The organism is Arthrobacter sp. SE2, assembly GCF_058244265.1.
The window spans coordinates 56,342-111,236 of the sequence record NZ_JBZAYA010000012.1 but is presented as its reverse complement, the minus strand read 5'-3'; the positions used below and the strand labels follow the sequence as shown (position 1 = coordinate 111,236).

Annotated in this window: 65 protein-coding genes (2 of these 65 cut by a window edge); 20 read left to right on the top strand and 45 right to left on the bottom strand. The window is 61.4% G+C overall.

Annotated features, from left to right (window positions below; all coding sequences use genetic code 11):
• The 4 genes from glgX to glmS all read right to left on the bottom strand — a co-directional run.
• Positions 1-545 carry the start of a glycogen debranching protein GlgX gene (gene glgX, locus AC4CS3_RS16830; protein WP_490784398.1) on the bottom strand. The gene continues 1,816 nt to the left of window position 1, outside the view, so only the first 545 of its 2,361 coding nucleotides appear in the window; it begins with the start codon at positions 543-545; its stop codon lies beyond the left edge, outside the window.
• A 74-nt stretch (positions 546-619) separates the two neighbouring features.
• Complete coding sequence (locus AC4CS3_RS16825) at positions 620-2,164, bottom strand: NAD(P)H-hydrate epimerase (protein WP_490784397.1); 1,545 nt, start codon at positions 2,162-2,164, stop codon at positions 620-622.
• Positions 2,165-2,178: 14 nt separating this feature from the next.
• A complete protein-coding gene (locus AC4CS3_RS16820; RefSeq protein ID WP_236812218.1) occupies positions 2,179-2,526 on the bottom strand; it encodes a holo-ACP synthase in 348 nt (115 codons plus the stop codon).
• A 4-nt stretch (positions 2,527-2,530) separates the two neighbouring features.
• A complete protein-coding gene (gene glmS / locus AC4CS3_RS16815; protein WP_490784396.1) occupies positions 2,531-4,423 on the bottom strand; it encodes a glutamine--fructose-6-phosphate transaminase (isomerizing) in 1,893 nt (630 codons plus the stop codon).
• 133 nt (positions 4,424-4,556) lie between these two features.
• Here glmS and coaA point away from each other — a divergent pair, with 133 nt between their 5' ends.
• The 3 genes from coaA to mscL all read left to right on the top strand — a co-directional run bounded on the left by coaA (position 4,557) and on the right by mscL (position 6,905).
• Entirely contained in the window at positions 4,557-5,567 is a 1,011-nt protein-coding gene (coaA, locus tag AC4CS3_RS16810; RefSeq protein WP_236812222.1) for a type I pantothenate kinase, read from the top strand.
• Positions 5,568-5,572: 5 nt separating this feature from the next.
• On the top strand, positions 5,573-6,427 hold the full coding sequence (locus AC4CS3_RS16805; protein WP_490784395.1) for a M15 family metallopeptidase: 855 nt from the start codon (positions 5,573-5,575) through the stop codon (positions 6,425-6,427).
• Between the two features lie 88 nt (positions 6,428-6,515).
• Positions 6,516-6,905 carry a large conductance mechanosensitive channel protein MscL gene (gene mscL, locus AC4CS3_RS16800; protein ID WP_490784394.1) on the top strand — a complete coding sequence of 130 codons (390 nt, stop codon included), beginning with the start codon at positions 6,516-6,518 and terminating at the stop codon, positions 6,903-6,905.
• A gap of 66 nt (positions 6,906-6,971) precedes the next feature.
• On the opposite strand, the gene glmM is transcribed toward mscL, so the two are convergent.
• The gene (gene glmM, locus AC4CS3_RS16795) at positions 6,972-8,336 is read right to left on the bottom strand and encodes a phosphoglucosamine mutase (RefSeq protein WP_490784393.1); all 1,365 of its coding nucleotides are present in this window, start codon (positions 8,334-8,336) and stop codon (positions 6,972-6,974) included.
• Between the two features lie 332 nt (positions 8,337-8,668).
• Here glmM and AC4CS3_RS16790 point away from each other — a divergent pair, with 332 nt between their 5' ends.
• Both AC4CS3_RS16790 and AC4CS3_RS16785 read left to right on the top strand, forming a co-directional pair.
• Positions 8,669-9,586 (top strand): glycosyltransferase 87 family protein, encoded by a 918-nt coding sequence (locus tag AC4CS3_RS16790; protein WP_490784392.1) that lies wholly within the window; start codon positions 8,669-8,671, stop codon positions 9,584-9,586.
• 181 nt (positions 9,587-9,767) lie between these two features.
• Entirely contained in the window at positions 9,768-11,483 is a 1,716-nt protein-coding gene (locus tag AC4CS3_RS16785; RefSeq protein ID WP_490784391.1) for a glycosyltransferase family 39 protein, read from the top strand.
• Between the two features lie 241 nt (positions 11,484-11,724).
• Here AC4CS3_RS16785 and rpsI read toward each other — a convergent pair whose 3' ends face one another.
• On the bottom strand, positions 11,725-12,234 hold the full coding sequence (rpsI, locus tag AC4CS3_RS16780) for a 30S ribosomal protein S9 (protein WP_234749102.1): 510 nt from the start codon (positions 12,232-12,234) through the stop codon (positions 11,725-11,727).
• Positions 12,235-12,270: 36 nt separating this feature from the next.
• A complete protein-coding gene (gene rplM, locus AC4CS3_RS16775; protein WP_024817563.1) occupies positions 12,271-12,714 on the bottom strand; it encodes a 50S ribosomal protein L13 in 444 nt (147 codons plus the stop codon).
• Between the two features lie 295 nt (positions 12,715-13,009).
• On the opposite strand from rplM, the gene AC4CS3_RS16770 reads away from it, so the two are divergent.
• The 11 genes from AC4CS3_RS16770 (at position 13,010) to AC4CS3_RS16720 (ending at position 21,361) form a co-directional block, all read left to right on the top strand.
• Positions 13,010-13,663, top strand: coding sequence for a prepilin peptidase (locus AC4CS3_RS16770; protein ID WP_490784390.1), 654 nt, complete (start codon positions 13,010-13,012; stop codon positions 13,661-13,663).
• 271 nt (positions 13,664-13,934) lie between these two features.
• Complete coding sequence (locus AC4CS3_RS16765; protein ID WP_490784389.1) at positions 13,935-14,126, top strand: Flp family type IVb pilin; 192 nt, start codon at positions 13,935-13,937, stop codon at positions 14,124-14,126.
• An 8-nt stretch (positions 14,127-14,134) separates the two neighbouring features.
• The gene (locus AC4CS3_RS16760; protein WP_490784388.1) at positions 14,135-14,326 is read left to right on the top strand and encodes a Flp family type IVb pilin; all 192 of its coding nucleotides are present in this window, start codon (positions 14,135-14,137) and stop codon (positions 14,324-14,326) included.
• A 121-nt stretch (positions 14,327-14,447) separates the two neighbouring features.
• Positions 14,448-14,651 (top strand): Flp family type IVb pilin, encoded by a 204-nt coding sequence (locus AC4CS3_RS16755; RefSeq protein WP_490784387.1) that lies wholly within the window; start codon positions 14,448-14,450, stop codon positions 14,649-14,651.
• Positions 14,651-15,094 (top strand): TadE/TadG family type IV pilus assembly protein, encoded by a 444-nt coding sequence (locus AC4CS3_RS16750; protein ID WP_490784426.1) that lies wholly within the window; start codon positions 14,651-14,653, stop codon positions 15,092-15,094. Before AC4CS3_RS16755 ends, AC4CS3_RS16750 begins: the two co-directional genes overlap by 1 nt.
• Positions 15,082-16,089 carry a pilus assembly protein TadG-related protein gene (locus AC4CS3_RS16745; RefSeq protein WP_490784386.1) on the top strand — a complete coding sequence of 336 codons (1,008 nt, stop codon included), beginning with the start codon at positions 15,082-15,084 and terminating at the stop codon, positions 16,087-16,089. Before AC4CS3_RS16750 ends, AC4CS3_RS16745 begins: the two co-directional genes overlap by 13 nt.
• Positions 16,090-16,111: 22 nt before the next feature.
• Entirely contained in the window at positions 16,112-16,864 is a 753-nt protein-coding gene (gene cpaB, locus AC4CS3_RS16740; RefSeq protein WP_490784385.1) for a Flp pilus assembly protein CpaB, read from the top strand.
• Positions 16,861-18,057 carry a CpaE/TadZ family protein gene (locus AC4CS3_RS16735; protein WP_490784384.1) on the top strand — a complete coding sequence of 399 codons (1,197 nt, stop codon included), beginning with the start codon at positions 16,861-16,863 and terminating at the stop codon, positions 18,055-18,057. The genes cpaB and AC4CS3_RS16735 overlap by 4 nt, the downstream gene beginning before the upstream one ends.
• Positions 18,054-19,502 (top strand): TadA family conjugal transfer-associated ATPase, encoded by a 1,449-nt coding sequence (locus tag AC4CS3_RS16730; protein ID WP_490784383.1) that lies wholly within the window; start codon positions 18,054-18,056, stop codon positions 19,500-19,502. Before AC4CS3_RS16735 ends, AC4CS3_RS16730 begins: the two co-directional genes overlap by 4 nt.
• Positions 19,499-20,443 (top strand): type II secretion system F family protein, encoded by a 945-nt coding sequence (locus AC4CS3_RS16725; RefSeq protein ID WP_490784382.1) that lies wholly within the window; start codon positions 19,499-19,501, stop codon positions 20,441-20,443. Before AC4CS3_RS16730 ends, AC4CS3_RS16725 begins: the two co-directional genes overlap by 4 nt.
• Positions 20,444-20,452: 9 nt before the next feature.
• Positions 20,453-21,361 carry a type II secretion system F family protein gene (locus AC4CS3_RS16720; protein ID WP_490784381.1) on the top strand — a complete coding sequence of 303 codons (909 nt, stop codon included), beginning with the start codon at positions 20,453-20,455 and terminating at the stop codon, positions 21,359-21,361.
• A 116-nt stretch (positions 21,362-21,477) separates the two neighbouring features.
• On the opposite strand, the gene AC4CS3_RS16715 is transcribed toward AC4CS3_RS16720, so the two are convergent.
• The 8 genes from AC4CS3_RS16715 to AC4CS3_RS16680 form a co-directional block, all read right to left on the bottom strand.
• Positions 21,478-22,368 carry a tRNA pseudouridine synthase A gene (locus tag AC4CS3_RS16715; protein ID WP_490784380.1) on the bottom strand — a complete coding sequence of 297 codons (891 nt, stop codon included), beginning with the start codon at positions 22,366-22,368 and terminating at the stop codon, positions 21,478-21,480.
• Positions 22,369-22,400: 32 nt separating this feature from the next.
• The gene (gene rplQ / locus AC4CS3_RS16710) at positions 22,401-22,961 is read right to left on the bottom strand and encodes a 50S ribosomal protein L17 (RefSeq protein ID WP_490784379.1); all 561 of its coding nucleotides are present in this window, start codon (positions 22,959-22,961) and stop codon (positions 22,401-22,403) included.
• A gap of 66 nt (positions 22,962-23,027) precedes the next feature.
• Positions 23,028-24,038, bottom strand: a complete 1,011-nt coding sequence (locus AC4CS3_RS16705) for a DNA-directed RNA polymerase subunit alpha (protein ID WP_011692778.1) — start codon at positions 24,036-24,038, stop codon at positions 23,028-23,030.
• Between the two features lie 142 nt (positions 24,039-24,180).
• Positions 24,181-24,582, bottom strand: coding sequence for a 30S ribosomal protein S11 (gene rpsK / locus AC4CS3_RS16700; protein ID WP_028265083.1), 402 nt, complete (start codon positions 24,580-24,582; stop codon positions 24,181-24,183).
• 102 nt (positions 24,583-24,684) lie between these two features.
• Complete coding sequence (gene rpsM / locus AC4CS3_RS16695) at positions 24,685-25,062, bottom strand: 30S ribosomal protein S13 (RefSeq protein ID WP_011775569.1); 378 nt, start codon at positions 25,060-25,062, stop codon at positions 24,685-24,687.
• Between the two features lie 192 nt (positions 25,063-25,254).
• Entirely contained in the window at positions 25,255-25,368 is a 114-nt protein-coding gene (gene rpmJ, locus AC4CS3_RS16690; RefSeq protein WP_011775570.1) for a 50S ribosomal protein L36, read from the bottom strand.
• 75 nt (positions 25,369-25,443) lie between these two features.
• Positions 25,444-25,665: a translation initiation factor IF-1 gene (gene infA / locus AC4CS3_RS16685; protein ID WP_009358723.1), complete on the bottom strand. Its 222-nt coding sequence runs from the start codon at positions 25,663-25,665 to the stop codon at positions 25,444-25,446.
• A 257-nt stretch (positions 25,666-25,922) separates the two neighbouring features.
• Complete coding sequence (locus AC4CS3_RS16680) at positions 25,923-26,873, bottom strand: P1 family peptidase (protein WP_490784378.1); 951 nt, start codon at positions 26,871-26,873, stop codon at positions 25,923-25,925.
• Positions 26,874-27,222: 349 nt separating this feature from the next.
• On the opposite strand from AC4CS3_RS16680, the gene AC4CS3_RS16675 reads away from it, so the two are divergent.
• Genes AC4CS3_RS16675 through AC4CS3_RS16665 form a run of 3 tightly spaced genes read left to right on the top strand, consistent with a single transcriptional unit; the run spans position 27,223 to position 30,514 of the window.
• Entirely contained in the window at positions 27,223-28,173 is a 951-nt protein-coding gene (locus tag AC4CS3_RS16675) for a carbohydrate ABC transporter permease (RefSeq protein ID WP_490784377.1), read from the top strand.
• Positions 28,170-29,108 carry a carbohydrate ABC transporter permease gene (locus tag AC4CS3_RS16670; RefSeq protein ID WP_437771050.1) on the top strand — a complete coding sequence of 313 codons (939 nt, stop codon included), beginning with the start codon at positions 28,170-28,172 and terminating at the stop codon, positions 29,106-29,108. The genes AC4CS3_RS16675 and AC4CS3_RS16670 overlap by 4 nt, the downstream gene beginning before the upstream one ends.
• Before the next feature lie 59 nt (positions 29,109-29,167).
• Positions 29,168-30,514 (top strand): ABC transporter substrate-binding protein, encoded by a 1,347-nt coding sequence (locus AC4CS3_RS16665; protein WP_490784376.1) that lies wholly within the window; start codon positions 29,168-29,170, stop codon positions 30,512-30,514.
• Between the two features lie 165 nt (positions 30,515-30,679).
• Here the strand turns inward: AC4CS3_RS16665 and map are convergent, their stop codons facing one another.
• The 23 genes from map to rpsJ all read right to left on the bottom strand — a co-directional run bounded on the left by map (position 30,680) and on the right by rpsJ (position 43,622).
• Positions 30,680-31,507, bottom strand: a complete 828-nt coding sequence (map, locus tag AC4CS3_RS16660; protein ID WP_490784375.1) for a type I methionyl aminopeptidase — start codon at positions 31,505-31,507, stop codon at positions 30,680-30,682.
• A gap of 223 nt (positions 31,508-31,730) precedes the next feature.
• Positions 31,731-32,300, bottom strand: a complete 570-nt coding sequence (locus tag AC4CS3_RS16655) for an adenylate kinase (RefSeq protein WP_490784425.1) — start codon at positions 32,298-32,300, stop codon at positions 31,731-31,733.
• Positions 32,301-32,305: 5 nt separating this feature from the next.
• Complete coding sequence (gene secY, locus AC4CS3_RS16650) at positions 32,306-33,616, bottom strand: preprotein translocase subunit SecY (protein ID WP_236812275.1); 1,311 nt, start codon at positions 33,614-33,616, stop codon at positions 32,306-32,308.
• Positions 33,617-33,805: 189 nt separating this feature from the next.
• On the bottom strand, positions 33,806-34,288 hold the full coding sequence (gene rplO / locus AC4CS3_RS16645) for a 50S ribosomal protein L15 (protein WP_441411885.1): 483 nt from the start codon (positions 34,286-34,288) through the stop codon (positions 33,806-33,808).
• The gene (gene rpmD / locus AC4CS3_RS16640; protein ID WP_059387371.1) at positions 34,288-34,494 is read right to left on the bottom strand and encodes a 50S ribosomal protein L30; all 207 of its coding nucleotides are present in this window, start codon (positions 34,492-34,494) and stop codon (positions 34,288-34,290) included. The genes rplO and rpmD overlap by 1 nt, the downstream gene beginning before the upstream one ends.
• A 2-nt stretch (positions 34,495-34,496) precedes the next feature.
• The gene (rpsE, locus tag AC4CS3_RS16635) at positions 34,497-35,168 is read right to left on the bottom strand and encodes a 30S ribosomal protein S5 (protein ID WP_028265093.1); all 672 of its coding nucleotides are present in this window, start codon (positions 35,166-35,168) and stop codon (positions 34,497-34,499) included.
• Positions 35,169-35,197: 29 nt separating this feature from the next.
• Positions 35,198-35,581, bottom strand: coding sequence for a 50S ribosomal protein L18 (gene rplR, locus AC4CS3_RS16630; protein ID WP_234749066.1), 384 nt, complete (start codon positions 35,579-35,581; stop codon positions 35,198-35,200).
• Positions 35,582-35,584: 3 nt separating this feature from the next.
• Positions 35,585-36,121, bottom strand: a complete 537-nt coding sequence (gene rplF, locus AC4CS3_RS16625) for a 50S ribosomal protein L6 (RefSeq protein WP_437771053.1) — start codon at positions 36,119-36,121, stop codon at positions 35,585-35,587.
• Positions 36,122-36,139: 18 nt separating this feature from the next.
• Positions 36,140-36,538 carry a 30S ribosomal protein S8 gene (gene rpsH, locus AC4CS3_RS16620; protein ID WP_028265096.1) on the bottom strand — a complete coding sequence of 133 codons (399 nt, stop codon included), beginning with the start codon at positions 36,536-36,538 and terminating at the stop codon, positions 36,140-36,142.
• 77 nt (positions 36,539-36,615) lie between these two features.
• Entirely contained in the window at positions 36,616-37,194 is a 579-nt protein-coding gene (rplE, locus tag AC4CS3_RS16615; protein ID WP_234749062.1) for a 50S ribosomal protein L5, read from the bottom strand.
• The gene (rplX, locus tag AC4CS3_RS16610; protein WP_390278693.1) at positions 37,194-37,556 is read right to left on the bottom strand and encodes a 50S ribosomal protein L24; all 363 of its coding nucleotides are present in this window, start codon (positions 37,554-37,556) and stop codon (positions 37,194-37,196) included. The genes rplE and rplX overlap by 1 nt, the downstream gene beginning before the upstream one ends.
• Before the next feature lie 3 nt (positions 37,557-37,559).
• Positions 37,560-37,928, bottom strand: coding sequence for a 50S ribosomal protein L14 (gene rplN / locus AC4CS3_RS16605; RefSeq protein ID WP_003803789.1), 369 nt, complete (start codon positions 37,926-37,928; stop codon positions 37,560-37,562).
• A 349-nt stretch (positions 37,929-38,277) separates the two neighbouring features.
• The gene (gene rpsQ, locus AC4CS3_RS16600; protein ID WP_059387365.1) at positions 38,278-38,577 is read right to left on the bottom strand and encodes a 30S ribosomal protein S17; all 300 of its coding nucleotides are present in this window, start codon (positions 38,575-38,577) and stop codon (positions 38,278-38,280) included.
• Positions 38,574-38,897 carry a 50S ribosomal protein L29 gene (gene rpmC / locus AC4CS3_RS16595; protein WP_441411884.1) on the bottom strand — a complete coding sequence of 108 codons (324 nt, stop codon included), beginning with the start codon at positions 38,895-38,897 and terminating at the stop codon, positions 38,574-38,576. The genes rpsQ and rpmC overlap by 4 nt, the downstream gene beginning before the upstream one ends.
• A gap of 2 nt (positions 38,898-38,899) precedes the next feature.
• Positions 38,900-39,316, bottom strand: a complete 417-nt coding sequence (gene rplP, locus AC4CS3_RS16590) for a 50S ribosomal protein L16 (protein WP_234749058.1) — start codon at positions 39,314-39,316, stop codon at positions 38,900-38,902.
• A complete protein-coding gene (gene rpsC, locus AC4CS3_RS16585; RefSeq protein ID WP_028265102.1) occupies positions 39,317-40,153 on the bottom strand; it encodes a 30S ribosomal protein S3 in 837 nt (278 codons plus the stop codon). It lies immediately after the preceding gene.
• Positions 40,154-40,519, bottom strand: coding sequence for a 50S ribosomal protein L22 (rplV, locus tag AC4CS3_RS16580; RefSeq protein ID WP_028265103.1), 366 nt, complete (start codon positions 40,517-40,519; stop codon positions 40,154-40,156).
• Positions 40,520-40,557: 38 nt separating this feature from the next.
• Positions 40,558-40,839 (bottom strand): 30S ribosomal protein S19, encoded by a 282-nt coding sequence (rpsS, locus tag AC4CS3_RS16575; protein ID WP_018773666.1) that lies wholly within the window; start codon positions 40,837-40,839, stop codon positions 40,558-40,560.
• A 12-nt stretch (positions 40,840-40,851) separates the two neighbouring features.
• Entirely contained in the window at positions 40,852-41,691 is an 840-nt protein-coding gene (rplB, locus tag AC4CS3_RS16570; protein WP_028265104.1) for a 50S ribosomal protein L2, read from the bottom strand.
• 29 nt (positions 41,692-41,720) lie between these two features.
• A complete protein-coding gene (gene rplW, locus AC4CS3_RS16565; protein WP_059387362.1) occupies positions 41,721-42,026 on the bottom strand; it encodes a 50S ribosomal protein L23 in 306 nt (101 codons plus the stop codon).
• Positions 42,023-42,640: a 50S ribosomal protein L4 gene (gene rplD, locus AC4CS3_RS16560; protein WP_234749056.1), complete on the bottom strand. Its 618-nt coding sequence runs from the start codon at positions 42,638-42,640 to the stop codon at positions 42,023-42,025. Before rplD ends, rplW begins: the two co-directional genes overlap by 4 nt.
• A gap of 4 nt (positions 42,641-42,644) precedes the next feature.
• On the bottom strand, positions 42,645-43,295 hold the full coding sequence (gene rplC / locus AC4CS3_RS16555; protein ID WP_059387360.1) for a 50S ribosomal protein L3: 651 nt from the start codon (positions 43,293-43,295) through the stop codon (positions 42,645-42,647).
• A gap of 18 nt (positions 43,296-43,313) precedes the next feature.
• Positions 43,314-43,622: a 30S ribosomal protein S10 gene (rpsJ, locus tag AC4CS3_RS16550; RefSeq protein ID WP_038464699.1), complete on the bottom strand. Its 309-nt coding sequence runs from the start codon at positions 43,620-43,622 to the stop codon at positions 43,314-43,316.
• Positions 43,623-44,010: 388 nt separating this feature from the next.
• Between rpsJ and AC4CS3_RS16545 the strand changes: the two genes are divergently transcribed.
• Positions 44,011-45,438, top strand: a complete 1,428-nt coding sequence (locus tag AC4CS3_RS16545) for a GH1 family beta-glucosidase (protein WP_490784374.1) — start codon at positions 44,011-44,013, stop codon at positions 45,436-45,438.
• Between the two features lie 33 nt (positions 45,439-45,471).
• On the opposite strand, the gene AC4CS3_RS16540 is transcribed toward AC4CS3_RS16545, so the two are convergent.
• From AC4CS3_RS16540 to rpoB, 7 genes are all read right to left on the bottom strand, one after another.
• A complete protein-coding gene (locus tag AC4CS3_RS16540) occupies positions 45,472-45,597 on the bottom strand; it encodes a hypothetical protein (protein WP_441411882.1) in 126 nt (41 codons plus the stop codon).
• 208 nt (positions 45,598-45,805) lie between these two features.
• Positions 45,806-46,996: an elongation factor Tu gene (gene tuf, locus AC4CS3_RS16535; RefSeq protein WP_028265109.1), complete on the bottom strand. Its 1,191-nt coding sequence runs from the start codon at positions 46,994-46,996 to the stop codon at positions 45,806-45,808.
• A 235-nt stretch (positions 46,997-47,231) separates the two neighbouring features.
• Positions 47,232-49,346, bottom strand: coding sequence for an elongation factor G (gene fusA, locus AC4CS3_RS16530; protein WP_236812282.1), 2,115 nt, complete (start codon positions 49,344-49,346; stop codon positions 47,232-47,234).
• A gap of 68 nt (positions 49,347-49,414) precedes the next feature.
• On the bottom strand, positions 49,415-49,885 hold the full coding sequence (gene rpsG / locus AC4CS3_RS16525; RefSeq protein ID WP_059387355.1) for a 30S ribosomal protein S7: 471 nt from the start codon (positions 49,883-49,885) through the stop codon (positions 49,415-49,417).
• Between the two features lies 1 nt (position 49,886).
• Positions 49,887-50,261 carry a 30S ribosomal protein S12 gene (gene rpsL, locus AC4CS3_RS16520; protein WP_009358312.1) on the bottom strand — a complete coding sequence of 125 codons (375 nt, stop codon included), beginning with the start codon at positions 50,259-50,261 and terminating at the stop codon, positions 49,887-49,889.
• A gap of 384 nt (positions 50,262-50,645) precedes the next feature.
• Positions 50,646-54,545 (bottom strand): DNA-directed RNA polymerase subunit beta', encoded by a 3,900-nt coding sequence (locus AC4CS3_RS16515; protein ID WP_490784373.1) that lies wholly within the window; start codon positions 54,543-54,545, stop codon positions 50,646-50,648.
• A gap of 102 nt (positions 54,546-54,647) precedes the next feature.
• Positions 54,648-54,895, bottom strand: partial view of a DNA-directed RNA polymerase subunit beta gene (rpoB, locus tag AC4CS3_RS16510; RefSeq protein WP_078108119.1) — the end only. 3,259 nt of this gene lie beyond the right edge of the window; the window shows 248 of its 3,507 coding nt (coding positions 3,260-3,507); the start codon falls outside the window, past its right edge; it ends in the stop codon at positions 54,648-54,650.

Sequence of the window (54,895 nt, the reverse complement as noted above, 5' to 3'; positions counted from 1 at the left end):
ACGCCGGCGTAGGTGCCGCGCTGCTCCTCAGGAACCTCGGGGTGGAGCTGGGTCAGGCCCTTGACATGCGCCTCGTAAATCACGGAACGGTGGTACGGGATCCGCGGGAGGTGGTCTCCGTCCCAGTCGAAGAAAGGGTTGATGACCACGCCCATCATCATGTGGGGCGCGGAGTCCTTGTCGTTGCGGGAGTCCGGATCCCCCATGTTGTAGGAGAAAAGCGCCGGGTCCCAGTCGATCTGCCGGTGGATGGCCTTGGCGTAAGGGTCCAGGAGGAGCTTGTTGGGATTGAAGCGCTGCCCGTTAGCTGGGTCATACGGACCGTGCACGCGGTAGCCGTACTTCTGTCCGGGCTGGACATGCGGGAGGTAGCAATGCCATACGTAGCCGTCCACCTCGCTGACGGTGTAGGAAATCTCTTCTCCGTCGTCGTCGAAGAGACACAATTCCACCTTTTCCGCCTTCTCGCTGAACAGCGCGAAGTTGGTTCCCGTGCCATCGAAAGTAGCTCCCAACGGGTATGCGGATCCTGGCCAAACGTCCATGTGTTCTCCTTCAAGTGCCGGATAACTTTCTGCCAGCCTAGCGAGAGTATGCGACTTTCACGGAACATCCGGGATCATCCGACGCGATGTTCCCCGAGAAATCGGAAGACATCGGGGACGGCCCGGGCAATATCGGAAGCGGTCAATGGCCCGCCCGCCGAGGCTGCGCTGCCTGCCATTCCGTGGATGCCCGCGCCGACGGCGGCTACCGCGGCCCAGCGCTCATCAGGGGCGATTCCCAACGCTGCGAAGGGTCCGTCGTCGTCCAGCCCGGATTCCGCGTACGCCGCAGCCAACGCGCCGACAATCCCGCCAAGGACGTCCCCGCTGCCTGCCGTTGACATCCACGCGCATCCATCCGACTGGCTGAAGACCGCCCCGGAAGGCGAAGCAACTACCGTCGTGGCACCTTTGAGCAAGACGACGGCACCGGTGTGCTCGGCCGCAAGCCGGGCGAAGTGCACGGTCCGCGATTCCACGTCCTCCCGCGTGACGCGCACCTCGCCTCGGCCGAGAAGGGCCGCGAGCTCCCCGGCGTGCGGGGTGAGAATCCAGTTCGGCGGGCAGCGTTCCGGCAGGAGCTCCAGGGCTCCGGCGTCGACGACGGCGGGCTGGCCGGCGCTGGCCCCCACGGCCAGCACGTCGCGGGCTCGCTGGAGTTGTTCGGCTCCGTCCAAGCCAGGGCCGAGCAGCCACGCCTGGACCCGGCCGGGCTCGGCCGGCTCCCAGATGGCTTCGGGGGTTCGTACCAGGACCTGCCGCGCCACGACTTCCGGACCGAGGTACCGCACCATTCCCGCACCGGCCGCGGAGGCGGCCTCGACACAGAGAGCCGCGGCCCCGGTGTAGCGCTCGGAACCTGCCACGATGCCCAGGACTCCCCTGGTGTACTTCTGGGCCCGACGCCCCGGCTCAGGAAGCACGGCGGCCAGGTCAAGGGCGGAGAAGCGGCGCAGGGCAGGTGCCGGAAGATGCTCCTCGATGCCGATGGGCACGAGGATCACGCGGCCGGCGCGGCCCTCACCCGGGTCGGCCATCAGCCCGGCTTTGATGCCCCCGAATGCCACGGTCAGCCGCGCTGCCAATACAGGCCAGTGGACCTCGCCTGTGTCGGCGTCCACTCCGCTGGGAGTATCGCAGGCCACCACCAGACTGGGCCTTAGCTCCTCCAGGGCGGCAATTAATTCCGCGGCCGGGCCTCCGAGGCCGCCACGGGCACCGGTGCCCAAGATGGCATCGATGACTGCATCGTCGCCGGCAATCAGCACGGCCAGTTCTTCGGCGTTGTCCCGGTCCAAGACGTGGACGCGTCCGCCCACGTCATGGAAGGCCTCGAGGGCGTCAGGATGGGCGGAACCGGCGGTGAGCACCGCCGTCGTGCGCATGCCACGCCTCGCGAGCATTGCCGCGGCGAAAAGACCGTCCCCGCCGTTGTTGCCCTTGCCCGCCAGCACGGTGACGCTCGAGCCGTAAAGGCGGCGGCCTTCCGAACGCAGTTCACGCACGACGGCGTTTGCCAGTCCGTATGCTGCGCGCTGCATGAGAACAGCGCCTTCACCGGCATCAAGAAGCGGTTGTTCCGCTGCCCTGATCTGTGTTCCGGTGAAGGCGCTGATCATGGTTACTTGCGCTGCTAGGCTTCGGCGATGACCATGGCAGTGGCGATTCCGCCATCGTGGCTCATGGACACGTGCCAGCGCTTCACGCCCATGGACTCGGCGACTGCCAGCACGGTGCCCTTAACCTTGATGGTGGGGCCGTTCTGGTCCAGGCCGATCCAGCAGTCCTGCCAGTTCATGCCCGCCGGAGCCCCCAAGACCTTGGCTACGGCTTCCTTGGCCGCGAAGCGCGCGGCCAAGGACCGCGTGTTGAGTTCGCGTTCCGCGGGAACAAATAAACGGTCACGGAGGCCCGGGGTCCGCTCGAGTTGGCGCCCGAAGCGCTCTATGTCTACGACGTCTACGCCTATGCCAACAATCATGCGGCTATTCTACGGTCACACTCTTGGCGAGGTTGCGCGGCTGGTCCACGTCGTATCCCTTGGCCTTGGCCAGCTCTGCAGCAAAAATCTGCAGCGGAACAGTGGTGAGAAGCGGCATCAGCAGGGTAGGCGTCTGAGGGACGTAGAAAACGTGCTCGGCGTAAGCCCGCACGGCTTCGTCGCCTTCCTCGGCGATCACCAGGGTACGCGCACCGCGGGCGCGGATTTCCTGGATGTTGCTGACGACCTTCGCATGGAGGGAATCGCGGCCCCGAGGCGAGGGAACCACGACAAAGACGGGCTGCCCTTCGTCGATCAAGGCAATCGGACCGTGCTTGAGCTCACCGGCTGCGAACCCTTCAGCATGGATGTACGCGATTTCCTTGAGCTTCAACGCGCCCTCGAGCGCTACCGGGAAGCCGACGTGGCGGCCCAGGAACAGCACCGACTTCTCGTCCTTCATGCTGCGGGCGAGCTCGCGGATGGGACCCGCGTTGTCGAGGATCTTCTGGATGTGGGCGGGTATCTTGCCAAGGTCCGCCAGGACGTCCTTGATCTGACCGGAGAAGATGTTTCCACGCAGCTGGGCGAGGTAGAGACCGAGCAGGTACGCGGCCGTGATCTGGGCCAGGAACGCCTTGGTGGAAGCGACGGCGATCTCCGGACCGGCGTGGGTGTAGAGAACAGCATCGGATTCGCGCGGGATGGTGGATCCGTTGGTGTTGCAGATGGAGATCGTCTTGGCGCCCTGTTCGCGGGCGTAACGAACGGCCATCAGGGTGTCCATGGTCTCGCCGGACTGGCTGATGGACACCACCAGGGTGTTGGCGTCCACGATCGGGTCACGGTAGCGGAATTCATGCGCGAGCTCCACCTCGGTGGGGATGCGGCACCAGTTCTCGATCGCGTACTTGGCGACCATCCCGGCGTATGCGGCCGTGCCACAAGCCAGGACGATGATTTTGTTGACCTGCTTCAGCAGCTCAGGGTCGATCCGGAGCTCGCTCAAGGTCAGGTGGCCGTTAATGTCCGAGCGGCCGAGGAGGGTCTGGGTGACTGCGTCGGGCTGGTCGTGGATTTCCTTCTCCATGAAGGAGCTGAAGCCGCCCTTTTCCGCGGAAGCCGGGTCCCAGTCAACGTGGTATTCCTTGCCCTGGGCGGGGGCCCCGAAGAAGTCTGTGATCTCCACGGTCTCGGCGGTGATGGTGACGATCTGGTCCTGGCCCAGCTCGACGGCGCGGCGCGTGTGATCGATGAAACCGGAGACGTCGGAGCCGAGGAAGTTCTCGCCTTCCCCCAGTCCTACAACAAGGGGGGAGTTGCGACGGGCGGCGACGACGACGTCCGGCCGCTCGGCGTGCACGGCGAGGAGCGTGAACGCACCTTCGAGCCGCTGGCAGGCAAGCTGCATCGCTTTGGTGAGCTTGCCGTTGGAGGAGTCCCCGTTGAGCTGGTTACGGAAAATATCGCCCAGGAGTGCTGCCGCTACCTCGGTGTCCGTCTCCGACTCGAAAGTGACACCCTTGGCGATGAGCTCCAGCTTGAGCTCGGCGAAGTTTTCGATGATTCCGTTGTGGATCATGGCCAAGCGTCCGCCATCCGCCAGATGCGGGTGGGCGTTCTGGTCGGTGGGTCCACCATGTGTGGCCCAGCGGGTGTGGCCGATGCCGGTCAGCGAGTCCGGGAGCGGATTTCTCTCGAGCTCGTTCAGCAGATTGCTTAGTTTTCCTGACTTCTTCCGGGCTGCGATGGTTCCATCAGCCACCACGGCAACTCCGGCTGAATCATAGCCCCTGTATTCAAGCCTCCGGAGTCCTTCAAGCACGACGTCGAGAGCCGAGTGCCCGGCATCTGCCCGGCGGGATGAATTGCCAACGTAACCTACGATTCCACACATGCCTACAAGAGTAGCGGGTGCCCCTCGAAATGGACGTAGGATATCCGGGCCCGCACGTAGGCCAGACCGCGGAATATGCCGGATAGCGCACCTTTTCCGGAGAGCATGCTCACACAAAATCTTCCCGCCGTTCATGCTGTATTTCCGGATCAGCCAACGGAGGGGCAGAATCTCTATAGTGACTTTGCAACGCAATGAAGCGAACGGCGACAGCTCCTCTCCGTTCGTGGAGCTGGACAGGCAGACGTGGTCCCGGCTGGGTGCACAGATGGAGCAGCCGCTTAACGAAGAGGACATCATCCGGCTTCGCGGCCTCGGCGATCCCCTGGACATGAAGGAAATCCGCGAGGTCTACCTTCCGCTCTCCCGCTTGTTGCACCTTTATGTCCAGGCGTCACAGCAGCTTCATGCAGCCACAACCACCTTCCTTGGCGAGCAGACCCAGCGCACGCCCTTCGTGATCGGCGTCGCAGGTTCGGTGGCGGTCGGTAAGTCCACTATTGCCCGCGTGCTGCGCGAGATGCTCCGCCGTTGGCCTGGCACTCCGAACGTCGAACTCATCACCACCGACGGGTTCCTGTACCCGCTCGCTGAGTTGAAGCGCCGGCATTTGCTCGAACGCAAGGGCTTTCCGGAGTCGTACGACCGCCGGGCCTTGCTTCGATTCGTGAGTGCGATCAAAGGGGGTGCCGAAGAGGTCCGCGCTCCTTGGTATTCGCACGTCACCTACGACATCGTCCCGGACAAGGAAGTGGTGGTCCGACGGCCTGATGTCCTCATTGTTGAGGGCCTCAACGTGTTGGCACCCGCCCGTCCCCGGCAGGACGGCCGGCAAGGCTTGGCCCTGAGCGATTTCTTTGATTTCTCCATTTACGTTGACGCCAAGACCTCGTACATCGAAGACTGGTATGTGGACCGTTTCCGCAAGCTTCGAACCACGGCGTTCGCCCAGCCCGAATCCTACTTCCACCGTTACGCCACGCTCTCCGACGCCGAGGCGGAAGCCACTGCACGCGGCATTTGGAAGCGCATCAACGAACCCAACCTTGAGGAAAACGTCCTCCCCACCCGTGGCCGTGCGCAACTTGTCCTCACCAAGGACGCCGACCATTCCATCCGCCGCATGCTGCTCCGAAAGGTTTAGCACGGATGTGCTACAACTGCGGTCCCAGCCGAAGGTCCTTCACAACGATACTTGCTGCAGGGGTGGGAATGGCGGCCTTGGCGGCCTGCAGCCCGGATACCCGGGGCGCTTCGCCCACATCCGCACCGTCCTCTTCGGGCCCCCAGACCGCAACGCCGACGCCGACGACCACGACGCCAGTTCCCGCCGCAGCGGCGAGCGAGCCGCCGTCGAGCGCACCGCCGTCGAAGGCTCCGCCGTCGGGTGTGCTGTCCCAGCAGTTTTCCCTGAGCGACCCGGCGAGCCAGTGGGTCATCGTCAACAAGCACCGGCCGCTGACCCCCTTGCAGTTTGTCCCTGCCGACTTGGCACAGCCACGCGTGCAACTCGCAGTCAGCGGAGAGGCGTCCCTGCTCAACAGCACCACCGCCGGAGCAGCCGAAAAGCTCTTCGCGGCAGCCGCGTCGGCCGGCGTCACCATGACTCTGGCGTCCGGTTACCGTTCTTTCCAGACCCAAACGGCCACGTACAACGGCTACGTGGGCACGCGCGGCCAGGCCTCGGCGGACACGGCCTCGGCCCGTCCCGGCTTCTCGGAACACCAGACCGGTTGGGCGTTCGACATCGGCGACGGCGGCGGGGCGTGCAGCTTCGAGCCCTGCTTCGCTGATCAACCAGCCGCCGTTTGGGCCAAGGCCAACGCCTACAAATACGGCTTTGTCGTCAGGTACCCGTGGATGCTCAATGAAATCACCGGCTATTACTACGAACCGTGGCATTTGCGATTCATCGGGGTTGAGGCTGCAACGGATATGGCCAAGCGGGGCATCGGCACCCTCGAGGAGTACTTTGGGCTCGAAGCGGCGCCGGGCTACCCCTAGAGGTTGATTAACCAGGGAAGTTCCCGACACTCCTGGGAATTGAACGGCTGCTCACTTCGAATTCACAAGCATGCACTAGCTTGGTGCCATGTTGAGTGGATTTAAGAATTTCATTCTGAAGGGCAATGTCGTAGACCTTGCCGTCGCCGTCGTCATGGGTGCCGCCTTCGGTGCAGTGGTTGATGCACTCGTCAAGAACGTCCTTATGCCGCTGATCGCTGCCTTGGTTGGATCCCCCAACTTCGACAGTTTCGCGAAGGTAACCATCAACGGAAATGACCTGCAGTTCGGGGTTTTACTGACCGCGATCGTCAACTTCGTCCTGGTAGCCGCCGCAATCTATTTCGTCGTGGTAGCTCCGATGAACCACCTCATCGAGCGCCGCAACGCCGAGTTGGGCATCTCGGAAGATGAGCCGGCGGCCGATCCCACGGTCACGCTCCTCACCGAGATCCGCGACAACCTGGTCCAAAGGTAAGCAGTTGAAATAACTGTGGCCCGCCTCCTCACGGAGACGGGCCACAGTTGTTTGGTGCTTTCGGGCCTAGAGAGCCAGTTCGCGTGGAATAGCGAGGCGGTCTTCGACGATGCCGGCCAGTTCAGTGCATATGCGGGTGGCGGTTTCCATGTCCGCGGCCTCCACCATCACGCGCACCAGCGCTTCGGTGCCCGACGGCCGCAGGAGCACCCTGCCGGTGTCACCAAGTTCGAGTTCGGCGGCAGCCACCGCAGCGGCGACGCCTTCGTCCGTGGCGGCGCGCGACTTGTCTACGCCCTTCACGTTGATCATGAGTTGCGGCAGCTTGGTCATGGCGCGGGCAAGGTCTTGGAGGGTGCGGCCTGTCCCGGCCACCTGGGCCGCGATCTGCAGACCGGTCAGGACACCGTCGCCCGTGGTGGCGTAATCGGAGAAGATCACGTGGCCCGACTGTTCTCCCCCAAGGCTGAAGCCGCCGTCGCGCATTGCCTCCAGAACGTACCGGTCCCCCACCGCGGTCTCACGGAGGGTGATTCCAGCGTCGCGCAATGCGATCTTGAGCCCGAGGTTGCTCATCACGGTGGCTACCAGGACGTCGTCCTTCAGTTTTCCGGACGCCTTCAGCGCGAGGGCCAGGATCGCCATGATCTGGTCACCGTCGACCTCGTTGCCTTCGTGGTCTACGGCCAAGCAGCGGTCGGCGTCGCCGTCGTGCGCTATACCCAAGTCCGCACCGTGCTTGATGACCGCTTCCTTGAGCTGGCCAAGGTGGGTGGAACCGACGCCGTCGTTGATGTTCAGACCGTCGGGTTCCGCGCCGATCACCACCACTTCGGCGCCCGCGCTGGCGAAGACCTGCGGGGAACAGCCGCTGGCTGCACCGTGGGCGCAGTCCAGCACAACCTTGAGACCCTCGAGGCGGTGCGGCAGGGTGCCGAGCAGGTGGACGATGTATCGGTCCTCGGCGTCCGAGAAACGCTGGATGCGGCCGACGTCGCCCCCCACTGGGCGTGAGGGTTCCTTGCCGAGCTGAGCCTCGATTGCGTCCTCCACCTCGTCCGGGAGCTTCTGGCCGCCGCGGGCAAAGAACTTGATTCCGTTGTCCGGTGCCGGGTTGTGCGAGGCCGAGATCATGACGCCGAAATCGGCATCGAGGTCGGCGATGAGGTAGGCCGCGGCGGGAGTGGGCAGCACGCCAGCGTCGTACACGTCGATGCCGGAGCTCGAAAGTCCGGCTTCCACGGCTGCGGCGATAAACTCCCCGCTCGCGCGCGGATCCCGGGCGACCACGGCGCGGGGCCGCGTTCCGCTGGCCGCACGCTCGTGGCCAAGGACCACCGCGGCAGCTTGGGCCAACTGAAGAGCAAGCTCCGCGGTGAGCAATCCATTGGCGAGACCACGCACGCCATCTGTTCCAAATAATCTAGCCATCGCGTCCCAGTCTAGACGACGGTTGTAGGGGTCGAGGGAAGGCGGCCCGCCGACCCCGCCCATACCTCTTCAGCGGCGCGAGCGCAAGAGTGGAACTACTTGACTTGCGTCTTGCGCTCCACTCTAGTAATGCCCCTTAACAAGTATCTACGATTACCGCATGACACCTAGCTCTGGGGGCTTGGCGCTTGAAATAATTGTCCCCGTTTTCAACGAGTCCGCCATACTCGAAAGAACCATTTGCCGGCTGTCTAATAATGGGTGCCGGGAATTGTTGCCCGGTTGGGGAATTACGATTACCTGGCCAACGAGCCGGACGCGGTCGGGTTGCCATGATTAATTCGGATGAAGAGAACATCACCGATGCCTTGGTCAGTCCACGGACTGCCTTTGCCAGGAAGTTTCCTCTGCTTACAAAAGCCGCGTTCGTGCTGGTTTGGCTAGCCGGTCCGTACTTTGCAACGCACGGCATTTACTTCGCCATACTGAACAGCAACCCCGGTTTCGATGCTCATGCGTACTGGCTGGCAGGGCAAGGCCCCCTTTTGTATGACAAACCTGCCGGAGCACTTGATGCGTATCTTTACTCTCCAGCTTTTGCCACGGCCATTCGCCCGCTTGCCATGCTCGACTGGCCGTTTTTCTTCGCAGTGTGGGTGTGTTTGGAGTCGGCCGTTCTTGTCTGGCTCCTCAAACCACTACAGCTCAAGTGGGCGATCCCGTTCTTCTTGCTGAGTGTTCCAGAATTGGTCAATGGCAACATCTTCATCCTGCTTGCCGCTTCGGCAGTAATCGGAACCAAAAAGCCTGCCGCCTGGGCTTTCCCGGTGCTGACGAAGATCACCAGCGGAGTAGGGCTCATCTGCTTCGCGGTGCGTGGTGAATGGCGTCGACTCGGCCAAGGCATCAGCGCGTGTCTGGTCATAGCGGGCGTTTCATATCTTTTTAACCCCTCCGACTGGCAGGTCTGGTTCACCTTCTTGATTGAGCACCGTGGCGCTACACAAGACGGCGGTCTCAGCTTCTTTTTACGATGCTTGCTTGGAGCCGGTGTGGCTGCAATTGGGGCCCGAAAAGGTTGGCCTTGGCTCATTGCCCCCGCCATGGTGCTGGTCTCACCCGTATTCGCCCTGCCCACACTTACGCTCCTTACAGCAATTCCGCGACTCACAATGGCCGTTGAGCCTGGCAGGCCGGGACGCAGTTTCGGAATGAACCGTCACCCGGTTCACACAACACTGGGGGGTTGAAATGTCGACGGGCGTCCGAGCACGGAAAATAAACCTCCGGTGGACCCTGTTCCGCGGACCAGCCCAGGATCTTCCATGGCAGCGTCCGGCTCTTCTGAGCCTTCTGGCTTTCGCGTCTGTCCTCTATATGTGGGGGCTCGATCGAAACGGGTGGGCTAACTCTTACTACTCGGCTGCCGCCATGGCCGGATCGGAAGATTGGACCGCGTTCTTCTACGGGTCCTCGGATCCCAGCAATGCGATAACCGTTGACAAGCCTCCGATGTCTCTATGGATCATGTCCCTCTCCGTGCGCCTTTTCGGGCTCAACTCATGGAGCATCCTCATCCCACAGGCACTCATGGGAGTACTCAGCGTCTATCTGATCTACCGGATGGTAATGAAGCGTTGCGACACTCCAACCGGCCTATTAGCGGGGCTATTCTTCGCAGTTACGCCCGTGGCCACTGTCATGTTCCGATACAACAATCCGGATGCACTGCTGACACTTTTGATAATTGGGGCCGCCTACGCGACCCTCGAGTCAATCGACCAGGGGAAGTTGCGCTGGCTACTCATCGCGGGAGCCCTGGTGGGTGCCGGGTTCCTGACGAAACAACTTCAGGTCGCACTCATCCTCCCTGCTCTGGGCGTGAGTTACTTGGCATTTTCCCGTGCCTCCCTTGTCAAGAGGCTCCTGCACCTAGGTGGGGCACTGCTCGTTGCAGTCCTCGCAGGCGGCTGGTGGTTCGCCCTCGTTCAGCTGGCAGACCCATCCTCAAGGCCCTTCATTGGGGGCACGAGAAATAACGGCGTCATAGAGTTGACCGTCGGATATAACGGCCTCGATCGTCTGACTGGGGAGGCAGCTGTTCGAACGATGACGCCTGGAAATTCAGACGACCTTGAAGCCGGGTTCCAGCGATTTCTGCAACCGCAGTTTTCCGGTCAGTTCGGATGGTTCCTGCCCTTGGCCTTGGCTGGAATCTGGATCATTTCCTGGCTTTTGTTGAAGCGTGCCGGCGGAACATCGAAACGCGCTCTCCTACTACTTTGTGCCATCTGGTTTGTCACATCGGCCACGGTCCTTGCCTTCATGTCGGGGATTGTCCACCCCTACTACTCCCTCGCGGGGGTACCACCGCTGAGCTGTCTCGCCGCCTTTGGGTTCATTCACCTCCTCCGCCTAAGAAAACACCTGAAGCCGCGTCTCGGCCTCGGGTTGGCCCTCTTCGCGTGCTTGATCGTTGCCTATGTCTCGGCAGCACGTTCAACCAGCGACTTCCCGTGGTTTCCGGAAACTCTTCTTGTCTTGGGCGCGATATCCATCGCATTACTGCTTATCCCCTCCGCCGACCTTCGTATCCAGCGGATCTCCATTTTTGTGCCCCTGTTCACACTGTTTCTGGGACCTGTGCTCTGGTCGTTCAATACCATCTTGAGCGCACACGTCGGCGCTGAGGTGATAGCTGGCCCGAGCATCCTACATATCCGCACGGACAGCCCCGACAGGCAACAATTGCCACCGAACATCACGCCGACACTTCTGGTCCTTTCCTATGGCGACGTCCCGGTGCCCGGCATCAGTGATCGGCTGCGACAGGACCCCCAAAGTGTCGCTTGGTCCGCAGCGATCGTTGGTTCTGAATCCGCGGCGAATTACCAGCTCGCGAGCGGGAGGGCGGTGATGCCAGTAGGGGGCTTTGATGGAACCGACCCATTTCCAACGCTCGCACAGTTCAAGGACCTTGTCCGCGCTGGCCGCGTTGGGTCCATGGTCATCCAGAAACTGCCACCAGCGACCATACAAGGCCAGGGCGAAGCCGCGCGAATAGTCGACTGGGTAATGACCCATTTCAATGCAGAAGACATCGATGGAGCGCAGTATTACGCTCTCGGCCCCAACTCCCCCAATTGACGTTGCACGCCAACGACGACGAAAGCCCGCCCTGCCAAATGGCGGGACGAGCTTTCGTAAAAGCGACTTTAGCGCTTGTGGAGCCGAGCGCGTAAAACGTGCAGCGGGCCCGGGACGGTGGTCGCGCCAGCGGCCACAGTCCGTGAAAGCGCGGTTAGCGCTTGTGGATCCGAGCGCTAAAAAGCGCCGAGGGCCCCGTGGTGATGTCGCGCCAGCGACAACACCACGGGTAGGCGCATCTTTAGCGCTTGGAGTACTGCTGAGCCTTGCGTGCCTTCTTGAGACCAGCCTTCTTACGCTCGATGACGCGGGCGTCACGACGCAGGAAGCCGGCCTTCTTCAGGGTGGCGCGGTTGTTCTCGGTGTCGATCTCGTTCAGTGAACGGGCGATGCCAAGACGCAGTGCACCGGCCTGGCCGGAAATGCCACCACCGTGGATGCGGGCGAAGACGTCGTAGGCGCCGTCAAGATCAAGGATCTTGAAGGGCTCGTTGACGTCCTGCTGGTGCAGCTTGTTCGGGAAGTAGTTGGCCAGTTCGCGGCCGTTGATGATCCACTTGCCGGTGCCGGGCACGATGCGAACGCGTGCAACAGCTTCCTTACGACGGCCAACTGCGGCACCGGCAACGGTCAGTGCCGGGCGCTCCTTCTTCGGCGCTTCTGCTTCCGCAGGACCGCTCTCCGAGGTGTAGCTGGTCAGGTTTTCCTCAGCCACAACGGCCTCGGTGGTCAGTTCTTCGTTCTGAGCCACGATTCTCCTTGATTAAAAGTTGTTTGGTGGCCAGGACTACTGGGCGACCTGGGTGATTTCGAAAGTCTTGGGCTGCTGGGCGGCGTGCGGGTGCTCTGCACCGCGGTAGACCTTCAGCTTGCCCAGCTGCTGTGCAGCGAGGGAGTTCTTCGGGAGCATGCCCTTGATGGCCTTCTCCACGGCGCGGACCGGGTTGGATTCCAGCAGCTCCGCGTAGTTGACGGAGGTCAGGCCGCCCGGGTAGCCGGAGTGGCGGTATGCGCGCTTCTGCTCCAGCTTGGCGCCGGTCAGGGCGACCTTTTCAGCGTTGATGATGATGACGAAGTCGCCCATGTCCATGTGGGACGCAAAGGTCGGCTTGTGCTTTCCGCGCAGCAGTGTTGCGGTCTGGCTGGCAAGACGACCAAGGACAACGTCGGTGGCATCGATGACGTGCCACTGGCGGTTGATATCGCCGGGCTTCGGGGTGTACGTACGCACGGTTTTGCCTCGTTCTTGTTCTGGCGTTCATGTTTTAGGCGGCACGCTTGAAGCGTGTGCCTACTAGGTATGCGTTACCGGAGCAGAGGTGAGGGCTCTATGTACCAGTTATCCCGAAGTCCCGATATGCCTGTCGAGTTAACGATCCTGCAACTGGATCCCCAAGCGGGCATGTGTCATCGAGAAAGGACACGCACAACGACTATCAACAATAGCGGCAACGAGCTCCAGGGTCAAAATAGGCTGGAAACCAGCGTGAACGACTGAGACCCTTCCTGAGCTCCTAGGAGATGCCATGACAGCAACTGCCGCCCAGCCCTTGCTTGTGGCCGCCTTCGGGCTCCTGGGGCTCCTCACAAGCCCTCTTGCGGAGCTTCTGATAGCCCGTTCCCTGCCGCGGCTTGGCGGGCTCCCATCGCCCCGTATCCAGATCACGACGGCGGTGGTCACCGCCGCGCTGTTTGCCCTCCTGACCCTCCGCTTCGGATTCGCACCGGTTCTCCCCGCCTACCTGCTTTTAGCAGTGATGGCAGTGCAGCTGTCACGCGTGGACGTGGCACACCATTTGCTTCCAAACCCGCTGATCCTGCTGCTGCTTGCGGCCGGCCTTGTCTTGTTGTTCATGTCCGCCATGTTGGCGCCTGACTGGTCTGCCCTGCCTCGGGCGGCTGCTGGGGGCGTCATTTTGTTCCTGGGATACTTAATTCTTGGATTAATTTCTCCCGGAGGCCTCGGAATGGGCGATGTGAAGCTCGCAGCGCCACTCGGAATGTACTTGGGCTACTTGGGCTGGAGCCAAGTGTTCTACGGGGGACTGCTGGGCTTCGTGGTTGGCGGGGTGATGACGGTGCTGATGTTGCGCGTCAAGCGCGGAATCAAGCCATCTGAAGCGGCACACGGGCCAGCTATGTTCGCCGCGGCCATTGGAGTGGTACTTCTTATCGCTTGAGCCTGCGGCACGCCTCCCCCGGGCTCCCTCATCCCACAGGGGTCCCATACGTGTCAGTAACCGGGTGGTACTTAGCCAGAAAAACCGAGTACCAGCGCGGGCCCCTTCGAGTAGTTGACGCCTCCGGCACCAAGAAAGACGAGTACCACTACGCATTGTTTGTTAACCCCCCCAGGGGCAATTCTTGTCCTATCGAAATCCGATCCGCTAAACGGGATATGCGAGCGGCAGGAATTCGTAGACAAATTCACTTATCTGGGAAGGTTTTCCAATGTCAACTCTCATGATCCACACCCTCGCATTCATCGCCGGCGTAAAAGACCGGTTCTCCTCCGAAAAGGGCGCGACGGCCGTTGAATACGGCTTGCTGGTTGCACTGATCGCCGCGGTCATCGTAGCCGTCGTTGCAACCCTCGGCACTCAAATCAACAGTGCCTTCCAGACAATCTCGACCAGGCTTTAACAAGTCCAATGAGGCTCCTGACAATTCGAGCCCTGTCCCTTAGATGGTGGGCACAGCGGTTGGTCAGATCCGAAAAGGGCGCGACTGCCGTCGAGTACGGCTTGCTAGTTGCACTGATAGCCGCGGTCATCGTAGCTGTCGTTGCAACCCTCGGCACGCAAATCAACAGCGCCTTCCAGACAATCTCTAGCCAGCTCTAACAACTAGAGATACAGCAATGAGCCCAGGGGCGGCCAGGACAGTTCGGGCGTCTGCTCCGACTGGCAACGACCGCCCCTGGGCTCTTCATTTTGGTAATCACTCTCTCGTCAAGGAGCGGTTGTGAAAGGTCTCAAGTCCCACGTTGGCGCTTTCTCATCGCGGCTGAGGAAAATTCTCGGGGCCGCAGATGGCTCCGAAACCGGGGCGAGCGCCGTCGAATACAGCCTTCTGGTCGTGTTCATCGCCACCGCCATAGTCGTAGTCGTTGGCACCCTCGGCCTTCAACTCGTACCAGGATTTCAACAAGTTGTGGCGGGCCTGTGATGAGGACCCGGCGCAACACCAGAGCCAATCGACGTTCTCCGCGGGAATCGGGTGCCGTCGCAGTCGAATTCGCCCTCGTTCTTCCTATATTCCTTGTACTCGTGTTGGGGATTGCCGAGTTTAGCAGGGCTTTCAACATTCAAGTTTCCCTCAGCGAAGCAGGACGTGAAGCCTCACGCTACGCGGCCATTCACTGTTCCGAGTCAACCTACAGCGTTGCGGCCGCGCAAAGCGCGGGGATTGCTGCAGCGCCATCCGTTACCTCACCGGCCCCAACCATCGCCATCACATATTCGGGCGATGGTACATGCTCACCGGGAAACAACGCCATAGCCACGGTGAGCTACACCACTCCATGGATGACCGGTTTTCCTGCCCTCATTCCAGGTGTGCCGGCCTCCCTATCAATAGCCGGAACGGGGGTCATGCGATGCGGCGGATAAGTATTGATCACCCGGAGCGCGGCGTCATCGCTCCGATGACGGCATTCCTCATGGTCTTCTTGCTCGGCATGGCGGCATTCGCAGTTGATGTCGGGTCCATGTACTCGGAGCACTCGCAGCTCCAAAATGGCGCAGACGCGGCAGCCCTCGCCATCGCCCAAAGGTGCGCAAAACTGCCTGCCGGCACCACGTGCGCTGCCGACCAATCGACAGATGCCGCACCGTTTGCCAACGGCAACACCTTGGACAGCCACGGACAAGCAATTGTGGCCACCGTCACAGGCGGCACCGTCGATGTGACCACTCAGGCCCAGGATCCGTCTGCCGGCAATCACTTCTCGCTGGTATTCGCCCACGCTCTGGGCATCCAGACCGCGGATATCCGTGCGACGGCTCAAGCGAAATGGATCTACCCCACCAAAGGCCGCACGGTCCTGCCGCTCGTCTTTTCAACCTGCGAGTTCGTCGATGATGGGCTTCCGCACAAGATTCTGACTCAAGGAGGAGGACACGGCGCCCAGGATTGCAACGGCAGGAACCCGTCAAATCAGATCATCCCAGGCGGGTTCGCATGGCTGGCTCCTGACGCCGGAGGCGGATGCAATGTCACTGCCAGCGTTGGCAGCTGGAGTCAATCAAGCACGGGCGCGTCCATACCAACTGGGTGTGGCAGTCTCTTTGATTCATCCCTCATAGGCCAGACGGTCGCGCTTCCTGTGTACGGGTATACGTGTGCGGGAATGACTGCCACTGGGTCCCCGAACTGGGGAAGCTGCTCAGGAAACAACGTCTACTACAAAATTACAAAATGGGCTGGATTCAAGGTCCTTGGCTTTAATTTCCCTGGCTCAAGTGCAGGCGATATCAGTCAATTTCAGAGCAGTGAGAAGGGCCTCTATGGCACCTTCGTCGGATATGCGGCGGATCCAACCCTCTTCAGCGGCGGATCAAGTACACCCACCGGAAACGTCGTTGTCATCGGACTTACAAAGTAAGAATTAGAAGGGAGATTGAAAAGTGAAAACTCGCCTACTGGGAGGCATCGTTGCACTAGTGCTCGCAATTGTCGGCACACTGCTACTGGTCTCGTTCGTACAAGGGTCCGAAGCCCGGGCCCAAAAAGATCTTCAACCCGTTGACGTCTTGGTTGTGCAGACTCAAATCCCGTCCGGAGCGACCCTCGATACCATCAGGTCCTCGGTCAAACTGACGTCATTGCCCACAGCTTCCGTCCCCAACGGAGCACTCAAGAGCCTGGACGGGATCCAAGGGAAGGTAGCCGCCACGGATTTGATGCCCGGCGAACCGTTGCTGGGAGCCCGTTTGGTTGACCCCAACAGTCTGGCGGCCCCAGGGTCCGTCCCCGTCCCGGCCGGAATGCAGGAAATCTCCGTTCAGCTGGAGGCACAGCGCGTGGTCGGCGGGCGGATCGCGGCCGGCGACACGGTCGGTATCGTCGTCCTCTTCGGTGCTGGATCCGGCGGTGACGCCGCGAGCGCAGCAACGTCACAGGAAGTGTTCCACAAAGTCCTGGTCACGAGCGTGCAGCGTTCCCAGTCCAAGGCGACTAACTCGACGTCAAATTCGCAGGAACAGGCGAACACTGAACTGCCAACCGGCCAGCTGCTCGTGACTTTCGCCCGCAGCGACGTGGATTCGGCCAAACTCGCTTTCGCGGCTGAGTTCGGAAAGCTGTGGCTCACCAAAGAGCCGGCTTCCGCCGCGGAGAGCGCACCAGTGGTCATCAAGAAGACGGAGTTGTACCGATGAGCCGGTTTGTCGTGATCACGTCCGATTCGGACTTTGAGCGCAGGGCACGCCATGCAGCCACAGGGCTGCGCGGCACCCTCCACGTGATCACCGCCGACTATCTGCCTCCCGGTCCGGACGACATCCTGCGGGTGCTGACCGGAGAACTTGCCGAGGTCATCCTCTTCGGCCCTGGGCTTCCGCTGGAAGATTCGATCCGGCTCGCCAGTCTTTTTGATCTCCAGTTCCCGGAAATCAGCGTTGTTCTTGTGACGGAGAGCAGGTCCGAGGTAGCCCTGCCGGCCATGCGCGCCGGCGTACGGGATCTGCTGTCACCAAACGCAGACGTGGATGAAATCCGCTCGCTGTTCGAACGGGCCAGTCTTGCTGCAGCCGGACGGCGCCGAGGGCTTGGAAATTCGGTCGAGGGCCAACCTCCCGGCGGCCGCGTCATCGCGGTCATGTCCCCGAAAGGGGGCGTCGGCAAGACGACCGTCACCACAAACCTGGCCGTGGGGCTGGGGAAAGTGGCGCCGATGGGTGTCGTTGTTCTGGATCTGGACCTACAGTTCGGAGACGTTGCCTCCGGGCTCATGTTGGAACCCGAGCGAACTCTTGCGGACGCCATAACGGGTGCCGCGACCCAGGACAGCATGGTTCTCAAGTCCTACCTGTCGGTTCATCCCGCGGGCATCTATGCGCTTTGTGCTCCGCTCAACCCTGTTGAAGCCGATAGGATTTCCGGCGATCAAGTGGGGCACCTGATCAGGCAGCTGTCCGATGAGTTTCAGTTCGTGGTGGTGGACACGGCGCCAGGTTTGGGTGAACATGTGCTCGCCACCCTCGAAGTGGCCACCGACGTCGTGTGGGTCTGCGGCATGGACATTCCGAGCATTCGCGGACTCCGGACGGGGTTGACCATTCTCAACGAGGTGGGCCTTCTTCCCGAGCGCAGCCACATTGTCCTGAATTTCGCCGACCGTCGAAGCGGCCTCACGCTCCAGGACGTCGAGGCGACCATCGGCTTCCCCGTGGATGTAGTTCTTCGGCGCTCCCGAGCAGTCCCGTTCTCCACAAACAAAGGTGTCCCGCTCTTGCAGGACGGAACCAAGGATCCTGCGACCAAAGGACTCGCGGAGCTGGTGGATCGGTTCAAGCCGAATTGGGAAGACAGACCACACAAGAAACTTCACAGAAGGGTTGTAGTCCAATGAGTCTCGCCAAACGTCTCGAGGCCAGCCGTGGTCTTGACCAGATCTCCGCGCCGACATCAGGCCCGGCCTCGCAGGCAGCCCCCTGGGCTCCCGCTGTGCCCGGGCAAGCAGGTAACACAGCTCCTTCACCGGCCGACCGGCACGCGTCCGAAAACAATGAAGCACTCAATGCAATCAAGGAACGCGCCGGCATCGCCCTCTATGAGCGAATGGGAAGCCGGATCACCGATTCTTCCGTGGACGAATCGGAACTGCACCAGTATGTCAAAGACGAACTTCGCGCAATCATCGACGAGGACGAGATTCCGCTGTCCGTTCTCGAGCGGCAGAGGCTTGTCCAGGAAATTATCGACGACGTCCTGGGGCTCGGTCCGCTGCAACGGTACCTCGATGAGGAAGCCGTCACCGAAATCATGGTCAACGGACCTGACAAGGTCTATGTGGAGCGGGCCGGAAAGCTCTATCTGACCGGCGCGAAATTCAGCGACGAGGAGCACCTCAGGCGCATCATCGAACGCATCGTCACCAAGGTGGGCAGAAGGATCGATGAATCGTCTCCGCTGGTCGATGCCCGGCTATCGGATGGCTCCCGTGTGAATGCGATCATCCCGCCTCTGGCAGTCGGCGGTTCGTCGCTCACGATTCGAAAGTTCGGCCACGTTCCCCTCACTGTGGACAATTTGATTTCCTTCGGAACCATGTCTCCGGAGATTGCCGAACTGCTCCACGCGTGTGTGAAGGGCCGCCTGAACATCATCGTTTCCGGCGGCACAGGCACAGGCAAAACCACGCTTCTCAATGTCCTGTCATCTTTCCTTCCACCTGAAGAACGCATCATCACGATAGAGGACGCCATTGAACTTCAACTCCAACAGGAGCATGTTGTCCGGCTGGAAAGCCGCCCACGCAACATCGAGGGGAAGGGTGAAATCAGCATCCGGGAGCTGGTCCGGAACTCGTTGCGTATGCGCCCGGACAGGATCGTTATCGGTGAAGTCCGCGGCGGTGAATCGCTGGACATGCTGCAGGCCATGAATACCGGCCACGACGGCTCCATTTCCACTGTTCACGCCAACTCGCCCCGGGATGCAATTTCACGTCTGGAAACACTGGTTCTCATGGCCGGGATGGATCTGCCGCTGCGTGCCATCCGCGAACAGATCGCGTCAGCCGTAAACCTGATCGTCCATATCTCCCGGCTCAGGGATGGAACGCGCCGCATCACTCACGTTACCGAGGTCCAAGGGATGGAAGGAGACATCGTCACTCTCCAAGACGCCTTTGCCTTTGACTACGGTGCCGGCGTCGACGCCAACGGCAAGTTCCTGGGAAGACCCGTCCCCACAGGAGTGCGGCCCCGGTTCGTCGACCATTTCGCCGATTTGGGCATTGCGCTTTCGCCTGCTGTCTTTGGCAGCGTGCCCATTGGCGGTGGATACCGATGACCATCACTGACCCGATCTTCCTCGCAATCGGTGTTGGACTGTGCGTCGCTGCACTAGCCGTTCTGCTGCTTGTAGCTGTCGGACCCGGCAAGCAAATTGCCATCTCCCGCCGTAGGCCCGGCGTTATGGAGCAACCTTCGATGCTCACCCGCGTAACTGATCAGGCAACAACATTCCTCGACCGGAACGTCAGCAGGAACGCGAGCTTCGGCAGCCGTAACTCGCTGGAACAAGCGGGCCTCAAGATGCGCCAAGCCGATTTCATTTTGCTGGTGGCTTGCATCGCCGTGACCATCGGAGTTGTGGGGTTCATCCTGGCAGGGCCAACTCTCGGCATCGTGTTCGTCCTCGTGACGCCTCTGTGCGCCATGGCTGCCCTGAAATTGCTGGCCGGCCGGCGCCGCGGAAAGTTCGAGGATCAGCTCGGCGACACCTTGCTAATGCTCGCCGGAGGACTTCGAGCAGGGCACAGCCTGCTCCGTTCGGTTGACGCAGTAGCCAAGGAAGCCGAATCGCCTACATCTGAAGAATTCGCGCGGCTCGTCAACGAGAACCGTTTGGGCCGCGATTTGAAGGACTCAATGCTGGACGCCGCCCGCAGGCTCCGCAGCGAGGACTTTGACTGGACCGCCCAGGCCATCGAAATTCACCGCGAAGTGGGCGGAGATCTGGCCGACGTCCTGGACCATGTAGGCGAAACCATTCGCGAAAGGTCACAAATCAAAGGGCAGGTTCGCTCGCTCAGTGCGGAAGGCCGGTTGTCGGCCTACATTCTGATGGCCCTTCCGATTGGAATGTTTCTTTACCTGAGCGTTGCCAGCGCCAACTACATCGGAACGCTTTACACCAACGGATTGGGCTGGCTGATGGTTGGCGCAGCAGTGTTACTACTAGCAGTCGGCGGGTTCTGGCTCAGCCGCGTCGTAAAGATCAAGTTTTAGGAGGGCATCGTGACCGCCATGGCGTGGTTGATCGTTGGGCTGATCGTGCTGCCCAGTTCTTACATCGTGTGGTCCTTCGTATCCATCGATCGAAGCGGCCTCGCAGCTGTCCAGACCAATCTAGGACGTGACCGGGGGCGCCTCGTTGCCTCACCCGACGGAACCTCGGTTGGTGCAGGCCCTCAAGTGAAGAGGGCTGTACCTTTGGGGCTTCGGCTTGCGCCTAAAGGCTACGCCGGCTGGCTGGACAAACTGCTGGCAAAAGCAGGCCGGCCAAGCGGGTGGCCGCTGGAACGGTTGCTGATTGCGAAGCCTGCCCTGGCGCTGACAGTCGGGATTCTGGGGATTGTTCTCGTAGTCAGAACGCCGACAAGCACCACAGTATTGCTTGCAGCGTCTCTAACCGTCTTGGCCTACTTCGTTCCAGATATTCTTGTCCACGGCCGCGGGGCCGAAAGGCAGAAGGCAATCGAACTGGAACTGCCGAACACTCTTGACCAGATGCTGATTTCGGTCGAGGCCGGACTCGGCTTTGAGACGGCAATGGCTCGTGCCGGGCAGAACGGCAAAGGTCCGCTCGCCGCCGAGCTGATCCGTACACTCCAGGACATGCAGGCCGGACGAAGCCGTAAAGACGCCTATCTCGCCATGGCGGAGCGGGCGGACGTCCCTGACCTCAGGAGCTTTGTAAGGGCCGTGGTCCAAGCTGACGTCTACGGGATCGCCATTGCAAACGTATTGCGTTTGCAGGCAAAGCAAATGCGTGTCAAGCGGCGCCAAAGGGCCGAAGAAAAGGCAATGAAGTTGCCAATCAAGGTCTTGTTCCCGCTCATGTTTTGCATTTTGCCGGTGCTCTTCATCGTGATCATCGGGCCCGCGGTCATCAACGTGATGAACAGCTTCGCGGGAGTGTTCTAGGCGATTAGTGAACCTGCGCCCTGAAAGGGGCGTCAGCCTCAAAGACCGGTCCTCCTCGACACCCAGAGTCGAGGAGGACCTCCTCGCGGGGCGCCTTGGATACGCCAGCCCCACACCTACTCGCGCCGCGCCCGGGTCAGCTCAGCCCGCGCAAACAGTTCGTCGTCGGAGGGATAGGCCACTTCCTCAAGAACCAAGGGGTGCGGCGCAGCCAGCACGGATTTGGCATCCCTCACCCCCGCGAGCAGGCGCTCATGCAGCCACTCCGGACTTTCCAGGCCCTCCCCCACACGCAATGCGGATCCCACCAAGGCACGCACCATGTTGTGGCAAAATGCATCGGCCTGGACGTTGGCCACCAGCACACCGTCGCTGCCGCGCACGAACTCAAGCCGCTGCAGTTCTCTGATGGTCGTGGCGCCTTCCCTGGGCTTGCAGTACGCGCGGAAATCCTGAAGCCCCAGCAGCGCCACTGCTCCCTGGTTCATCGCTCCCTCGTCCAGGGCGGCCTTGTGCCAAAGCGTCAGCCTGCGCAGGACGGGGTCCCAGCGTTCCGGGCCGTCGGCGATCCGGTAGCTGTAGCGGCGCCACAACGCGGAGAAGCGAGCATCGAAACCGTCGGGCGCCAGTCCGACGTCGTGCACTTCAATGGCCCCGGTTTCATCCTGCAGGACCCGGCTCAAGGCTCCCCTAAGCCTCCGCAACAGCGCGGCGGCGGGGTCGATCTCGTGGCCCCTCGGCAGCACGCCCCACTCCGCCTCGGACAGGTCAATGTGCGCCACTTGTCCGCGGGCGTGGACACCGGCGTCGGTCCGTCCCGCCACGGTGACCCGTACCGGGCGCCGCACGATCAGCGCCAATGCCCCTTCCAACGATCCCTGCACGGTCCGGAGACCGGGCTGAAGCGCCCACCCATTGAACGGGCCGCCGTCGTACGAAAGATCCATCCGGACACGCAAAAACCCGCCGCCCCCCAAAACGGGGGCAGCGGGTTTTCGTTCGTTCATAGACTTAAGTCTACTGTGAAGAATTCAGTGAATTACTTCTTTTCCTCAGCGGCCGGAGCCTCTTCGGTTTCAGCAGCTTCAGCTTCGGGAGCCTCGGCTTCGGTCTCCGGGGCTTCGGTCTCAACGACCTCTTCCTCGACAACCGGAGCGGTCTCTTCGGCAGCCGGAGCAGCCTTCTCAGCGTCCTTCTTGGCAGCAGCAGTTGCCTCGGCAACTACAGCCTGCTTCGGGGAAACCGGCTCAAGAACCAGCTCGATGACAGCCATGGGAGCGTTGTCGCCCTTGCGGTTGCCGATCTTGGTGATACGGGTGTAGCCACCATCGCGGTTGGCAACGGCGCCGGCGATGTCGGTGAACAGCTCGTGGACGATGCCCTTGTCGCTGATCAGGCCGAGCACGCGACGGCGGGAGGACAGGTCGCCGCGCTTGGCGAAGGTCACGAGGCGCTCTGCGTACGGCTTCAGGCGCTTGGCCTTGGTGACCGTCGTGGTGATGCGCTTGTGCTCGAACAAGGCTGCTGCCAGGTTCGCGAGCATCAGGCGCTCGTGAGCCGGACCGCCTCCGAGGCGCGGACCCTTAGTGGGGGTAGGCATAGTAATTTCTCCTGTAATGAAGGCCGTCCGGGTCCGAACGTGGACTCGGTGGCCAAGATCTGCTTGTTAGAGCTCGTCGTCGCTGAACGCGGCGTCGTCCTCTTCGATGGCTGCGGCGCGGGCTGCAAGATCGAAACCGGGAGGCGAGTCCTTGAGGGACAGACCCAGTTCAACCAGCTTTGCCTTGACCTCATCGATGGACTTCGCACCGAAGTTACGGATGTCCATCAGGTCAGCCTCGGAGCGGGCAACGAGTTCACCCACGGTGTGGATGCCCTCACGCTTGAGGCAGTTGTAGGAACGGACGGTGAGGTCCAGATCCTCGATCGGCAGTGCCATGTCAGCTGCCAAGGCAGCATCCGTCGGCGACGGGCCAATCTCGATACCTTCAGCTGCGGTATTCAGCTCACGTGCAAGACCGAACAGTTCCACCAGGGTGGTGCCTGCCGAGGCAACGGCGTCGCGCGGGGCGATAGCCTGCTTGGTCTCGACGTCGACAATCAGCTTGTCGAAGTCAGTGCGCTGCTCAACACGGGTAGCTTCCACGCGGAAGGTAACCTTCAAGACCGGCGAGTAGATCGAGTCGACCGGAATACGGCCGATCTCGGAGTCGCCGGACTTGTTCTGAGCTGCCGAAACGTAGCCGCGGCCGCGTTCGATGGTCAGTTCGAGTTCGAACTTGCCCTTCGAGTTCAGCGTGGCAATGTGCAGATCCGGGTTGTGGAATTCGACGCCGGCCGGCGGAGCGATGTCCGCGGCCGTGACGACTCCGGGGCCCTGCTTGCGCAGGTATGCAACAACCGGCTCATCGTGCTCGGAGGACACGGAGAGGTTCTTGATGTTCAGGATGATCTCAGTGACATCTTCCTTGACACCCGGAACCGTGGTGAACTCGTGCAGCACGCCATCGATCCGGATGCTGGTTACAGCAGCACCGGGGATGGAAGAGAGCAGGGTACGGCGGAGGGAGTTTCCGAGGGTGTAACCGAAGCCCGGTTCCAGCGGTTCAATGATGAAACGCGAGCGGTTCTCGGAGACTACTTCTTCAGACAGAGTGGGGCGCTGTGCAATAAGCACTTAGGTTTCCTTTCGGCGAGCATCCGCTATATGACGCAACACAGGTGGTGGAAATCGGCTTGGTTCCGGCTTTGCCGGCCGGGCGCCAGGGAGCAGTCAAGCTGTTCCGTGGCGGACCCGGCCGGCAAGGCCAAGAATCCAATTAGACGCGGCGGCGCTTCGGCGGGCGGCAACCGTTGTGGGCGCTGGGGGTGACGTCCTGGATGGAGCCAACCTCGAGGCCAGCGGCCTGCAGCGAACGGATTGCGGTCTCGCGTCCGGATCCCGGTCCCTTGACGAACACGTCAACCTTGCGCAGGCCGTGCTCCTGGGCGCGCTTTGCAGCAGCCTCGGCAGCCATCTGGGCGGCGAACGGGGTGGACTTACGGGAGCCCTTGAATCCAACCTCACCGGCGGAAGCCCAGGAGATTACAGCACCGTTCGGGTCCGTGATGGACACGATGGTGTTGTTAAAGGTGCTCTTGATGTGCGCCTGGCCAAGCGCGATATTCTTCTTGTCCTTCTTACGCGGCTTGCGAACCGCGCCACGAGTCTTCGGGGGCATTATTTCTCCTACAGAAAGTTTATTGGGGGAAAGCTAAACGCTTGGGCCCACATTTGCCGGGTTCCCTGAAATCGCGCAGCGATTTTAGGGGGCAAATGGGGATTAACGTCCGGCCTTCTTCTTGCCGGCGACGGTACGCTTCGGGCCCTTGCGGGTACGAGCGTTGGTCTTCGTACGCTGACCGCGTACGGGCAGGCCCTTGCGGTGACGCAGGCCTTCGTAGCTGCCGATTTCAACCTTGCGGCGGATATCTGCTGCTACTTCGCGGCGAAGGTCACCCTCAACCTTGTAGTTGCCTTCAATGTAGTCACGCAGCTGGACCAGCTCGGCGTCAGTCAGGTCCTTGACCCGAACGTCAGCGCTGATGCCGGTGGCAGCCAGGGTTTCGTGTGCACGGGTCTTGCCCACGCCGTAGATGTAAGTAAGCGCAATTTCCAACCGCTTTTCGCGGGGAATGTCTACGCCAGCGAGACGAGCCATAGTGGCAGTACTCCTTGAATAAACCGGAGGTCGTAGGCAGTACACCCGCACTTTCAGTGCGGCCCCAGCCTCCGACCGGGGGTTAGCTGTCCAGGCTCTAATACGTCCCGATTCAGCTTGTGCTGCCTTTATTTACTTGCGTGGGTTAGCAACCCAGGTTGCCCTCGCGGGCGCTAGTTCCCTTGCGGGGAATTAGCCCTGGCGCTGCTTGTGGCGCGGGTTCTCGCAGATCACCATGACCCGGCCATTACGGCGGATCACTTTGCACTTGTCGCAGATCTGCTTAACGCTCGGCTTGACCTTCATGGCGTTCCTTTGCGTGTTGCAGTTGGTCAGCTGTTGCGGCAACTACCGCGGTTTCCCGAGGCTGCCGCCCAGCAATTACTTGTAGCGGTAGACGATGCGACCACGTGTGAGGTCGTAAGGGCTTAGCTCCACCACTACGCGGTCCTCAGGGAGAATCCTGATGTAGTGCTGTCGCATCTTCCCCGAGATATGTGCAAGAACGATGTGCTTGTTGGTGAGCTCAACGCGAAACATCGCGTTGGGCAGTGCCTCAGTCACAACGCCCTCGATCTCAATGACCCCGTCCTTCTTGGCCATATCCTCCGCTAACTGTTGTTTGCCGCAGCCCTCCGGTTAGGCACCGGAAAATCTGCGGACGTTTTTTGTTTGTTTGGCCGTCCGGCTCTTGCCACTCCACGAAGCAGGACTCGCGACCTGTTAAATGGGCGTGGCTGTGGAGACAACCAACAAACAACTCTACGCCAAAATGGCACGAAAGTTAAATCCGCCCATGCTAGCGCAGACACCGGCACGGTGTCACCCTTCCGAGGACCGAGGAGCCCCCTTGGATCCCGCTAAACCTCGCCGTAGGCAGTGAAGGTGCCTGCCGCCGTCGTGATGGATTCCGCAGCCGCGACACCGTCAAGGACAGCCAGGCGGACGGCGTCCGCCGCCGCGCTTTGCAGGGTAATGAGCGAAACCTGCCTTGCTTGTTCCGAACTGCGGTCAAGCCCGACGGCGCCGGTCGCCAGCGCGAACACGGTGTCGCCGTCGGCGAGTGTATGGGATGGACTCAGCGCCCGGGCGAGGCCGGCGTGTGCCGCACTCGCGGTGCGCTTGCATTCGGCGGGGTCGAGGACCGCGTTGGTGGCGACGACGACGAGCGTGGTGTTCAGCGCCGGAGGCCCCGCCGGTTCTGAGCTGCCGGATTCGATCCGCGGGGACGATGTGCCGAAAGGCATCCCCAACGCGTTGACCACTGCGAGCGCGCCCACCACCACGCCGCTGTCCAAGGTGATCGACGAGGTGCCGACTCCCCCCTTGAACGCGCCGCGGCCAATCACTGCACCGGTACCGGCGCCGATGTTTCCGCGTCCGACGTCGGCGTGCTCGCTTGAGGCCGCAGCGGCAACGGCCGCTTCGTATCCCATGGCTTCGTCGGGGCGGGCGGCGAAGTCACCGCCGCGGCCCAAGTCGAAGATCGCGGCGGCCGGAACGATCGGCACCACTCCCCCGGGCACGGCGAACCCGTGCCCTTGCTCTTCGCACCATCGCTGGGCGCCGTGGGCCGTGACCAAACCGAAGGCACTCCCGCCGGTGAGCACTACCGCGTCGACTGTGGGTACGAGGGTGGTGGGGTCGAGGGCGTCGGTCTCGTGCGTGCCGGGGCCGCCGCCTCGCACGTCCACCGATCCCACTGTCCCTCGCGGCGGAAGGACAACCGTCACCCCACTCAGCCAGCCATCGCCGATCCGCTGGACATGTCCCACCCGGATTCCTGGCACATCAGTGATCTTCGAAGTCATGTGCCTATTCTGCTCCCCGCCACCCAACTGGCTGACAGTTGTTGTCGTTATCAGCCGCGATAACGACAACAACTGCGAGCTACTTGGGCGTGCGCAAGATTTCGTGAGCACGCCGGGCTTGCGGTGGCCGGAGAACAAACGATAGTCGTGCCTCGAATGTAAACACGGCCCCATCCGCCACGGAACATCGAGTGAACAAGCGCAAAAGGCTTGTCCAACAATCCCGCGAACAGCCCTTTTTTTGACTTGACAGGTGCTCCCGTGTGGTGAGGTAAAACTAGCCGCCCCCCTTGACCCAACAGTTCGGGTCCGGCGCGCCCCGATATCTGCGAACCGTTAGAGACCTCCCATGACAAGACAACTGACAGGCAGCCCCGCGGACACCGCGCAGGCTGTCCCGGCCCCTCAGCGCCGGGGACGCTGGTCCGGCCGAACCCGACGCGACTTCCTTGTGTTCCTGGCACTGGCCTTGCCGAACTTGGCACTGATCGCGGTGTTCACGTATCTGCCGTTGATCAACAACATGTATTACTCGACACTTGACTGGACCTTGGGGTCCACCTCGGCCACCGTTGTGGGCTTCGACAACTACGTCAACTTCTTCACGAGCTCCGACGCCCCGCAAGTACTCGGCACCACCCTCATCTTCACCGTGGTCACGGTTGGCGGTTCCATGGTGCTGGGCCTCTTGGTGGCCCTGGCCTTGAACGCGAAGGTCCGCGGCACCACATTTGCGCGTTCCGCCGTCTTCGCCCCCTATGTCCTCAGCGGCGTAGGAGTCGGCCTCGTGTGGCTGTTCATCTTCGACCCCGGATACGGCGTGCTGTCCTGGCTGCTCCGCGGAATTGGCCAGCAAAGTCCCCAGTGGATCAACGATCCGCAGCTCTCCCTCGTGATGGTCATCATCGTCTACGTCTGGAAGAACCTGGGCTATTGCGCCGTCGTGTACCTCGCCGGGCTCCAGTCGCTCCCGAAGGACGTCATGGAGGCAGCCTCCCTGGACGGTGCCAACGGCTTCCGCCGCTTCATGAGCATCTCCGTTCCGCTGCTCTCCCCCACCACGTTCTTCCTGCTGATCACCACGATGATCAGCTCGCTGCAGGCCTTTGACCTGATCCGCATCATGACGCCGTTGGGCAACGGCACCAGCACGCTGATCTACGAGGCATATCTGCAGGCCTTCGGAGCGTACAACCGCGCCGGCTACTCCGCCGCCATCTCAGTGGTGCTCTTCGCCATCCTGCTCATCATCACCGTGCTCCAGCTGCGGTTCGTCGAACGGAAGGTGCACTACTCATGAGCACGCTCTCTCCCGTCAGCCCCAACCCCGCGACCGGCGTCGGGACCCTGAAAGCTCCCGACGGCGGTCCGGAGCTCCCAGCGCGGCGCGACAAGCCGTTCTCCCGCGCAAACCTCGTCCAGACACTGGCCGGAGGCTACATCCCGCTGATCGTGGCCACCCTCGTGGTGGTCCTGCCGCTGTTGTGGATGTTGCTGAGTTCCTTCAAGCAGCCCGGCGAGATCGTCACCACGGATCTCAAGATCCTGCCGCAGGGCCTGAACCTGGAGAACTACCACACGGCCATGACCACAGTGCCGTTCGCTCGGTTCTTCCTGAACAGCCTGATCGTCACCGTGGTCGGTTCCACGGTCAAGGTGATCCTCGCCATCCTGACCGCGTACGCCCTGGTCTTTGTCCGTTTCCCGTTCAAGAACGTCATCTTCGTCGTGATCCTCGTGGCCCTGATGGTGCCTCCGCAGGTGTCGATCCTCCCCAACTACATCCTGATCGCGGGAATCGGCGGGAAGAACACCCTGTGGGGAATCATTCTTCCGGGACTCGGCACGGCCTTCGGAACCTTCCTTCTTCGCCAGCATTTCAAGACGCTTCCGGGGTCCATCCTCGAAGCCGCGGAAATCGACGGCGCGGGCCATTGGCGCAGGCTGTGGCAAGTAGTCGCCCCGGTGTCGCTCCCCTCCATCGCCACCGTCGCCCTCGTCACCGTGGTCAGCGAATGGAACGACTACATCTGGCCCCTGATCATCACGGACCGGCCGGAAACCATGACCCTCCCGGTCGGCTTGACCCTGCTTCAGAACTCTGAAGGAAACGGCGCCGGCTGGGGGATCCTGATGGCCGGAGCAGTCCTCGTGATCATCCCCATCCTCCTGGTCTTCGCAGCGTTGCAACGCTACATCGTTGCCGGGCTCACCCAGGGCAGCGTCACTGGCTAGTAACGCCGCACCTTCCACACAACCCCATCACCACCTTTGCATCCTTGAGAGGACCAACCATGGCAATGAATCTTGATCGTAGAAACTTCCTGGGGCTCGCCGGACTTGGAGTCGGCGCCGCCGCCCTGGCAGCATGCGGCGGTCCGTCGACCAGCGGCAGCGCAGCGAGCAGCAGCCCTTCGGACATCGACTTCACCGGCGTCAAGCCGGCCGGCTCGTTCGACTTTTGGACCAGCCACCCCGGGCAGTCCCAGGCCGTCGAGCAATCCATCATCGACAAGTTCCAGGCGAAGTTCCCGGACATCAAGGTGAACCTCGTGACGGCAGGCGCCAACTACGAGGAAATCGCGCAGAAGTTCCAGACCTCGCAGGCCGCGAAGTCGGCCCTCCCGGGCCTCGTCGTGCTCTCCGACGTCTGGTGGTTCCGCTACTACACCAACGGCAACATCATTCCGTTGGACGGGCTCATCAAGCAGCTGGACGTCAAAATTGACGACTTCCAGAAGTCCCTCGTAGCTGACTACCAATACGCCAACAAGCAGTGGGCGCTCCCCTACGGCCGCTCCACCCCGCTCTTCTACTACAACAAGGACCACTTCAAGGCCGCCGGCCTTCCGGACCGGGCACCCAAGACCTGGCAGGAGTTCGCCGAGTGGGCCCCCAAGCTCCAGGCCAGCTCGGGCGCGAAGTACGCCTACATCTACCCGGCCCTTGCCGGATACGCCGGCTGGACCCTGCAGAACAACCTGTGGGGCTGGGGCGGCAGCTGGTCCAACGGGTGGACCTTCAATTGCGACTCCACCGAATCCGTCGCCGCGCTGCAGTGGGCCCAGGACTCCATCTACAAGGACAAGTGGGCCGGCGTCTCTTCCAAGAACGCCGCGGACGACTTCGCCGCAGGGATCACGTCCACCACGATCTCCTCCACTGGAGACCTGCTCGGCGTACTGAAGTCCGCCAAGTTCAACGTCGGCGTCGGCTTCATGCCGGGTGGACCCAAGGCCGAGACCAACGTCTGCCCCACCGGCGGCGCCGGACTCGGGATTCCCAGCGGTGTCAGCAAGGAAGTCCAGCTCGCGGCTGCCACCTTCCTGAAATTCATGACCGAGCCGGAGAACACCGCGGCATTCTCGGCTGCGACCGGCTACATGCCCACGCGCGTCTCCGCGGACATGACGGCAGTCCTCGCCAAGACTCCCCAGATCAAGACGGCCATGGACCAGCTCGCCGTGACCAAGGTGCAGGACAACGCCCGCGTGTTCCTGCCCGGTGCCGATCAGGAGATGGCCAAGGCCGCCGCGAAGATCCTCACCCAGCAGGGCGACGTGAAGGCCACCATGACGGACCTCAAGACAACCCTCGATGGCATTTACACCAAGGACGTGAAGCCCAAGCTCAAGAGCTAGGGTTCTGCGCGCCGAGTGCGATCCCGCTGCCCAACTAGTCCCCACCGCCACCCTCGCCTCGCAAGCTCGGCCAGGGAACCCGGGCGGCGGGGGCCCACGCAGTTAATGTCGTTTTGACGGGTCAGAACGACATCTAATGCGAGCTAGTTGGGCAGCCGCGTCTGTTCAGGGAATCGGAACGGGCACGACGCCGAGCGGCGCCAGCTGCTCTGCACCGCCGTCGGGCGCGGAAAGCACCCAGATGCCCTTTTCGTGGACGGCAACCGAGTGCTCCCACTGGCACGAACGCTTGCCGTCAGTGGTCACCACGGTCCAGTCGTCGTCGAGGGTTGCTGTTTCAATGCTGCCGCGGACGAGCATGGGTTCAATCGCAAGGCACAGTCCCGGCCTGATCTTCGGGCCGCGGTGCGTGGTGCGGTAGTTCAACACATCCGGGGCCATGTGCATCTCCGAGCCGATGCCGTGGCCGACGTAGTCCTCCAGGATGCCGAGCGGTTTCCCCGGTACGGAGGAGACGTAGTCATCCACGGCGTTGCCGATGTCGCCCACGAACTTGCCCTTCGCCAAAGCAGCGATTCCACGCCACATGGCCGCCTGGGTGACATCCGAGAGCCGCTGGTCTTCAGGATCCGCCGTCCCGACTATCACGGTGCGTGCGGAGTCGGAGTGCCAACCGTCAACGATCGCTCCGCCATCAATCGAAATGATGTCCCCGTCCTGGAGGACCCTGTCACCGGGGATGCCGTGCACAACCTCCTCGTTGACGGAGGTGCAGATGGTTGCCGGGAAGCCGTGGTACCCGAGGAAATTCGACTTCGCTCCAGCGTCGATGAGGACCGCCGCGAACACGGCGTCGATCTCACGCGTGGTCACGCCCGGTTTCGCAGCCGCAACGGCCGCGTCGAGCGCTCTGCTGAGGACCAATCCGGCCTCGTGCATCTTGCGCATTTGCTCATTGGTCTTGTATTCGATGCGGGGCTGGCCGAACGCCATGGTCTCCTCTTGTCGTGTGCTGCATGTGGTGGGCTGCGGAACCAGAACACCCTCAGATCTCTTATTTTCCCGCATCGGCAGTAATGCCCGAAACCGGAGCCGCGAACGCCCGGAAGCGGTCCCGGGTCCCGCCCCCGCAGAACAGAACTGAAAAGGGCGTGTCCCGCACGGGGAGCAGTTCACTCCGGCGCGGGACACACCCTTTTCAACAGTCGCGCGGCGACTAGACGGCCTTGGCCGCCTCGATGGCCAACAGGACGCGATCCGTGACCTCGTCGATGCCGCCAATGCCATCGACCTGGGTCAGGATGCCGCGTTCGGCATACTTGGCCACGACGGCCTCGGTCTGCTCGTGGTAGAGATCCAGGCGGTGGCGGATAACGCCTTCGTTGTCATCCGAGCGCCCGGTCTCCTTGGCACGGCCCAGCAAGCGTGAAACAAGTTCCTCGTCGTCGGCGGTCAGCTGAAGCACGACGTCGAGCTTCTCGTCGCCGTCGGCGAGGATCTGGTCCAGGTATTCCACCTGGGCGGTGGTGCGCGGGTATCCGTCGAGCAGGAAGCCGTTCTCGACGTCGCTCTCGCTCAGGCGGTCACGGACCATTTTGTTGGTGACGCTGTCCGGAACGAAATCGCCGGCGTCCATGTACTTCTTGGCTTCGATACCCAGCGGCGTTTCGCCCTTGACGTTTGCCCGGAAGATGTCGCCGGTGGAGATGGCGACTACGCCCAAGCGCCCGGAAATCCGCTCAGCCTGAGTTCCCTTGCCCGAACCCGGGGGTCCAATGATCAGCATTCTCGTCATCGCAAAAGCCCTTCGTAGTGACGTTGTTGTAGCTGCGCATCAATCTGCTTGACGGTTTCCAGGCCCACACCCACCATGATCAGAATTGACGTGCCACCGAACGGGAAGTTCTGGTTTGCGCCGATCAGGACGAGTGCGACCAGCGGAATCAACGCCACGAAGCCCAGGTAAAAGGCGCCGGGGAGGGTGATCCTGGAAAGCACGTACTGCAGGTAGTCCGCGGTCGGTTTACCCGCCCGGATGCCCGGAATGAACCCGCCGTACTTCTTCATGTTGTCCGAGACCTCTTCAGGGTTGAAGGTGATCGCGACGTAGAAGTAGGTGAAGAACACAATCATGACGAAGTACAACGCCATGTAGATGGGGTGGTCGCCCTTGGTGAGGTTGTTGTTGATCCACTCAACCCACGGAGCGATGGACTCTCCGGCCTTCGGCTGGTTGAACTGCGCAATCAGCCCGGGCAGGTAGAGCATGGAGGAAGCAAAGATGACGGGGACGACGCCGGCCATGTTCACCTTGATGGGGATGTAGGTGCTGGTGCCGCCTACGGTGCGCCGGCCGATCATACGCTTTGCGTACTGGACCGGAATACGCCGCTGGGACTGCTCCACGAAGACTACGAGTGCGACCGTCACGAGGCCGATCGCCAACACCGTGAAGAAGGTGCCCGGTCCCTTGGAGTTCCAGATGGCACCAAGCGAGGTCGGGAAGCCGGCCGCGATGGAGGTGAAGATGAGCAACGACATGCCGTTGCCCACGCCCTTCTCGGTAACCAGTTCGCCCATCCACATGATGAGGCCTGTGCCGGCCGTCAAGGTGATGACGACAAGAATCGTGGCGATGATGCTCGTGTCGGGGATGATCGGCAGCTGGCAGTTGGGCAGCAGCTGCCCGGAGCGTGCCAGGGACACCAATGTGGTGGCGTTCAGCAGGCCCAGCGCGATGGTCAGATAACGCGTGTACTGCGTCAGCTTCGACTGGCCCGAGGCGCCTTCGTCATACAGCTCCTGGAACCGCGGAATGACCACGCGGAGCAGCTGCACGATGATGCTGGCCGTAATGTACGGCATGATCCCCAGGGCAAAGATCGAAACCTGCAGCAGTGCACCACCGCTGAACAGGTTGACGAGCTGGTAGAGGCCGCCCTGGTCCTGATTGCTTGACAAACATTGCTGAACATTTTGGTAGCTCACACCAGGCGAGGGGATAAAAGCTCCCAAGCGGAAGATTGTGATGATTCCCAGCGTGAACAACAACTTGCGTCGCAGATCAGGCGTACGAAATGCCCGGCCGAATGCGCTTAGCAAGCGTCCTCCTGAGTTAAAAGTCCAAGGGTGTCGAAAGGGGTCATTGAAACCCAACACCCGAGTCTAACGGTTTGATGCGCCATGCGAACAATCGAGGGGTGTGCGCCATATGAAAAAACTCCCGGCGCGAGGGGCCGAAGCCCTCCACACCGGGAGTCTTTTCACAGCGGGCGATAGCCCCAGGGCCCTTTAGAGGGCAGTGGTGGTTCCGCCTGCTGCTGCGATCTTCTCAGCTGCGCTGGAGGAGAAAGCGTGGGCGGTGACGTCAACCTTGACGGTGATGTCACCGGTGCCCAGCACCTTGACGGGCTGGTTCTTGCGAACGGCACCCTTCTCAACCAGGGACTCGACGGTGACAGCGCCACCTTCCGGGAACAGCTCGTTGAGCTTGTCCAGGTTTACAACCTGGAACTCAACCCGGAACGGGTTCTTGAAGCCGCGAAGCTTCGGCAGGCGCATGTGCAGCGGCAACTGGCCGCCGGCAAAGCCAGCCTTGACCTGGTAGCGGGCCTTCGTACCCTTGGTACCGCGACCGGCGGTCTTACCCTTGGAGCCTTCACCACGACCAACACGGGTCTTGGACGTCTTGGCACCGGGGGCGGGACGCAGGTGGTGGACCTTCAGAGTGTTCTGCTTGTCGGCAGCCTCTGCGGCGGTCTTGTTCTCAGCCATTACTTCGCCTCCTCTACATTCACGAGGTGCGGAACCGTGTTGAGCATTCCGACGGTTACGGCATCAGCGGTGCGGACAACAGTGTGTCCGATGCGCTTGAGGCCGAGGGACCGCAGGGTCTCACGCTGGTTCTGCTTGGCGCCGATGACGCCCTTGATCTGGGTGATCTCCAACTGAGCGTCGGAGGGAGTCAGGTTCTTAGCCATGACTAGACACCTGCCTTTTGGTTCTGGAGTGCGCGCACCAGAGCTGCAGGAGCAACCTCGTCCAGCGGCAGGCCACGGCGGGCTGCCACGGAAGCGGGCTCTTCCAGTCGCTTCAGGGCGTCAACAGTCGCGTGAACGATGTTGATGGCGTTCGAGGAACCGAGCGACTTGGAGAGAACGTCGTGGATACCGACGCATTCCAGTACCGCGCGGACCGGACCACCGGCGATAACACCGGTACCCGGGGAAGCCGGACGCAGCATGACAACGCCTGCTGCGGCCTCACCCTGCACGCGGTGCGGGATGGTGCTGCCAACGCGGGGAACGCGGAAGAAGGACTTCTTAGCCTCTTCGACGCCCTTTGCGATTGCTGCCGGAACTTCCTTGGCCTTGCCGTAGCCAACGCCAACCAGGCCGTTGCCATCACCGACGACGACGAGGGCGGTGAAGCTGAAGCGACGACCACCCTTGACGACCTTGGCAACACGGTTGATGGTTACAACGCGCTCTACGAACTGGCTCTTCTCGGCCTCGCGGCCGCCGTCGCGGCCACCACGGCCACCACGGTCGCCGCGGCCCTGGCCACGGTCACCACGCTCGCCACGACGGCCGCCGCGGCGGTCGTCGGTGGCAGCAGCAGTCTCAGTTGCCTCAGCAGCTGCAGCTTCAGTCACCTGAATGTCCTTTTCGTTATTCTCAACGGTCACAGTGCCAGCCCACCTTCACGTGCGCCGTCAGCGACGGCGGCGATCCGGCCGTGGTACTTGTTACCACCGCGGTCGAAGACAACAGCTTCGATACCTGCAGCCTTGGCACGCCCGGCAACGAGCTCGCCGACGCGCTTGGCCTTGGCAGTCTTGTCGCCGTCGAATGCACGAAGGTCAGCTTCCAGAGTGGAAGCGTAAGCCACGGTTACACCCTTGCTGTCATCGACAACCTGGACGAAGATGTGGCGTGCGGAGCGGTTGACGACCAGACGAGGACGAGCAGCCGTGCCGGTGATGCGCTTGCGGATACGAAGCTGGCGACGGCTGCGTGCAGCAGACTTGCTCTTGTTCGACCGCTTCTTGTTAATTGCGATGGCCATGGTTTACTTACCAGCCTTTCCGACCTTGCGGCGGATAACTTCGCCGGCGTAACGGACACCCTTGCCCTTGTAGGGGTCGGGCTTGCGCAGCTTGCGAATGTTGGCAGCAACCTCGCCGACCTGCTGCTTGGAGATACCAGCGACGGAGAGCTTGGTCGGCCCCTCCACCGTGAAGGTGATGCCTTCGGGAGCGGCGACATTCACCGGGTGGCTGAAGCCGAGAGCGAACTCAAGGTCAGAACCCTTGGCCTGAACGCGGTAACCGGTACCAACGATTTCAAGCTTCTTTTCGTAGCCCTTGGTGACGCCCTCGATCATGTTGGCGATCAGGGTGCGGGTCAGGCCGTGCAGGGAACGCGAAGTGCGCTCGTCGTTCGGGCGGGTGACAGTCAAGGTGCTTTCGTCCAGGGTGACCTCGATCGGGCTGGCTACAGTGTGGCTCAGCTCGCCTTTGGTGCCCTTGACGTTGATGACAGAGCCATCAACCTTAACTTCAACGCCGGCAGGAACGGTGATGGGGAGACGTCCAATACGTGACATTATTCTCTTCCTTTCCCGTTACCAGACGTACGCGAGGACTTCGCCGCCCACGCCCTTCTTGCCGGCCTGCTTGTCAGTCAGGAGGCCGGAAGAGGTGGACAGGATTGCGATACCCAGGCCACCCAGCACGTGAGGCAGGTTGGTGGACTTCGCGTAAACGCGGAGACCAGGCTTGGAAATGCGGCGGACACCAGCAATTGAACGCTCGCGGTTCGGACCGAACTTGAGGTCGATGGTCAGCTTCTTGCCGACTTCGGCTTCCTCTTCCTTCCAGGCAGCAATGTAGCCTTCTGCCTTCAGGATGTCGGCAACGCGTGCCTTGAGCTTGCTGTACGGCATGCTCACGGTGTCGTGGTATGCCGAGTTGGCGTTGCGCAGACGCGTAAGCATGTCTGCGACAGGATCTGTCATAGTCATTGTGGGCTCTTGCCCTTCCTCGTAATGGTTTCCGCGTTGACTGCAAAGCAGCCGCGGCCGGACCTACTACGTAGTTATTAGTCTTCGGATTTGAACGGGAAGCCAAGTGCCTTGAGGAGCGCACGGCCTTCGTCATCGGTCTTTGCAGTGGTGACAACCGTGATGTCCATACCGCGAACGCGGTCGATGGAGTCCTGGTCGATTTCGTGGAACATAACCTGCTCGGTCAGACCGAAGGTGTAGTTGCCGTTGCCGTCGAACTGCTTGCCGTTGAGGCCGCGGAAGTCGCGGATACGGGGCAGGGCGAGGGACACGAGGCGGTCCACGAATTCCCACATACGGTCCCCACGCAGAGTTGCGTGTGCACCGATGGGCATGCCTTCGCGCAGCTTGAACTGGGCGATCGACTTGCGGGCCTTGGTTACCTGCGGCTTCTGGCCGGTGATCAGGGTGAGGTCGCGGACAGCGCCGTCGATCAGTTTGGAGTCCTTGGCGGCATCTCCAACACCCATGTTCACAACAACCTTCACCAGGCGGGGAACCTGGTTCACGTTCTCGTACTTGAATTCCTCAACCAGGGTCTGCTTGATGGAATCGGCGTACTTCGTCTTCAGACGCGGAACGATCTTCGCTGGAGTCTCGAGAGTCTCAGTCATTAGATGTCCTTCCCGGATGCCTTGGACACGCGGACACGGACGGTCTTGGAGACGCCGTCCTTCTCAACGGTCTCGAGACGGAAACCAACGCGGGTCGGCTTCTTGGTCGAGGGGTCAACAAGAGCAACGTTGGAGACGTGGATCGGGGCCTCAACGACCTCGATGCCACCGGTCTTGGTGCCGCGCTGCGACTGACCGACCTTGGTGTGCTTGGTGACTCGGTTGATGCCTTCTACCAGGACGCGGTTGGTCTCGGTGAACACGCGCAGAACCTTGCCCTGCTTGCCGCGGTCGCCGCCACGTTCCTGCTTGGCGCCAGTGATGACCTGAACGAGGTCACCCTTCTTGATCTTTGCACCCATGGGTTACAGCACCTCCGGAGCCAGCGAAACGATCTTCATGAACTTCTTGTCACGGAGTTCACGACCAACCGGGCCGAAGATACGGGTACCGCGGGGGTCACCGTCGTTCTTCAGGATCACAGCTGCGTTCTCGTCAAACTTGATGTAGGAACCATCCGCACGGCGGCGTTCCTTCTTGGTACGAACGATGACAGCCTTGACGACGTCACCCTTCTTTACGTTGCCGCCCGGGATAGCGTCCTTGACGGTTGCGACAATGACGTCGCCAATGCCTGCGTAGCGACGGCCGGATCCACCGAGAACGCGAATGGTAAGGATTTCCTTAGCACCCGTGTTGTCGGCGACCTTCAGTCGCGACTCCTGCTGAATCAATTTTTACTCCTTGCGTCGCGCCGGTTCTCAGACCGAAATGGAGCATACGGAATGAGCCTTGCGGAACGGTTGATCGGGGTGTCTCTTGACCTGCCTGGATTTTGCCAGTGCAGGCCTAAACTCCCGTGCCGCCAGCATCAGCTTCCCTTGCGGAAATAACTGCGCGGGGCAGTATGCCGCGGCACGATTGTTTACGAGGTGGTTTGTTGACGCACAACTGGCGCCATACAAACTCAATATCCTAGCACGTTTTGCGCTAGGGGCCGAAACGCGGAAAGGCCCGCATTCCTTCCGGAATGCGGGCCCTCCCACCAATCCATATCGCTGCCGGACAAAGCCCGGCGCGGGATTACTTAGCCTTTTCGAGGATCTCGACCAGGCGCCACCGCTTTGTAGCGGACAGCGGGCGGGTCTCAGAGATCAGAACGAGGTCGCCGATGCCGGCGGTGTTCTGCTCGTCGTGAGCCTTGATCTTCGAGGTGCGGCGAATGACCTTGCCGTACAGAGCGTGCTTCACGCGGTCTTCGACCTGAACAACGATGGTCTTTTCCATCTTGTCAGAGACAACGTAGCCGCGACGCGTCTTACGGTAACCGCGCTGTTCAGCGCTGGCTGCTGCTTCCGTCACAGTTTCCTTCTGTTCGCTCACTTGGCGTCCTCTCCAGCCTCGGCTTCGGCCTTATCAGCCTTGGCTTCTGCCTTCTTGGACTTCTTTTCTTCCTTGGCTTCCACAACCGGTGCGGCAACCTCGGCACGAATGCCCAGCTCGCGCTCACGGAGAACGGTGTAGATGCGTGCGATGTCCTTCTTTACCGCGCGCAGACGACCGTGGTTCTCCAGCTGACCGGTGGCGGACTGGAAACGCAGGTTGAACAGCTCTTCCTTGGCCTTGCGGAGTTCTTCAACGAGTCGCTCGTTGTCGAAACCGTCCAGCTGTGCGGATGCAAGTTCCTTGGATCCTACTGCCATTTCTATTCACCACCTTCGCGACGCAGAATGCGTGCCTTCAACGGGAGCTTGTGGATTGCCAGGCGCAGTGCCTCGCGAGCAACCGATTCTTCGACACCGGCGATCTCAAAGAGAACCCGGCCCGGCTTGACGTTTGCGACCCACCATTCCGGAGAACCCTTACCGGAACCCATGCGGGTTTCGGCCGGCTTCTTCGTCAGCGGGCGGTCCGGATAGATGTTGATCCAGACCTTGCCGCCACGCTTGATGTGGCGGGTCATCGCGATACGGGCAGACTCGATCTGACGGTTCGTGACGTAGGCCGGGCTCAGCGCCTGGATGCCGTACTCACCGAAAGTGACCTTGGTGCCGCCCGTTGCAGCGCCGGAACGACCCGGGTGGTGCTGCTTACGGTGCTTGACTCGACGTGGGATAAGCATTTAAGCCTGTCCTCCTTCTGCCGCGGGAGCAGCAGCTTCAGCTGCCGGAGCCTCTGCAGCAACAGGTGCTGCGTCAGCTGCCGGACGGTCGGTACGACGACGGCGGTCACCACGGTCGGCGCCACCCGGGCGGCCCGGGCGGTCGCTGGGACCGCGGCCGCGGGACGGAGCAGCAGCTGCCTGCTGAGCCAGTTCCTTGGCAGTGACGTCACCCTTGTAGATCCAGACCTTCACGCCGATGCGGCCGAAGGTGGTCTTGGCCTCGTAGAAGCCGTAGTCGATGTTCGCACGCAGGGTGTGCAGGGGCACACGGCCTTCGCGGTAGAACTCCGAGCGGGACATTTCTGCGCCACCCAGTCGACCGGAGCAAGCAATACGGATACCCTTGGCACCCGCACGCTGTGCGGACTGCATGGCCTTCTTCATCGCACGGCGGAAAGCCACGCGGGAAGTCAGCTGCTCAGCAACGCCCTGGGCAACAAGCTGTGCTTCCATCTCGGGGTTCTTGACCTCGAGGATGTTCAGCTGGACCTGCTTGCCGGTGAGCTTTTCGAGCTCGCCGCGAATGCGGTCCGCTTCTGCGCCGCGGCGGCCGATGACGATACCCGGGCGAGCCGTGTGGATGTCCACGCGGACACGGTCACGGGTGCGCTCGATTTCGACCTTGGCGATACCAGCGCGCTCCATGCCCGTGGACATGAGCTGGCGGATGCGGATGTCTTCGCGAACGAAGTCCTTGTACCGCTGGCCAGCCTTGGTGCTGTCAGCAAACCAGTGCGATACGTGATCGGTGGTGATGCCGAGTCGGAACCCGTGCGGGTTTACTTTCTGTCCCACTTAGCGAGCCTCCTCTTTCTCCGGGGTAGCGACTACCACGGTGATGTGGCTCGTGCGCTTCTTGATCTGAAATGCGCGACCCTGAGCACGCGGCTGGAACCGCTTCATGGTCGGGCCTTCATCAACAAACGCTTCGCTGATGTAGAGGTCTCCCTCGTCGAAGGCAACGCCGTCGCGGTCCGCGAGGACCCGAGCGTTTGCCATTGCCGACTGAACTACCTTGAATACCGGCTCCGAAGCTGCCTGTTCGGCGAACTTCAGAATTGCCAGAGCCTCATTCGCTTGCTTACCACGAACAAGGTTGACGACGCGCCGGGCCTTCATAGGCGTTACGCGGATGTGACGCGCAATAGCCTTGGCTTCCATTGCTTTCCTTCTCTCGTCTTAGCCGTAGAGCCAGCGCCTTAGCGGCGCTTGCCCTTACGGTCGTCCTTGACATGGCCGCGGAATGTCCGCGTAGGAGCGAATTCGCCGAGCTTGTGCCCGACCATCGACTCAGTGACAAACACCGGAATGTGCTTGCGTCCGTCGTGAACGGCAATCGTGTGACCCAGCATGTCCGGGACGATCATCGAACGGCGGGACCAGGTCTTGATGACGTTCTTGGTGCCCTTTTCGTTTTCCCTGGCGACCTTCACAAAGAGGTGCTGGTCTACGAAAGGACCTTTTTTCAGGCTGCGTGGCATGTGTCCAGGCTCCTATCGCTTGTTCTTGCCAGTACGGCGGCGACGAACAATAAGCTTGTCGCTCTCTTTGTTGGGGCGGCGGGTGCGGCCTTCACGCTTACCGTTCGGGTTGACCGGGTGACGTCCACCGGAAGTCTTACCTTCACCACCACCGTGCGGGTGATCGACCGGGTTCATGGCGACACCACGGACGGTCGGGCGAACGCCCTTCCAGCGCATACGGCCGGCCTTACCCCAGTTGATGTTCGACTGCTCGGCGTTGCCGACCTCGCCGACGGTTGCGCGGCAGCGCACGTCAACGTTGCGGATTTCACCGGAGGGCAGACGCAGCTGGGCGAAACGGCCTTCCTTGGCGACGAGCTGAACCGAAGCACCTGCGGAACGGGCCATCTTGGCGCCGCCACCCGGACGCAGTTCAACTGCGTGGATGGTGGTACCAACCGGGATGTTGCGCAGCGGCAGGTTGTTGCCCGGCTTGATGTCAGCGTCGGGGCCAGCCTCGACGAAGTCACCCTGGGACAGCTTGTTCGGGGCGATGATGTAACGCTTGGTGCCATCAACGTAGTGCAGGAGGGCGATGCGAGCCGTGCGGTTCGGATCGTACTCGATTTCGGCAACGCGGGCGTTGACGCCGTCTTTGTCGTGGCGACGGAAGTCGATCAGACGGTACTGGCGCTTGTGGCCACCACCCTTGTGACGGGTAGTGATCTTACCGGTGTTGTTACGGCCGCCAGTCTTGTGCAGCGGACGCAGCAACGACTTTTCCGGAGTCGATCGCGTGATTTCGGAGAAGTCGGCTACGCTCGAGCCGCGACGGCCCGGGGTAGTCGGCTTGTATTTACGGATTCCCATAATTCATTTCCTCGTTAAAGTGGTCTCCGCTACGCGAGCGGACCGCCGAAGATGTCGATTGTGCCTTCTTTGAGGGTCACAATTGCACGCTTGGTGCTCTTGCGCTGTCCCCAGCCGAATTTGGTGCGCTTGCGCTTACCGGCACGGTTGATGGTGTTGATCGATTCGACCTTGACGGAGAAAATTTTCTCCACGGCCAGCTTGATCTCGGTCTTGTTCGAGCGGGGGTCCACCAGGAAGGTGTACTTGCCCTCATCGATCAGGCCGTAGCTCTTTTCCGAAACGACGGGTGCAATGACGACGTCGCGCGGGTCTTTGATGGTGGCTGCACTCACTTGGCATCCTCCTCGTTCTTTGCCTTGTCAGCGATGAAAGCCTCGAACGCAGCCTTGGTGAAGACAACGTCGTCGGAAACCAGCACGTCGTAGGTGTTCAACTGGTCTGCGTACAGAACGTGAACATCCGTGAGGTTGCGCACGGAAAGTGCAGCAACATCGTTGGCGCGCTCGATAACAACGAGCAGGTTCCGACGCTCGGAAACTGCACGCAACGCGGCCAGTGCTTCCTTGGAGGACGGCTTGGGGCCGGCGACCAGTTCAGCAACGACGTGGATGCGGCCGTTACGGGCGCGGTCGGACAGGGCGCCACGCAGTGCGGCAGCCTTCATCTTCTTGGGGGTCCGCTGGCTGTAGTCACGCGGAGTCGGGCCGTGGACAACGCCACCACCGGTCATGTGAGGAGCACGGATGGAACCCTGACGGGCGCGGCCGGTACCCTTCTGCTTGAACGGCTTGCGGCCTGCACCGGAAACTTCGGCGCGGGTCTTGGTCTTGTGGGTACCCTGGCGAGCAGCAGCGAGCTGTGCGACGACGACCTGGTGCAGCAGCGGCACGTTGGTCTGGACGTCGAAGATCTCTGCAGGCAGGTCTACCTTGACAGTGCTAGTCATTTAACTAGGCTCCCTTCACGGCGGTGCGTACGAGGACGACCTGGCCGCGGGCGCCGGGGACGGCACCCTTGATAAGGAGCAGCGACTTCTCGGCGTCAACAGCGTGAACCGTGAGGTTCAGCGTGGTATGACGTTCTGCGCCCATGCGACCGGCCATTTTCAGACCCTTGAAGACGCGGCTCGGGGTGGATGCGCCACCGATTGAACCGGGCTTGCGGTGGTTCTTGTGCGCACCGTGGGAGGCTCCAACACCGTGGAAGCCGTGACGCTTCATAACACCGGCGAAGCCCTTACCCTTGCTGGTGCCGACGACGTCGATCTTCTGACCGGCTTCGAAGAGCTCAACAGAAAGCTCCTGGCCCAGTTCGTAAGACGCGGCGTCTGCAGTGCGCAGTTCGACGACGTGGCGGCGAGGAGTTACGCCAGCCTTTTCAAAGTGACCAGCCAGCGGCTTGGTGACCTTGCGGGGATCGATCTGGCCGTAGCCGATCTGGACGGCGACATAGCCATCAGTCTCTGCATTGCGCAGCTGAGTGATGACGTTGGAGTCAGCCTGGACGACAGTTACCGGGATGAGCTTGTTGTTCTCGTCCCAGACCTGGGTCATGCCGAGCTTCGTGCCCAGCAGGCCCTTTACATTACGGGTTGCGGTCATAGTTTTCTCAGCACCTCCCTACAGCTTGATTTCGATGTTCACGTCGGCCGGCAGGTCGAGACGCATAAGCGAGTCAACAGCCTTCGGCGTGGGGTCGATGATGTCGATCAGACGCTTGTGAGTACGCATTTCAAAGTGCTCACGGCTGTCCTTGTACTTGTGGGGAGAGCGGATCACGCAGTAGATGTTCTTCTCCGTCGGCAGCGGCACGGGGCCTACTACCGTTGCGCCTGCGCGCGTGACCGTCTCAACGATCTTCCGCGCTGAAACATCAATGACCTCGTGGTCATATGACTTCAGCCGGATGCGGATTTTTTGTCCCGCCATGTCGCCTGACTCTCTTTCAGTCTGTGCTGCCCTCGAATAAAGGCTGCCCTGTTCACTTACGTGTTGTATGTGGCTGCCGAAGCATTTGAAGTAGTACTACCACCCGCCGCACAAGCTGAATCCGGAGGGATCCGGGTTCCTCAACTTGCCGGTGTAACCGACCCCCGCGGTCGGGCGTGTCGCGATTTCCACGCAAACGCGTCCGACTTCCTTAGGGGATCTGGGTTATGTTTGGGCTTCAGCTTGGACCCTGACACCCGGCATTATCCGGATCGGGACGCGAAGAAGCGCTTGAACAACTCACCTAGTATGCCGGAATTCCCCGGCATAAGCCAATCGGGCCTCGCGGACCATTGCCATCAGCTCCTGCGCTCGGGATGATGGGGTCATGACTGTCCAAGATTCTGCCACGGTGGGGGATCTTGCAGGCCGCATCCGGCCGGACTTCACCTTGGGCGTCGCTGCGGCAGCCTTCCAGATCGAGGGCTCACTCTCAGCGGACGGGCGCGGACCGTCAAGCTGGGATGCATTTGCCGAGAAACCAGGCGCGATCGTCGACGGGCACTCCCCCGCAGTAGCCTGCGACCACTACAACCGGACGGACGAGGACATTGCCCTCATGCAGGATCTGGGCGTGGATTCCTACCGGTTCTCGCTCTCCTGGCCCCGGATCCAACCCGGCGGCAAGGGTCCCATCAACGAACAGGGCCTGGACTTCTACGACCGTCTGATCGACAAGCTCCTGAAGGCCGGGGTCTCGCCCATGGTGACCCTGTTCCATTGGGATACTCCCCTGCCGTTAGAGCACGACGGCGGCTGGCTGAACCGGGCGACGGCGGAACGGTTCGCCGAATACTCCGCTGCGGCCGCGCACCGCTTCGGTGACCGCGTGGCGCAATGGGTCACCCTGAACGAACCCGTTTCGGTCGCGTTGCAAGGTTATGCGCTCGGTGTCCACGCTCCCGGCAGGCGGTTGCTTTTCGATGCCTTGCCGGCCGCCCACCACCAGTTGTTGGGGCACGGCCTTGCTGTCCAGGCCCTGCGCGCTGCCGGCGTGGCGGGAACTGTCGGCGTAGCCAACGTCCATTCGCCAGTCCGGCCCGCAAGCAAGCGGCTTGCAGACGGTCTGATGGCCAAGGCCTTCGACCTCATCTTCAACCGGGTCTATGCCGATCCCATCCTCTTGGGGCGGTACCCGAAACCGCCACTACAGGTAAGGCCCTGGTTCCGGGCCCTGGGCAAGGTCCGCGACGAGGACCTCGAGACCATCCACCAGCCGTTGGATTTCTACGGCTTGAACTACTACTACCCCATCAAGGTGGCCTCGGGCCGCGGCGACGGAAGCGGACCCAGCAGCAACCCGGACATGATGGCCAAGCTGCCGTTCCATCTGGCAGCCTTCCCGGAATACGAAACGACGGGATTTGGTTGGCCTGTGGCTCCCGAACACCTCGGAATCCTGCTGCGGGAGCTGAAAGACCGCTACGGGCCAGCGCTGCCTCCCCTGTTCATCACGGAGAGCGGCGCGAGCTTCCCGGAGCCGGACCACACCGGGGGTCCGGTGCACGACGCCGATCGCATCAGCTACCTTGCTTCGCACCTTGGCCAGGCCTTGAGGGCCACGGCCCCCGGCGGGATCGCCCACGACGTCGAACTTCTGGGTTACTACGTCTGGACGCTACTGGACAACTTCGAATGGGCCGCCGGATATTCACAGCGATTCGGGCTGGTGCACGTTGACTTCGACACCCTCGAAAGAACCCCCAAAGACTCGTACTACTGGTACCAATCCTTGAGCAAGGCACGCAGGAGCTGATTCGAGCCCCTTTCGTGGACCGATCGTGCTAAATCAATCTTTCCTGTTGGCCCGATTGATGCGCTTGGCGCGCTCGATCTCGCGGCGGAAGTATTTCCTTCCCCACATCAGGCCCGCTACCACGACAACCACTACGATCAGAAAAATGAGCCATCCCATTCCGCATTCCTCCTTTGAGGCAACGCTATCAGGGCGCGGTCCTGTTGAGGCGCCAGACGGCAAGGACGATCAATGCCGGCTCGGAGGATGCCAAGGCGTAACCGCGTTACATACCAAAAAAGAACCCCGCCACGATAGTGACGGGGTTCTTCTTTGGTTTGCTACCGGTCGCCAAGCGGCCGGTCCTCCACCGATCTACAACTAGAAACTACTTGAGGATCTTGGTGACACGTCCCGAACCAACGGTGCGGCCACCTTCACGGATTGCGAAGCCGAGGCCCTCTTCCATAGCGATCGGCTGGATGAGCTCAACGGTCATCTCAGTGTTGTCGCCAGGCATAACCATTTCCGTGCCTTCCGGCAGGGTGATAACGCCGGTTACGTCCGTGGTACGGAAGTAGAACTGCGGGCGGTAGTTCGAGTAGAACGGGTTGTGACGTCCGCCTTCGTCCTTGGAAAGGATGTAGACGTTGGCCTCGAAGTCGGTGTGCGGGGTGATGGAACCCGGCTTGACGACAACCTGGCCACGCTCGACGTCGTCGCGCTTCAGACCGCGGAGCAGGAGGCCACAGTTCTCGCCGGCCCATGCTTCGTCGAGCTGCTTGTGGAACATCTCGATACCGGTAACGGTGGTCTTCTGGACCGGACGGATACCAACGATTTCAACTTCAGAGTTGATCGCGAGGGTACCGCGCTCGGCGCGACCCGTAACAACGGTGCCACGACCGGTGATCGTGAAGACGTCTTCGATCGGCATCAGGAACGGCTTGTCGCGGTCACGAACGGGGTCCGGAACCGAGTTGTCGACAGCTTCCATGAGGTCCTCGACGGACTTGACCCAAACCGGGTCGCCTTCGAGTGCCTTGAGGCCGGAAACACGTACAACCGGAGCGTCGTCGCCATCGAAGCCCTGAGCGCTGAGCAGCTCGCGAACTTCCATTTCAACGAGGTCGAGAAGCTCTTCGTCGTCGACCATGTCGGACTTGTTCAGCGCGACCAGCAGGTAGGGAACACCAACCTGGCGGGCGAGCAGAACGTGCTCGCGGGTCTGAGCCATCGGACCGTCAGTGGCGGCAACCACGAGGATCGCACCGTCCATCTGTGCAGCACCGGTGATCATGTTCTTGATGTAGTCAGCGTGACCCGGAGCGTCTACGTGTGCGTAGTGGCGCTTCTCGGTCTGGTACTCAACGTGGGAGATGTTGATGGTAATACCACGCTGGCGCTCTTCCGGAGCAGAGTCAATCGACGCGAAGTCGCGCTGCTCGTTGAGAGTGGGGTACTTGTCGTACAGCACCTTGGAAATGGCGGCAGTCAGCGTCGTCTTACCGTGGTCAACGTGACCAATGGTGCCGATGTTGACGTGCGGCTTAGTCCGCTCGAACTTTGCCTTTGCCACAGGTTCCTCCTAGAACGATTTCAAGTGAGTTGCTCCTCGGCCGCGCTTTTCGCGGCAGAAACTCCAGCAAGTCTACTTGGGGGCTTTGGATTTGGTGAAATTGCAGATTCAGGGACCATTATTGGAACCTGGAGTCTGTTCGCGCAGGGACCGGACTGCTGCCTGGGCTACAGCCCGGCGCCTGCGCTGAATGCTTTCCCGGAACGGGCCAACATCCTGGTTTATCCGTCGGTGATTACTCGCCGCGGTTCTTCTGGATGATCTCGTCGGCAACTGCCTTCGGGACCTCGGCGTAGCTGTTGAACGTCATGGAGTACACAGCACGGCCCTGGGTCTTCGAACGCAGGTCACCGATGTAGCCGAACATGCCGGACAGCGGAACGTGCGCGCGGATCACCTTGACGCCGGCGGCATCTTCCATGGACTGCATCTGGCCACGGCGGGAGTTCAGGTCACCGATTACTTCACCCATGTATTCCTCAGGGGTGCGGACCTCAACATCCATCAGCGGTTCGAGCAGAACCGGGTTCGCCTTGCGTGCGGCTTCCTTGAAAGCCATACGGCCGGCGATCTTGAACGCCATTTCCGAGGAGTCAACATCGTGGTACGCGCCGTCAATCAGCGTGGCCTTGATGCCGACAACCGGGTAGCCGGCCAGAACGCCGTCGTTGAGTGCATCCTGGATGCCCGCGTCAACGGACGGGATGTACTCGCGGGGCACGCGGCCACCGGTGACCTTGTTCTCGAACGCGTACAGCTCGCCGTCGGCGGTGTCCATCGGCTCGATGGCGATCTGGATCTTTGCGAACTGACCCGAACCACCGGTCTGCTTCTTGTGCGTGTAGTCGTGACGCTCTACAGCGCGCTTGATGGTTTCGCGGTAAGCAACCTGCGGCTTGCCGACGTTTGCCTCGACCTTGAATTCGCGGCGCATGCGGTCCACCAGGATGTCCAGGTGGAGCTCGCCCATGCCGGCGATGATGGTCTGACCGGTGTCCTCGTTGAGGGAGACCTGGAAGGTCGGGTCCTCAGCGGAGAGCTTCTGGATGGCCGTGGAGAGCTTCTCCTGGTCACCCTTGGTGTTCGGCTCGATGGCAACCGAGATCACGGGCTCCGGGAAGCTCATGGACTCGAGGACGATCTGGTTGTTCGCGTCGCACAGGGTGTCGCCCGTGGTGGTGTCCTTCAGACCGATCGCTGCATAGATGTGGCCAGCGGTAGCGCCTTCAACAGGCATTTCCTTGTTGGCGTGCATCTGGAACAGCTTGCCGATGCGCTCCTTCTTGCCCTTGGTGGAGTTGACCACCTGTGCGCCTGCTTCCACGTGACCGGAGTACACGCGGATGAAGGTGAGCTGGCCGAAGAACGGGTGCGCGGCAATCTTGAACGCCAGGGCCGAGAACGGCTCTTCGGCAGAAGGCTTGCGGGTGAGCTCCTTCTCTTCGTCGCGTGGGTCGTGACCGACCATGGGCGGGACGTCGAGCGGGTTCGGCAGGAAGTCAACAACAGCATCCAGCATCGGCTGTACGCCGCGGTTCTTGAAGGCAGAACCACAGAGAACCGGGTAGAGCTCAGAGTTGATGGTCATCTTGCGGATGCCGGCCTTGAGCTCCTCGACAGTGAGTTCTTCACCCTCGAGGTACTTCTCCATGAGTTCTTCGGAAGCCTCGGCAACAGTCTCAACGAGCTGTGCACGGTATTCTTCAGCCTTGGCCTGAAGATCAGCGGGGATCTCCTGGACCTCGTACTTGGCACCCATGGTGACGTCACCCTTGGCATCGCCCGGCCACACCAGGGCGCGCATCTCAAGGAGATCCACAACGCCGATGAAGTCGTTCTCTGCGCCGATCGGCAGCTGGAGGACCAGCGGCTTGGCGCCGAGGCGGCTGATGATGGTGTCTACGGTGAAGTAGAAGTCAGCGCCGAGCTTGTCCATCTTGTTGACGAAGCAGATACGCGGCACGTTGTACTTGTCGGCCTGGCGCCAAACAGTCTCGGACTGCGGCTCAACGCCTTCCTTGCCATCGAAGACAGCAACGGCACCGTCGAGGACGCGCAGCGAGCGCTCGACCTCAACCGTGAAGTCCACGTGGCCCGGGGTGTCGATGATGTTGATCTGGTTCTTGTCCCAGAAGCAGGTCACGGCGGCAGACGTGATGGTGATGCCGCGTTCCTTTTCCTGTTCCATCCAGTCGGTCGTCGAAGCGCCGTCGTGCGTTTCGCCGATCTTGTGGTTCACACCCGTGTAGAACAGGATGCGCTCGGTGGTGGTGGTCTTGCCGGCATCGATGTGGGCCATGATGCCGATGTTGCGGACCTTGCTAAGGTCGGTAAGCACGTCCTGTGCCACGGTGTCTCCCTTTCGGATGGACTACACGTTCGCCGCCAGCTCAGGGAGCCGGCGGCGTACGGGAAGTTTTACCAGCGGTAGTGTGCGAAGGCCTTGTTCGACTCGGCCATCTTGTGGGTGTCTTCGCGACGCTTCACAGCGGCACCGAGACCGTTGGACGCATCCAGGATTTCGTTCTGGAGGCGCTCGGTCATCGTTTTCTCGCGGCGGGCCTTGGAGTAGCCAACCAGCCAACGGAGAGCGAGGGCGGTGGAGCGGCCCGGCTTGACCTCAACGGGAACCTGGTAGGTTGCGCCACCGACACGGCGGGAGCGGACCTCGAGGGAAGGCTTGACGTTGTCCATGGCCTTCTTGAGGGCGGCGACGGGGTCGCCACCGGACTTGGCGCGTGCACCTTCGAGTGCGCCGTAAACGATGCGCTCTGCGGTGGACTTCTTGCCGTCGATCAGAACCTTGTTGATCAGCTGGGTGACCAACGGGGAACCGTAAACGGGATCGGAAACTAGCGGCCGCTTCGGGGCCGGACCCTTGCGAGGCATATTACTTCTTCTCCATCTTTGCGCCGTAGCGGCTGCGGGCCTGCTTGCGGTTCTTGACACCCTGGGTATCGAGGGCACCACGGACGATCTTGTAACGGACACCCGGAAGGTCCTTCACACGACCACCACGGACCAGCACGATGGAGTGCTCCTGGAGGTTGTGGCCAACACCGGGGATGTAGGCGGTAACTTCAACGCCACCGTTGAGGCGGACACGTGCAACCTTACGGAGAGCCGAGTTCGGCTTCTTCGGGGTGGTCGTGTAAACGCGGGTGCAAACACCGCGGCGCATCGGGCTGCCCTTAAGCGCGGGAGCCTTGGTCTTGGAGACCTTCGGCGTGCGGCCCTTGCGGACCAGCTGGTTAATCGTAGGCACTTTCGTGTTCTCCGTTGGTTGATCTCTGCTCCGCGCCCAGGCGTTGGCCTGTGTTTGCGTGAGAGCTTTGGCGTTGTCCATGCGGCCCTGGTCCGAAGACCGGTGGGCGTGCAAAAGTGCGGCATTCGTTGCGCACGTAGCCCGCAACCCGGAAACAGGCTCCACCCAACATCATGAGAACAAAACCGAAATGATGCTGCGGCGGCCTTCATCCACTGCCACACAGAACAATTACCAAAATTCTAGCATGGCTTGATCTGAGGCCTTAATCGGGTGTAAAGGGGTGAACCACCGCGGCGGGTGCCGCCCGCCGTCGTCGGGCACTTAACGGGAAGGACCCCGTACTCACTGAGTACGGGGTCCTTACCTTGACTAGAAGACTTCTCAGCGGAAGTCGTTGCCGAGATCGTAGTCATCCAGCGGGATGGCGTGGAACTCGGGAGCTCCGTCGCCGCCCAGGGCGTCATACGAGAAGTCGGTGAAGGCGCTGGGGCCCGTGAACAGGCTTGCCTTTGCTTCTTCAGTCGGCTCGACGGTGACCTCGGTGTAACGGGGCAGGCCCGTACCGGCCGGGATGAGCTTACCGATGATGACGTTCTCCTTGAGGCCAAGCAGCGGGTCGCTCTTGCCTTCCATGGCCGCCTGCGTCAGAACGCGGGTGGTCTCCTGGAAGGAAGCGGCCGACAGCCAGGACTCGGTTGCCAGAGATGCCTTGGTGATACCCATCAGTTCCGGACGACCGGAAGCCGGGGTACGGCCTTCGGACACCACGCGACGGTTCTCGTCTTCGAAGCGGCTGCGCTCAGCGAGCTCGCCCGGAAGCAGATCGGAGTCGCCGGATTCGATGACGGTCACGCGGCGCAGCATCTGACGGACGATGACTTCCACGTGCTTGTCGTGGATGCCGATGCCCTGGCTGCGGTAAACGCCCTGGACCTCGTCCACCAGGAACTTCTGGGCGGCACGCGGACCCATGATGCGCAGAACCTGCTTCGGGTCCACAGGACCGTTGATCAGCTTCTGGCCGACGCTGACGTGCTCGCCATCCTCGATGAGGAGGCGGGAACGGCGCAGCACCGGGTAGGCGATCTCCTCGGAACCATCGTCCGGGGTGATGATGAGGCGCATCTGGCGCTCGGACTCTTCGATGGCGATGCGGCCGGCTGCTTCAGCAATCGGTGCAACACCCTTCGGAGTACGGGCTTCGAAGAGCTCCTGGATACGGGGCAGACCCTGGGTGATGTCGTCGCCACCGCTGGCGGAAACAGCACCACCGGTGTGGAACGTACGCATGGTCAGCTGGGTACCGGGTTCACCGATGGACTGTGCGGCGATGATGCCGACGGCCTCTCCGATGTCCACGGTCTTGCCTGTAGCCAGCGAACGGCCGTAGCAGAGCGCACAGGTACCGACCTTGGACTCACACGTGAGCACTGAACGGACCTTGACCTCGGTGATGCCGGCTGCGAGCAGCTCGGCAATGACGACGTCGCCGCAGTCGGTGCCGGCAGCTGCCAGCACCGCGCCCTTGGAGTCGACGACGTCGACGGCGAGGGTACGTGCGTAGGCGCTGTTCTCGACGTTCTCGTCAAGGACCAGCTCACCGTTGGAGTCCGGCACCGCGATTGCAGTCATGAGACCACGCTCGGTGCCACAGTCCTCTTCACGGACGATGACGTCCTGCGAAACGTCCACCAGACGACGGGTCAGGTAACCCGAGTTGGCGGTACGCAGCGCGGTGTCGGCCAGACCCTTACGGGCACCGTGCGTGGCGATGAAGTATTCCAGCACCGACAGGCCCTCGCGGTACGAGGACTTGATCGGACGCGGGATGATCTCACCCTTCGGGTTGGCCACAAGACCACGGATACCCGCGATCTGGCGGACCTGCATCCAGTTACCACGTGCACCGGAGGACACCATGCGGTTGATGGTGTTCATCGGGGACAGGCTGTCACGCATCGCCTGGGCGATTTCGTTGGTGGCCTTGTTCCAGATCTCGATCAGTTCCTGGCGACGCTCGTCGTCGTCGATCAGGCCCTTGTCGTACTGGCCCTGGATCTTGGCAGCCATGGTCTCGTAACGGGCCAGGATGGCCGGCTTGGAGGTAGGCACCTCGATGTCGGAGATTGCCACGGTGACGCCCGAGCGGGTTGCCCAGTAGAAACCGGCGTCCTTCAGGTTGTCCAGCGTTGCAGCCGTGACAACCTTCGGGTAGCGCTCCGCGAGGTCGTTGACGATCCGGGAAAGCTCGCCCTTGTCGGCAACAGCCTCAACCCACGGGTAGTCCTCCGGCAGGGTCTCGTTGAAGAGAACCTGGCCGAGGGAGGTCTGGACCAGTGCGACCTGACCCGGCTCCCAACCTTCCGGAGCTTCCCAGCCGGCGTAAGGGACAAAGCCCTCAAGGCGGATCTTGACCTGGGAGTTCAGGTGCAGCTCGCGGGCATCGTAGGCCATGATGGCTTCCGCAACCGAGGAGAAGATCCGGCCTTCGCCGGCGGAACCAACGCGCTTGGTGGTCAGGTGGTACAGACCGATGATCATGTCCTGCGAAGGCAGGGTCACCGGGCGGCCATCAGACGGCTTCAAGATGTTGTTGGAGGAGAGCATCAGGATGCGGGCTTCAGCCTGCGCTTCGGGGCTCAGCGGCAGGTGGACTGCCATCTGGTCGCCGTCGAAGTCGGCGTTGAAGGCGCCACAAACCAGCGGGTGAAGCTGGATGGCCTTGCCTTCAACAAGCTGCGGCTCGAATGCCTGGATGCCGAGGCGGTGCAGGGTAGGTGCACGGTTGAGCAGCACCGGGTGTTCGGTGATGATCTCTTCCAGCACGTCCCAGACCTGCGGGCGGTAACGCTCGACCATGCGCTTTGCCGACTTGATGTTCTGCGCGTGGTTGAGGTCAACCAGTCGCTTCATCACGAACGGCTTGAAGAGCTCCAGGGCCATCTGCTTGGGCAGACCACACTGGTGCAGCTTCAGCTGCGGGCCGACGACGATGACCGAACGGCCGGAGTAGTCGACGCGCTTTCCGAGCAGGTTCTGGCGGAAACGACCCTGCTTGCCCTTGAGCATGTCGCTCAGGGACTTCAGCGGACGGTTGCCCGGACCCGTGACGGGACGGCCGCGACGTCCGTTGTCGAAGAGGCTGTCAACAGCTTCCTGAAGCATGCGCTTCTCGTTGTTGACGATGATCTCCGGAGCGCCGAGGTCAAGCAGTCGCTTGAGTCGGTTGTTGCGGTTGATCACACGGCGGTAGAGGTCGTTGAGGTCGGAGGTCGCGAAGCGGCCACCGTCCAGCTGGACCATCGGGCGCAGTTCCGGCGGGATCACCGGGACGGCGTCAAGAACCATGCCAAGCGGGCTGTTGTTGGTGGTCAGGAATGCGTTGACAACCTTCAGTCGCTTGAGGGCGCGGGTCTTGCGCTGGCCCTTGCCGTTCTGGATGGTGTCGCGGAGGGACTCCGACTCTGCCTGCATGTCGAAGTTCTCAAGACGCTTCTTGATGGCTTCGGCACCCATGGAGCCTTCGAAGTACATGCCGTAGCGGTCGCGCAGTTCGCGGTACAGGCCTTCGTCACCTTCAAGGTCGGCGACCTTGAGGTTCTTGAAGCGGTCCCAGACCTGCTCGAGGCGCTCGATCTCAGCATCCGCGCGCTTGCGGACGTTGGCCATCTGACGGTCCGCGGAGTCGCGGGCCTTCTTCTTGTCCGCAGCCTTGGCGCCTTCACCTTCGAGGCGGGCAAGCTCGTCCTCAAGGTCACGGGCGATCGTGGCGATGTCGCTGTCGCGGTTGTCGACGAGCTGCTTCTTCTCGAGGTCGTGCTCCACCTGAAGGTTCGGCAGTTCCGCGTGACGGCTCTCGGTGTCGACGCTCGTGATCATGTAGGCAGCGAAGTAGATGACCTTTTCAAGGTCCTTCGGGGCCAGGTCAAGGAGGTAGCCCAAGCGGGAGGGAACACCCTTGAAGTACCAGATGTGCGTGACGGGAGCGGCCAGCTCGATGTGGCCCATGCGCTCGCGGCGCACCTTGGCGCGAGTGACTTCAACGCCACAACGCTCGCAGATGATGCCCTTGAAGCGCACGCGCTTGTACTTGCCGCAGTAGCATTCCCAGTCCCGGGACGGGCCGAAGATCTTCTCGCAGAAGAGGCCGTCCTTCTCGGGCTTGAGCGTGCGGTAGTTGATGGTTTCCGGCTTCTTGACCTCACCGTAAGACCAGCCGCGGATGTCTTCCGCGGTGGCGAGGCCGATCTGCATGAGGCCGAAGGAGGATTCGCTGGACATATGGTCCCTGTTCTCTCTTGTTCTCTAAATTCTGAAGTCTTGGGTTTACGGAAAGAGGCAGCTGCCTTGGCTGGCGGTCTGCACCGCCAGCCAGAGCGGCTGTTAGACCTCTTCTACGGAGCTGGGCTCTGCGCGAGACAGATCAATGCCCAGTTCTTCCGCAGCCGTAAAGACTGCGTCATCAGAGTCACGCATTTCGATCGTCGTACCGTCCGTGGAAAGAACTTCCACGTTCAGGCACAGCGACTGCATTTCCTTGATCAAGACCTTGAAGGATTCCGGAACGCCAGGCTCGGGGATGTTCTCGCCCTTGACGATGGCTTCGTAGACCTTCACGCGGCCGTGGATGT

Bases quoted from the DNA above. Each gene is read 5' to 3' on its own strand.
- AC4CS3_RS16825 (WP_490784397.1), bottom strand. From the start codon at position 2,164: ATGATCAGCGCCTTCACCGGAACACAGATCAGGGCAGCGGAACAACCG.
- AC4CS3_RS16820 (WP_236812218.1), bottom strand. From the start codon at position 2,526: ATGATTGTTGGCATAGGCGTAGACGTCGTAGACATAGAGCGCTTCGGG.
- glmS (WP_490784396.1), bottom strand. From the start codon at position 4,423: ATGTGTGGAATCGTAGGTTACGTTGGCAATTCATCCCGCCGGGCAGAT.
- coaA (WP_236812222.1), top strand. From the start codon at position 4,557: ATGCTGTATTTCCGGATCAGCCAACGGAGGGGCAGAATCTCTATAGTG.
- AC4CS3_RS16805 (WP_490784395.1), top strand. From the start codon at position 5,573: ATGTGCTACAACTGCGGTCCCAGCCGAAGGTCCTTCACAACGATACTT.
- mscL (WP_490784394.1), top strand. From the start codon at position 6,516: ATGTTGAGTGGATTTAAGAATTTCATTCTGAAGGGCAATGTCGTAGAC.
- glmM (WP_490784393.1), bottom strand. From the start codon at position 8,336: ATGGCTAGATTATTTGGAACAGATGGCGTGCGTGGTCTCGCCAATGGA.
- AC4CS3_RS16790 (WP_490784392.1), top strand. From the start codon at position 8,669: ATGATTAATTCGGATGAAGAGAACATCACCGATGCCTTGGTCAGTCCA.
- AC4CS3_RS16785 (WP_490784391.1), top strand. From the start codon at position 9,768: ATGGCCGGATCGGAAGATTGGACCGCGTTCTTCTACGGGTCCTCGGAT.
- AC4CS3_RS16770 (WP_490784390.1), top strand. From the start codon at position 13,010: ATGACAGCAACTGCCGCCCAGCCCTTGCTTGTGGCCGCCTTCGGGCTC.
- AC4CS3_RS16765 (WP_490784389.1), top strand. From the start codon at position 13,935: ATGTCAACTCTCATGATCCACACCCTCGCATTCATCGCCGGCGTAAAA.
- AC4CS3_RS16760 (WP_490784388.1), top strand. From the start codon at position 14,135: ATGAGGCTCCTGACAATTCGAGCCCTGTCCCTTAGATGGTGGGCACAG.
- AC4CS3_RS16750 (WP_490784426.1), top strand. From the start codon at position 14,651: ATGAGGACCCGGCGCAACACCAGAGCCAATCGACGTTCTCCGCGGGAA.
- AC4CS3_RS16745 (WP_490784386.1), top strand. From the start codon at position 15,082: ATGCGGCGGATAAGTATTGATCACCCGGAGCGCGGCGTCATCGCTCCG.
- AC4CS3_RS16735 (WP_490784384.1), top strand. From the start codon at position 16,861: ATGAGCCGGTTTGTCGTGATCACGTCCGATTCGGACTTTGAGCGCAGG.
- AC4CS3_RS16730 (WP_490784383.1), top strand. From the start codon at position 18,054: ATGAGTCTCGCCAAACGTCTCGAGGCCAGCCGTGGTCTTGACCAGATC.
- AC4CS3_RS16725 (WP_490784382.1), top strand. From the start codon at position 19,499: ATGACCATCACTGACCCGATCTTCCTCGCAATCGGTGTTGGACTGTGC.
- AC4CS3_RS16715 (WP_490784380.1), bottom strand. From the start codon at position 22,368: ATGAACGAACGAAAACCCGCTGCCCCCGTTTTGGGGGGCGGCGGGTTT.
- rplQ (WP_490784379.1), bottom strand. From the start codon at position 22,961: ATGCCTACCCCCACTAAGGGTCCGCGCCTCGGAGGCGGTCCGGCTCAC.
- rpsK (WP_028265083.1), bottom strand. From the start codon at position 24,582: ATGCCCCCGAAGACTCGTGGCGCGGTTCGCAAGCCGCGTAAGAAGGAC.
- rpsM (WP_011775569.1), bottom strand. From the start codon at position 25,062: ATGGCTCGTCTCGCTGGCGTAGACATTCCCCGCGAAAAGCGGTTGGAA.
- rpmJ (WP_011775570.1), bottom strand. From the start codon at position 25,368: ATGAAGGTCAAGCCGAGCGTTAAGCAGATCTGCGACAAGTGCAAAGTG.
- infA (WP_009358723.1), bottom strand. From the start codon at position 25,665: ATGGCCAAGAAGGACGGGGTCATTGAGATCGAGGGCGTTGTGACTGAG.
- AC4CS3_RS16680 (WP_490784378.1), bottom strand. From the start codon at position 26,873: ATGACTTCGAAGATCACTGATGTGCCAGGAATCCGGGTGGGACATGTC.
- AC4CS3_RS16675 (WP_490784377.1), top strand. From the start codon at position 27,223: ATGACAAGACAACTGACAGGCAGCCCCGCGGACACCGCGCAGGCTGTC.
- AC4CS3_RS16670 (WP_437771050.1), top strand. From the start codon at position 28,170: ATGAGCACGCTCTCTCCCGTCAGCCCCAACCCCGCGACCGGCGTCGGG.
- AC4CS3_RS16665 (WP_490784376.1), top strand. From the start codon at position 29,168: ATGGCAATGAATCTTGATCGTAGAAACTTCCTGGGGCTCGCCGGACTT.
- map (WP_490784375.1), bottom strand. From the start codon at position 31,507: ATGGCGTTCGGCCAGCCCCGCATCGAATACAAGACCAATGAGCAAATG.
- AC4CS3_RS16655 (WP_490784425.1), bottom strand. From the start codon at position 32,300: ATGCTGATCATTGGACCCCCGGGTTCGGGCAAGGGAACTCAGGCTGAG.
- rplO (WP_441411885.1), bottom strand. From the start codon at position 34,288: ATGGCTGAGAACAAGACCGCCGCAGAGGCTGCCGACAAGCAGAACACT.
- rpmD (WP_059387371.1), bottom strand. From the start codon at position 34,494: ATGGCTAAGAACCTGACTCCCTCCGACGCTCAGTTGGAGATCACCCAG.
- rplR (WP_234749066.1), bottom strand. From the start codon at position 35,581: ATGGCCATCGCAATTAACAAGAAGCGGTCGAACAAGAGCAAGTCTGCT.
- rplF (WP_437771053.1), bottom strand. From the start codon at position 36,121: ATGTCACGTATTGGACGTCTCCCCATCACCGTTCCTGCCGGCGTTGAA.
- rpsH (WP_028265096.1), bottom strand. From the start codon at position 36,538: ATGACTATGACAGATCCTGTCGCAGACATGCTTACGCGTCTGCGCAAC.
- rplE (WP_234749062.1), bottom strand. From the start codon at position 37,194: ATGACTGAGACTCTCGAGACTCCAGCGAAGATCGTTCCGCGTCTGAAG.
- rplX (WP_390278693.1), bottom strand. From the start codon at position 37,556: ATGGGTGCAAAGATCAAGAAGGGTGACCTCGTTCAGGTCATCACTGGC.
- rpmC (WP_441411884.1), bottom strand. From the start codon at position 38,897: ATGGCAGTAGGATCCAAGGAACTTGCATCCGCACAGCTGGACGGTTTC.
- rplP (WP_234749058.1), bottom strand. From the start codon at position 39,316: ATGCTTATCCCACGTCGAGTCAAGCACCGTAAGCAGCACCACCCGGGT.
- rplV (WP_028265103.1), bottom strand. From the start codon at position 40,519: ATGGAAGCCAAGGCTATTGCGCGTCACATCCGCGTAACGCCTATGAAG.
- rpsS (WP_018773666.1), bottom strand. From the start codon at position 40,839: ATGCCACGCAGCCTGAAAAAAGGTCCTTTCGTAGACCAGCACCTCTTT.
- rplB (WP_028265104.1), bottom strand. From the start codon at position 41,691: ATGGGAATCCGTAAATACAAGCCGACTACCCCGGGCCGTCGCGGCTCG.
- rplD (WP_234749056.1), bottom strand. From the start codon at position 42,640: ATGACTAGCACTGTCAAGGTAGACCTGCCTGCAGAGATCTTCGACGTC.
- rplC (WP_059387360.1), bottom strand. From the start codon at position 43,295: ATGACCGCAACCCGTAATGTAAAGGGCCTGCTGGGCACGAAGCTCGGC.
- rpsJ (WP_038464699.1), bottom strand. From the start codon at position 43,622: ATGGCGGGACAAAAAATCCGCATCCGGCTGAAGTCATATGACCACGAG.
- AC4CS3_RS16545 (WP_490784374.1), top strand. From the start codon at position 44,011: ATGACTGTCCAAGATTCTGCCACGGTGGGGGATCTTGCAGGCCGCATC.
- AC4CS3_RS16540 (WP_441411882.1), bottom strand. From the start codon at position 45,597: ATGGGATGGCTCATTTTTCTGATCGTAGTGGTTGTCGTGGTAGCGGGC.
- rpsG (WP_059387355.1), bottom strand. From the start codon at position 49,885: ATGCCTCGCAAGGGTCCGGCCCCGAAGCGGCCGCTAGTTTCCGATCCC.
- AC4CS3_RS16515 (WP_490784373.1), bottom strand. From the start codon at position 54,545: ATGTCCAGCGAATCCTCCTTCGGCCTCATGCAGATCGGCCTCGCCACC.